Origin of the sequence: Parabacteroides sp. B2-S-102 (genome assembly GCF_023656665.1) — a bacterium.
GTDB classification, from domain to species: Bacteria; Bacteroidota; Bacteroidia; order Bacteroidales; family Tannerellaceae; genus Parabacteroides; species Parabacteroides distasonis.
Map to the genome: position 1 here is coordinate 57,672 of NZ_JAMOKM010000006.1, position 57,671 is coordinate 115,342.

At 48.1% G+C, this 57,671-nt stretch carries 52 protein-coding genes and 1 pseudogene (2 of these 53 cut by a window edge); 34 read left to right on the plus strand and 19 right to left on the minus strand.

Features of this window, described 5'->3' with window-relative positions; translation table 11 throughout:
• Together gldD and NBH07_RS09825 are read left to right on the plus strand one after the other, a co-directional pair.
• On the plus strand, window positions 1-148 hold the end of the coding sequence (gene gldD, locus NBH07_RS09820) for a gliding motility lipoprotein GldD (RefSeq protein WP_039848899.1). The gene continues 434 nt to the left of window position 1, outside the view; 148 of the gene's 582 nt are visible here — the last part of the coding sequence; its start codon lies beyond the left edge, outside the window; the stop codon is at window positions 146-148.
• A gap of 1 nt (window position 149) precedes the next feature.
• The gene (locus NBH07_RS09825) at window positions 150-767 is read left to right on the plus strand and encodes a 4'-phosphopantetheinyl transferase family protein (RefSeq protein ID WP_005864721.1); all 618 of its coding nucleotides are present in this window, start codon (window positions 150-152) and stop codon (window positions 765-767) included.
• Between the two features lie 108 nt (window positions 768-875).
• Here the strand turns inward: NBH07_RS09825 and NBH07_RS09830 are convergent, their stop codons facing one another.
• From NBH07_RS09830 to NBH07_RS09845, 4 genes are read right to left on the minus strand one after another with little or no spacing between them, the layout of a single operon-like run.
• Window positions 876-1,619: a shikimate dehydrogenase family protein gene (locus NBH07_RS09830; RefSeq protein ID WP_005854619.1), complete on the minus strand. Its 744-nt coding sequence runs from the start codon at window positions 1,617-1,619 to the stop codon at window positions 876-878.
• Window positions 1,620-1,633: 14 nt separating this feature from the next.
• Window positions 1,634-2,377 (minus strand): bifunctional demethylmenaquinone methyltransferase/2-methoxy-6-polyprenyl-1,4-benzoquinol methylase UbiE, encoded by a 744-nt coding sequence (gene ubiE, locus NBH07_RS09835; RefSeq protein ID WP_009018171.1) that lies wholly within the window; start codon window positions 2,375-2,377, stop codon window positions 1,634-1,636.
• A gap of 10 nt (window positions 2,378-2,387) precedes the next feature.
• Window positions 2,388-3,338, minus strand: coding sequence for a phosphoribosylaminoimidazolesuccinocarboxamide synthase (locus NBH07_RS09840; protein ID WP_005854624.1), 951 nt, complete (start codon window positions 3,336-3,338; stop codon window positions 2,388-2,390).
• An 11-nt stretch (window positions 3,339-3,349) separates the two neighbouring features.
• Window positions 3,350-4,342 carry a PhoH family protein gene (locus tag NBH07_RS09845; RefSeq protein ID WP_005854625.1) on the minus strand — a complete coding sequence of 331 codons (993 nt, stop codon included), beginning with the start codon at window positions 4,340-4,342 and terminating at the stop codon, window positions 3,350-3,352.
• Between the two features lie 226 nt (window positions 4,343-4,568).
• Here NBH07_RS09845 and NBH07_RS09850 point away from each other — a divergent pair, with 226 nt between their 5' ends.
• Window positions 4,569-5,228 carry a DUF5715 family protein gene (locus NBH07_RS09850; RefSeq protein ID WP_008773450.1) on the plus strand — a complete coding sequence of 220 codons (660 nt, stop codon included), beginning with the start codon at window positions 4,569-4,571 and terminating at the stop codon, window positions 5,226-5,228.
• Here NBH07_RS09850 and NBH07_RS09855 read toward each other — a convergent pair.
• Complete coding sequence (locus tag NBH07_RS09855) at window positions 5,209-5,736, minus strand: O-acetyl-ADP-ribose deacetylase (RefSeq protein WP_005854629.1); 528 nt, start codon at window positions 5,734-5,736, stop codon at window positions 5,209-5,211. The genes NBH07_RS09850 and NBH07_RS09855 overlap by 20 nt on opposite strands.
• A gap of 334 nt (window positions 5,737-6,070) precedes the next feature.
• Between NBH07_RS09855 and NBH07_RS09860 the strand changes: the two genes are divergently transcribed.
• From NBH07_RS09860 to NBH07_RS09875, 4 genes are all read left to right on the plus strand, one after another.
• On the plus strand, window positions 6,071-6,442 hold the full coding sequence (locus tag NBH07_RS09860) for a DUF2141 domain-containing protein (RefSeq protein ID WP_009018173.1): 372 nt from the start codon (window positions 6,071-6,073) through the stop codon (window positions 6,440-6,442).
• A gap of 4 nt (window positions 6,443-6,446) precedes the next feature.
• Window positions 6,447-8,819, plus strand: coding sequence for an outer membrane beta-barrel family protein (locus NBH07_RS09865; RefSeq protein WP_009018174.1), 2,373 nt, complete (start codon window positions 6,447-6,449; stop codon window positions 8,817-8,819).
• Between the two features lie 97 nt (window positions 8,820-8,916).
• On the plus strand, window positions 8,917-9,546 hold the full coding sequence (locus NBH07_RS09870; protein ID WP_005854635.1) for a hypothetical protein: 630 nt from the start codon (window positions 8,917-8,919) through the stop codon (window positions 9,544-9,546).
• The gene (locus NBH07_RS09875; protein WP_005854637.1) at window positions 9,531-9,815 is read left to right on the plus strand and encodes a winged helix-turn-helix domain-containing protein; all 285 of its coding nucleotides are present in this window, start codon (window positions 9,531-9,533) and stop codon (window positions 9,813-9,815) included. Before NBH07_RS09870 ends, NBH07_RS09875 begins: the two co-directional genes overlap by 16 nt.
• Before the next feature lie 162 nt (window positions 9,816-9,977).
• Here NBH07_RS09875 and ilvA read toward each other — a convergent pair whose 3' ends face one another.
• Window positions 9,978-11,177: a threonine ammonia-lyase gene (gene ilvA / locus NBH07_RS09880; RefSeq protein WP_005854639.1), complete on the minus strand. Its 1,200-nt coding sequence runs from the start codon at window positions 11,175-11,177 to the stop codon at window positions 9,978-9,980.
• 98 nt (window positions 11,178-11,275) lie between these two features.
• Between ilvA and NBH07_RS09885 the strand changes: the two genes are divergently transcribed.
• Window positions 11,276-11,635 carry a thioredoxin domain-containing protein gene (locus NBH07_RS09885; RefSeq protein ID WP_005854641.1) on the plus strand — a complete coding sequence of 120 codons (360 nt, stop codon included), beginning with the start codon at window positions 11,276-11,278 and terminating at the stop codon, window positions 11,633-11,635.
• 72 nt (window positions 11,636-11,707) lie between these two features.
• On the opposite strand, the gene NBH07_RS09890 is transcribed toward NBH07_RS09885, so the two are convergent.
• The gene (locus NBH07_RS09890; protein WP_005854642.1) at window positions 11,708-13,018 is read right to left on the minus strand and encodes an anaerobic C4-dicarboxylate transporter family protein; all 1,311 of its coding nucleotides are present in this window, start codon (window positions 13,016-13,018) and stop codon (window positions 11,708-11,710) included.
• Window positions 13,019-13,105: 87 nt separating this feature from the next.
• Between NBH07_RS09890 and galB the strand changes: the two genes are divergently transcribed.
• Window positions 13,106-15,610, plus strand: coding sequence for a beta-galactosidase GalB (galB, locus tag NBH07_RS09895; RefSeq protein ID WP_005854644.1), 2,505 nt, complete (start codon window positions 13,106-13,108; stop codon window positions 15,608-15,610).
• A 68-nt stretch (window positions 15,611-15,678) separates the two neighbouring features.
• Here galB and NBH07_RS09900 read toward each other — a convergent pair whose 3' ends face one another.
• The 3 genes from NBH07_RS09900 to NBH07_RS09910 form a co-directional block, all read right to left on the minus strand.
• Window positions 15,679-16,512: a PepSY-like domain-containing protein gene (locus NBH07_RS09900; protein ID WP_005854646.1), complete on the minus strand. Its 834-nt coding sequence runs from the start codon at window positions 16,510-16,512 to the stop codon at window positions 15,679-15,681.
• Window positions 16,513-16,644: 132 nt separating this feature from the next.
• Entirely contained in the window at window positions 16,645-17,811 is a 1,167-nt protein-coding gene (locus NBH07_RS09905) for a hypothetical protein (RefSeq protein ID WP_005854648.1), read from the minus strand.
• A complete protein-coding gene (locus NBH07_RS09910; protein ID WP_009018178.1) occupies window positions 17,808-18,536 on the minus strand; it encodes a hypothetical protein in 729 nt (242 codons plus the stop codon). The genes NBH07_RS09905 and NBH07_RS09910 overlap by 4 nt, the downstream gene beginning before the upstream one ends.
• A gap of 280 nt (window positions 18,537-18,816) precedes the next feature.
• On the opposite strand from NBH07_RS09910, the gene NBH07_RS09915 reads away from it, so the two are divergent.
• The 8 genes from NBH07_RS09915 (at window position 18,817) to NBH07_RS09950 (ending at window position 26,933) form a co-directional block, all read left to right on the plus strand.
• Window positions 18,817-20,061, plus strand: a complete 1,245-nt coding sequence (locus tag NBH07_RS09915; RefSeq protein ID WP_009275788.1) for an efflux RND transporter periplasmic adaptor subunit — start codon at window positions 18,817-18,819, stop codon at window positions 20,059-20,061.
• A gap of 11 nt (window positions 20,062-20,072) precedes the next feature.
• Entirely contained in the window at window positions 20,073-21,344 is a 1,272-nt protein-coding gene (locus NBH07_RS09920; RefSeq protein ID WP_009018180.1) for an ABC transporter permease, read from the plus strand.
• 55 nt (window positions 21,345-21,399) lie between these two features.
• Entirely contained in the window at window positions 21,400-22,668 is a 1,269-nt protein-coding gene (locus NBH07_RS09925) for an ABC transporter permease (RefSeq protein WP_009018181.1), read from the plus strand.
• 50 nt (window positions 22,669-22,718) lie between these two features.
• Window positions 22,719-23,000 carry a hypothetical protein gene (locus NBH07_RS09930; RefSeq protein ID WP_005854659.1) on the plus strand — a complete coding sequence of 94 codons (282 nt, stop codon included), beginning with the start codon at window positions 22,719-22,721 and terminating at the stop codon, window positions 22,998-23,000.
• On the plus strand, window positions 22,990-23,340 hold the full coding sequence (locus NBH07_RS09935; protein WP_008780151.1) for a toxin RelE: 351 nt from the start codon (window positions 22,990-22,992) through the stop codon (window positions 23,338-23,340). Before NBH07_RS09930 ends, NBH07_RS09935 begins: the two co-directional genes overlap by 11 nt.
• 198 nt (window positions 23,341-23,538) lie before the next feature.
• Window positions 23,539-24,801 carry an ABC transporter permease gene (locus NBH07_RS09940; RefSeq protein ID WP_008780152.1) on the plus strand — a complete coding sequence of 421 codons (1,263 nt, stop codon included), beginning with the start codon at window positions 23,539-23,541 and terminating at the stop codon, window positions 24,799-24,801.
• Between the two features lie 4 nt (window positions 24,802-24,805).
• On the plus strand, window positions 24,806-26,077 hold the full coding sequence (locus NBH07_RS09945) for an ABC transporter permease (RefSeq protein ID WP_009018182.1): 1,272 nt from the start codon (window positions 24,806-24,808) through the stop codon (window positions 26,075-26,077).
• 190 nt (window positions 26,078-26,267) lie between these two features.
• Window positions 26,268-26,933, plus strand: coding sequence for an ABC transporter ATP-binding protein (locus NBH07_RS09950; protein WP_005854666.1), 666 nt, complete (start codon window positions 26,268-26,270; stop codon window positions 26,931-26,933).
• Between the two features lie 147 nt (window positions 26,934-27,080).
• Here NBH07_RS09950 and NBH07_RS09955 read toward each other — a convergent pair whose 3' ends face one another.
• A complete protein-coding gene (locus NBH07_RS09955; RefSeq protein WP_009018183.1) occupies window positions 27,081-27,866 on the minus strand; it encodes a DNA-binding domain-containing protein in 786 nt (261 codons plus the stop codon).
• A 64-nt stretch (window positions 27,867-27,930) separates the two neighbouring features.
• Between NBH07_RS09955 and NBH07_RS09960 the strand changes: the two genes are divergently transcribed.
• From NBH07_RS09960 to NBH07_RS09995, 8 genes are all read left to right on the plus strand, one after another.
• The gene (locus NBH07_RS09960) at window positions 27,931-29,223 is read left to right on the plus strand and encodes an ABC transporter permease (RefSeq protein ID WP_008780155.1); all 1,293 of its coding nucleotides are present in this window, start codon (window positions 27,931-27,933) and stop codon (window positions 29,221-29,223) included.
• Between the two features lie 15 nt (window positions 29,224-29,238).
• Window positions 29,239-30,498, plus strand: coding sequence for an ABC transporter permease (locus NBH07_RS09965; protein WP_008780156.1), 1,260 nt, complete (start codon window positions 29,239-29,241; stop codon window positions 30,496-30,498).
• 69 nt (window positions 30,499-30,567) lie between these two features.
• A complete protein-coding gene (locus NBH07_RS09970; RefSeq protein ID WP_009018184.1) occupies window positions 30,568-31,887 on the plus strand; it encodes an ABC transporter permease in 1,320 nt (439 codons plus the stop codon).
• Between the two features lie 17 nt (window positions 31,888-31,904).
• Window positions 31,905-33,203 (plus strand): ABC transporter permease, encoded by a 1,299-nt coding sequence (locus tag NBH07_RS09975; protein WP_008780158.1) that lies wholly within the window; start codon window positions 31,905-31,907, stop codon window positions 33,201-33,203.
• A 53-nt stretch (window positions 33,204-33,256) separates the two neighbouring features.
• Window positions 33,257-34,546 (plus strand): ABC transporter permease, encoded by a 1,290-nt coding sequence (locus NBH07_RS09980; protein ID WP_009018185.1) that lies wholly within the window; start codon window positions 33,257-33,259, stop codon window positions 34,544-34,546.
• 43 nt (window positions 34,547-34,589) lie between these two features.
• Window positions 34,590-35,852, plus strand: a complete 1,263-nt coding sequence (locus NBH07_RS09985; RefSeq protein ID WP_008780160.1) for an ABC transporter permease — start codon at window positions 34,590-34,592, stop codon at window positions 35,850-35,852.
• A 156-nt stretch (window positions 35,853-36,008) separates the two neighbouring features.
• A complete protein-coding gene (locus NBH07_RS09990; RefSeq protein ID WP_008773432.1) occupies window positions 36,009-37,310 on the plus strand; it encodes an ABC transporter permease in 1,302 nt (433 codons plus the stop codon).
• 36 nt (window positions 37,311-37,346) lie between these two features.
• Window positions 37,347-38,588 (plus strand): ABC transporter permease, encoded by a 1,242-nt coding sequence (locus NBH07_RS09995; RefSeq protein ID WP_008780161.1) that lies wholly within the window; start codon window positions 37,347-37,349, stop codon window positions 38,586-38,588.
• Window positions 38,589-38,687: 99 nt separating this feature from the next.
• Here NBH07_RS09995 and NBH07_RS10000 read toward each other — a convergent pair whose 3' ends face one another.
• Window positions 38,688-39,245 carry a phosphatase PAP2 family protein gene (locus NBH07_RS10000; protein ID WP_008773430.1) on the minus strand — a complete coding sequence of 186 codons (558 nt, stop codon included), beginning with the start codon at window positions 39,243-39,245 and terminating at the stop codon, window positions 38,688-38,690.
• 4 nt (window positions 39,246-39,249) lie between these two features.
• Entirely contained in the window at window positions 39,250-39,627 is a 378-nt protein-coding gene (locus tag NBH07_RS10005) for a diacylglycerol kinase family protein (RefSeq protein ID WP_005854690.1), read from the minus strand.
• Between the two features lie 218 nt (window positions 39,628-39,845).
• Between NBH07_RS10005 and NBH07_RS10010 the strand changes: the two genes are divergently transcribed.
• From NBH07_RS10010 to NBH07_RS10035, 6 genes are all read left to right on the plus strand, one after another.
• Window positions 39,846-40,886, plus strand: coding sequence for a sensor histidine kinase (locus NBH07_RS10010; protein ID WP_009018186.1), 1,041 nt, complete (start codon window positions 39,846-39,848; stop codon window positions 40,884-40,886).
• Window position 40,887: 1 nt separating this feature from the next.
• A complete protein-coding gene (locus NBH07_RS10015; protein ID WP_009018187.1) occupies window positions 40,888-41,592 on the plus strand; it encodes a LytR/AlgR family response regulator transcription factor in 705 nt (234 codons plus the stop codon).
• A gap of 125 nt (window positions 41,593-41,717) precedes the next feature.
• A complete protein-coding gene (locus NBH07_RS10020) occupies window positions 41,718-43,202 on the plus strand; it encodes a TolC family protein (RefSeq protein WP_009018188.1) in 1,485 nt (494 codons plus the stop codon).
• Between the two features lie 9 nt (window positions 43,203-43,211).
• Complete coding sequence (locus NBH07_RS10025) at window positions 43,212-44,582, plus strand: sigma-54-dependent transcriptional regulator (protein WP_009018189.1); 1,371 nt, start codon at window positions 43,212-43,214, stop codon at window positions 44,580-44,582.
• Window positions 44,583-44,594: 12 nt separating this feature from the next.
• Window positions 44,595-45,896 carry a sensor histidine kinase gene (locus NBH07_RS10030; protein ID WP_005854701.1) on the plus strand — a complete coding sequence of 434 codons (1,302 nt, stop codon included), beginning with the start codon at window positions 44,595-44,597 and terminating at the stop codon, window positions 45,894-45,896.
• 310 nt (window positions 45,897-46,206) lie between these two features.
• Window positions 46,207-46,599: a Dabb family protein gene (locus tag NBH07_RS10035; protein WP_005854703.1), complete on the plus strand. Its 393-nt coding sequence runs from the start codon at window positions 46,207-46,209 to the stop codon at window positions 46,597-46,599.
• Window positions 46,600-46,664: 65 nt separating this feature from the next.
• Here NBH07_RS10035 and NBH07_RS10040 read toward each other — a convergent pair whose 3' ends face one another.
• Together NBH07_RS10040 and NBH07_RS10045 are read right to left on the minus strand one after the other, a co-directional pair.
• Window positions 46,665-47,762: a phosphotransferase enzyme family protein gene (locus tag NBH07_RS10040; protein WP_005854705.1), complete on the minus strand. Its 1,098-nt coding sequence runs from the start codon at window positions 47,760-47,762 to the stop codon at window positions 46,665-46,667.
• 89 nt (window positions 47,763-47,851) lie between these two features.
• Window positions 47,852-48,106 carry a type B 50S ribosomal protein L31 gene (locus NBH07_RS10045; protein ID WP_005854707.1) on the minus strand — a complete coding sequence of 85 codons (255 nt, stop codon included), beginning with the start codon at window positions 48,104-48,106 and terminating at the stop codon, window positions 47,852-47,854.
• Window positions 48,107-48,329: 223 nt separating this feature from the next.
• On the opposite strand from NBH07_RS10045, the gene NBH07_RS10050 reads away from it, so the two are divergent.
• Window positions 48,330-49,328: a class II fructose-bisphosphate aldolase gene (locus NBH07_RS10050; RefSeq protein ID WP_009018192.1), complete on the plus strand. Its 999-nt coding sequence runs from the start codon at window positions 48,330-48,332 to the stop codon at window positions 49,326-49,328.
• Window positions 49,329-49,398: 70 nt separating this feature from the next.
• Here NBH07_RS10050 and NBH07_RS10055 read toward each other — a convergent pair whose 3' ends face one another.
• A complete protein-coding gene (locus NBH07_RS10055; RefSeq protein ID WP_009018193.1) occupies window positions 49,399-51,405 on the minus strand; it encodes a gluzincin family metallopeptidase in 2,007 nt (668 codons plus the stop codon).
• Between the two features lie 89 nt (window positions 51,406-51,494).
• Between NBH07_RS10055 and NBH07_RS10060 the strand changes: the two genes are divergently transcribed.
• Together NBH07_RS10060 and NBH07_RS10065 are read left to right on the plus strand one after the other, a co-directional pair.
• Window positions 51,495-52,118 carry a DUF4923 family protein gene (locus tag NBH07_RS10060; protein ID WP_008780164.1) on the plus strand — a complete coding sequence of 208 codons (624 nt, stop codon included), beginning with the start codon at window positions 51,495-51,497 and terminating at the stop codon, window positions 52,116-52,118.
• 6 nt (window positions 52,119-52,124) lie between these two features.
• Window positions 52,125-53,492 carry an MFS transporter gene (locus tag NBH07_RS10065; RefSeq protein ID WP_008773415.1) on the plus strand — a complete coding sequence of 456 codons (1,368 nt, stop codon included), beginning with the start codon at window positions 52,125-52,127 and terminating at the stop codon, window positions 53,490-53,492.
• Here NBH07_RS10065 and NBH07_RS10070 read toward each other — a convergent pair.
• The 3 genes and pseudogenes from NBH07_RS10070 to NBH07_RS10080 all read right to left on the minus strand — a co-directional run.
• A complete protein-coding gene (locus tag NBH07_RS10070; RefSeq protein ID WP_009018194.1) occupies window positions 53,463-55,607 on the minus strand; it encodes an HRDC domain-containing protein in 2,145 nt (714 codons plus the stop codon). The two genes, NBH07_RS10065 and NBH07_RS10070, sit on opposite strands and share 30 nt — an antisense overlap.
• Before the next feature lie 92 nt (window positions 55,608-55,699).
• Window positions 55,700-56,062 (minus strand): MmcQ/YjbR family DNA-binding protein, encoded by a 363-nt coding sequence (locus NBH07_RS10075; RefSeq protein WP_005854719.1) that lies wholly within the window; start codon window positions 56,060-56,062, stop codon window positions 55,700-55,702.
• Window positions 56,063-56,083: 21 nt separating this feature from the next.
• Window positions 56,084-57,671 (minus strand): annotated as a pseudogene (locus NBH07_RS10080) (alpha-L-arabinofuranosidase family protein); it runs 364 nt beyond the window's last position.

Below are 57,671 nucleotides of genomic sequence, written 5' to 3' on the forward strand. Positions count from 1 at the left end.
ATTCCTGTTGACAGATAGTGTATCGAATTTCTTCCGGGGAGCCTTGTATTTTGACTGTAAACCCAATGCGGATTCATTAGCTCCCGCTATCCAATATATCCGGGAAGATATCATAGAACTTATACAAACTTTTAGTTGGAAAGAATAATATGGCCTTGCTATATAAACAACTCTCGCCGCTGCATGGAGTCTGGAAAATGGAAGAAAGTTCTGATGAGCTTTTGGGGATGCTTGAGCATAAAGCGGACTATTCTTCTTTTTTGGAGCGGGTATCGGCAGAGAAGCGGAGGCAGGAACGTTTCGCCAGCCGGGTGCTTTTAAAAGAGCTTTTAGGAGAGGAGGTAAGGGTTGACTATCATTCTACGGGTGCCCCGTTCCTTGCGTGCGTACCTTTATATATAAGTATATCTCATACGAAAGATTATGTGGCGGTAATCTTGGATAAGCGTCCGACAGGGATCGATATCGAGTATCGTTCGGACCGGATCTTGAAAATACGAAGTCGCTTTATGAATCCGGAGGAAGAGGCGGGTATCGATCTGGAGCATGAGGTCGAGCATCTATTAATCCATTGGTGCGCCAAAGAAACCTTGTTCAAGATAATCGGGCAGGAAGGAGTGGACTTTCAAAAGCATCTTCACGTGAATCCTTTTCCTTATTTATCGAGTGGGACGTTTAAGGGACGAGAAACCCGGACCGAGGCATGCCGGGAATATGAGTTGGCATATCAAGTTACACCGGACTATGTATTGACTTGGTTGAAGTAAGTTAACTTCTACGCTTGTGAAGTAAACTTCATTGACTAACGAAGCTAACTTCATTGGCTCACGAAGCTAGCTTCATCAAATCATGTGGTTGGAAAGATATCGTTCGATCTATTTCTGCCAGATCTCCCAAGCGGCGAAAGCCTGTAATAGAAGCATTTCCAGACCATTTTTCACGACGGCACCTTTTTCTTTTCCTTTCTTCATGAAAAGGGTCTCATCCGGATTGTAAAGTAAATCATACAATAGATGATTCGGCGTAAGTAAATCGTACGGGATATCCGGACATGAGTCTATATTAGGGAACATGCCTAAGGGAGTCGTGTTTACGATCACCGTATATTGCTCCATGGTTTTCGGAGTAATCTCATCGTACGTGATACAAAATTCTTTCGGTTTGCGAGAAACCAGCGTGGCACCAACGCCTAGCTGTTTCAGTCCGTGGAAGACTGCCTTCGACGCCCCTCCCGTACCAAGGATCAACGCTTTCCGGTGCGTTTCTTTCAATAAAGGATCAATCGATTGCTTGAATCCGATAATATCCGAGTTATATCCTTTCAGTTTAAGTTTGCCGAAAAGACCTTTTGTGAACTTGATGACATTTACCGCTCCGATCTGACGGGCATCGTCATCCAAATCGTCTAAATATGGGATTACTTGTTCCTTATAAGGAATGGTCACGTTTAAACCGTTAAGTTCAGGGTTTTCTTTGATTACGTTCTTAATCTCCTTGATAGAGGGAATCTCGAAATTCAAGTACTCAGCGTCGATCTTCTCCGCCTCAAACTTCTGGTTGAAATACGTTTTAGAAAACGAATGTCCGAGGGGATATCCCAGTAAGCCATATTTCTGCATAACCTTTTTATTGTTTATTCTTTAGATCCTGTATATAATGAACAGATCCCGAAGGTAAAGGTCCGTACACGGGCCTGCTTGAAGCCTTGGCGGGTGAGTAAATCCGTCATGACCTTTCCCTGAGGAACTACCTTGATGGAAGCCGGCAAATAATTATACGCGACTTTTTCTTTAGAGAGTAGACGTCCGATAAAGGGGATGACGATCTTTGAATAGATCTGGTAGAGTTGTCTCATGGGAAAATGTTCCGGTGTGGAAAGTTCCAAGATCATGATATGCCCACCGGGTTTCAGCACCCGGTACATCTCTGAGATACCTTGCTCTATGTTCTCAAAATTACGAACCCCGAAAGCGGCGGTTACGGCATCGAACGAGTTTTCCTCGTAGGTCAAGGCCGTACAGTCCTGTTGCTCGAAGGATATATGCTCCGAATAACCGGCGGCAGCTACTTTTTTCCGTCCCACTTCCATCATGCCTAACGAGATGTCGGCACCGATGATATGGTCGGGGCGCAGCTTTTTGTACATGGAGATAGCCAAGTCTCCGGTACCGGTAGCGATATCCAGTATCGTTTTAGGAGAGAAAGGACGCAGGAAAGCGATCCCTTTCCTGCGCCATATCTTGTCGATACCAAATGAGAGAGTATGGTTGAGTTGGTCATACGTTTCGGCTATCGAGTCGAACATGCGTTTGACTTGCGTGCCCTTTTGTTCCTCTTTGTTATAAGGAAGTATTGTCTCTGAACCATACTGTGTCATGTGCGGTATCTTATTTATTCTGTAAATATTCGGTAACGTTTTTCTCGATGCGGTTCAGCAAGTTGTCAGTCTCGCCTTTTACGAAAGTCTCCCCTGTGATATGCTCGAACAATTCGATATATCGGTTGCTGATTCCTTCTACGATCTCCGGTGTCATCTCAGGAACTTTCTGTCCGGACTTACCTTGGAAGCCATTTTCCATCAACCATTCGCGAACGAACTCCTTGGAAAGTTGCTTCTGCGGTTCACCCTTGGCGAAACGATCCTCGTATCCTTCTGAGTAGAAATAACGGGAGGAATCCGGAGTATGGATCTCGTCGATCAAATAGATCTTGCCGTCACGATGGCCGAACTCATATTTCGTGTCAACCAAGATCAAGCCACGTTCCTTAGCGATCTCGGTACCGCGTTTAAACAAGGCCATCGTATATTTCTCAAGAACCTCGTAGTCCTCTTTAGAGACCAAACCTTTAGCGAGAATCTCCTCTTTAGAGATATCTTGATCATGCTCTCCGATCTCAGCCTTTGTGGTCGGGGTGATGATGGGTTCGGGGAAACGTTGGTTCTCACGCATACCCTCCGGTAGTTTCACGCCGCAGATCTCACGTACGCCGCTCTTATAAGCACGCCATGCGCTTCCGCACAGATAACCGCGTACGATCATCTCAACCGGGAAACCTTGGCATTGAACGCCAACCGTTACCATCGGGTCTGGAGTAGCCAGTTTCCAGTTCGGGCAAATATCAGTCGTAGCGTCAAGGAACTTGGCGGCGATCTGGTTTAACATTTGTCCCTTGTAAGGAATACCTTCCGGCAAGATAACATCGAAAGCGGAAATACGGTCTGTAGCGACCATTACCAATACCTCGTCATTGATGTTGTACACGTCGCGTACTTTCCCATGGTATACGCTCTTTTGTCGCGGGAAATTGAAGTCTGTCTTAACTAATGCCTTCTTCATGACTCTTACTTTTAGTTGTTGTCTATATTCGTTTTCTTCTCTTTTGCCTCTTTGATCTCTTTCTTCCGTTTATCATCGAACTTATCATAAGCCTCTACGATTCGTTGGACAAGTTTATGCCGGACAATATCTTTCTTGGTGAACTCGATCTTACCGATCCCGTTTACGCCCTTCAATATTTGCATGGCCTGTATCAATCCGGACGTGGTAGAAGGCGGAAGGTCTATCTGTGTGACATCTCCGGTGACGATCATCTTGGCGTTCATACCCAAGCGGGTCAAGAACATCTTGATTTGATGCGTCGTCGTGTTTTGCGCCTCGTCCAATATAATGACGGCGTCGTTCAAGGTACGACCGCGCATAAACGCTAGCGGGGCGATCTGTATCACGTTATTCTCCATATATTCCTTCAGCTTAGCCGCCGGAATCATATCCTGCAAGGCATCGTAAAGCGGTTGCAGATAGGGATCTAGCTTATCCTTCATCTCGCCCGGCAAGAAACCCAGTTTTTCTCCGGCTTCTACGGCGGGGCGGCTTAAGATGATCTTCCGTACTTCCTTATTCTTTAATGCTTTTACGGCTAGGGCGATAGCGACGAATGTTTTGCCCGAACCGGCGGGTCCCGTGGCGAAAACCAGATCGTTGTTCTCGAAAGCCTTTACCAATAACTGTTGATTCTCGGTACGTGCGGTAATCGGCTTGCCATTCATGCCGTGGATGATCAGGTTCTCCTGCTTCACGACCGTGGGGCCTTTCCCTTTTATAATATCCAGAATCACGTCTTCGGAGAGCGAGTTAAACTCCTCACAGTATTTTTCCACCTCACGGATTTTCTTGAGAAAAAGCTCGGACTCATCCTCATCTCCAATCACTTTCATCACATTTCCACGGGCAACGATACGCAATTTCGGAAACAATGTCTTGATCAATTGCATATTAGAGTTATTCACACCGTAGAAAATTACCGGGTCTACGCTTTCAAGAATATAAATTCTTTCAATCATCCGCTATTCCTTTTATTAAATTACGCTTCAAAAAGATGTGCTATTTTTTATTATTCGAATCAAGTTACAAAATTAGTAATATTCTTTATCCATTGATGCAAAGGGAGAAGTTTTATTTCACGGGAACACATCTTTCAGCCGTCCGTCTATCATTTAGAGAAAAACTAATTGGAGTTAAGGGGTAATTTCGGATTTTTCCGTATGTTTGTTAGGTAAAACGAAGGTAATGAAGATGAAGACAGTGTTTAATGTGATGTTGTTGCTGGTCGTGATCGTGTCGGCGACGGCTTTTTCTTCTTGTAAGGAGAAAAGAGGTGAATTGAAGAAGATTTGGTACAATGGAAGCTATAATCGCGATTTTAATGATTTGAATGACGTTCATTTGTCCGTTGCGAAGAAGATCGGCATAGAGCCTGTCTCTTCGAGGGAAGGAGCGGAGCACGCCTCCCGGGATATGGTGGAGATCAAGACGAATGACTATTACGAGGTAGAGGAGTTGACGCACTCTATTCCGTATTTGGTGCCGGAAGCCGCTAATCTGCTGGAGGATATCGGGAAAAACTTCCAAGACTCATTGAAAAACTTGAATGCTTCCATCTATAAAATAAAGGTAACCAGTGTAACCCGTACGGTTGCCGATGTCAAGAAATTGAGAAAAAGGAATACGAACTCTTCTCTCAACTCTGCCCACCAATACGGAACTACGTTCGATGTATCATGGGTACGCTATACTAAGATAGATGAGAAAGATACCTTAAATATTGATAAGGACCGCTTGAAAATGGTGCTTGCCTCCGTGCTTCGTGATTTGCGCAGGGCGGATCGTTGCTATATCAAGCACGAACGCAAGCAAGGGTGTTTCCACATTACGGCTCGTGAGTTGTGATTTGTTCCAGCGCTTTTGTATAAACCGATTTGTCGTATCCGGAAAAACAGCACATCGTGACTTGCTGGATTTCCGGATTCTCTTTTAGGAAGGTATCGATCGTGCGGATCGCTATCCGTGCCGCCTCCTCGATAGGATAGCCATATACGCCGGTGCTTATTGATGGGAAAGCGATTGTTCTCAGTCTGTTCTCTTTCGCCAATCGCAAGGAGTTTCGATAACAATTTTCCAGTAGCTCCGGCTCTCCGTGTTGTCCGTTCCGGTAGATAGGACCGACGGTGTGTATGACATGACGGGCTTTCAATCGATAACCTTTCGTTATCTTCGCCTCTCCGGTCGGGCATCCTTGTAAAGTCCGGCATTCGTCAAGGAGTTCCGGACCGGCGGCCCAATGGATGGCACCGTCTACGCCGCCACCTCCCAATAAGCTATTGTTCGCGGCATTTACGATGGCGTCTACATCCAATGTCGTAATATCTGCTTGTATAGCAATTATTCGTTCGTTCATATCTTTAGTTATTTGTATGTTGGTCCTGTTCATATATATTCTAAATGTGCGCAATATAGCGAAAAAGTTGCTTTGTTTCAAACTTAAGATAGTTGTTTTGAAAGCATGTACGTGTTTTCTAGGAGGGTTAGTGGGGGATTTTGGCTGTATTTTGCAGAGTCAAATTTTTATTGGAATATTTTATAATTTTATTTGGTTTATAAAATAAACTTGTCTATATTTGCGATGTGCAAAGAGTGATGCGCAGCTCCTTTGCATTTTTTTATCCATGGATGGTTTATAAAATAAACTTGTTTGTAGTAACAGTGATAATAATTAAGAGGAGGATACTAAAATGAGACGAGTTTTATTCATATTATCTTTATTCATGTTGGTATGTGGTTGCATAGAGGCACGTACTATTATTGTAGAGATTGGAAATATACGTGGTAACCATGGGAATATCCTAGTTATGGCTCAGTCAGGAAAAGATACCAAGCCTGTTTATGGCATGGCGAAGTCTGAGAAAGGAAAGGCTACGATCCGACTGGAAAACGTGGATTGGGAAAAGTTTGATCTGTCCGTATTCCATGACGAGAACGAGAATTGGCAAATGGATATGCTGGAAGGAAAAGGGCCTGCGGAAGGATATGCGTTGAAAAGTTGCGAGGTGAAGGATGAGGAAGCGACTTTCAAATTAAAACTGTATTATCCGGTAAATCAATAGAGCCATGGTACGGTTTTTACTGCTATCGCTTTGGATTTTGGCGATAGGCGGGGGTAGTGCTCAAAAGATCTCGGGACAAACGGTTTATAAAGCCCATGTTTCCGATGCGGAGGGAAATGCCGTGGAATATGCGACCGCTGTGCTTTTATCGGGAGAAAAACAGGTAGGGGGTGCCGTGGCCAATAGTGATGGCGATTTTAGCATGGAGGCGGAGGCTGGGAAGTATAGGCTTGTTGTTCAATGTCTCGGATACGAGCCTTTACGGAAAGAGCTGATCTTACCGATAAAACGGCGGGATTCCTTGATTCTAGATCTATCGAACCATGTTCTGAGGGAAGTCGTTGTTCGAGCGAAGAATATTGAGCGGAAGGCAGACCGCTTTATCATGTCGGTCATGCCATCTGCCGGAAAGGATGGTACGGAATTATTATCGCAGGCACCGGGTGTGTGGCTCTCGGATGGAACGATCTCGATTAATGGGGCGCAAGGGGCGAAGGTGTTTGTGGATGACCGTGAGATTCGTTTAACGGGAGAGGAGCTACTGGCTTATTTGCGGTCTTTGAAATCGGAGGATATAAAAAGGATTGAGGTAATACCGATCGCGGGAGTTGAGTATGAGGCCTCAACTAAGGGTGGAGTGATCAAGATCTCATTGCGGCGACGTCCGGATAACGGTATGCAAGGATATGTATCTTTAGGTACGTCATTGTCTCCATCTTTACAAGGGTATATTCCATCGGCGTCCGTAAATGCACGTGTCGGGAAATGGAGCTTGAATGGAGCGGTATCGGGTACTTTTACTCCCCGGGATAAAGGAGAGATGAACTCCAACAGGGAATACGGAACGGTGGGGAATAAGTTTGTGTCTCAATCTTTGTATGATACGGATTCCAAATATGGGAATGGACGTGTCGGGGCTATTTTCGAGATCGATTCGCTGAATAGTGTCGGAGCTGAGATCGAATATATCAATCAAGCTTCGGACGGAACATCTTGGAGTCAAACGGATTTAGTAAAGAACTCTTATCCTATGAAGAGTACGGGGAATTATCGACAGAAGGATGATTATAACACGTTTTCCGCTACGGTCAATTACTTACGTAAAATGGATGAACGAGGCTCGATATTTAAGGTCATAGCCGATTTCGTAAATAAGCGATCAACCGGGGATAATCTCCATACGATCCGTTATGAACAATCTAATTGGAGCCGTGATACGGTTTACCGGAGTCATGCGGCGGCGGATTATGATATGGCGACAACCGATATTTCTTTCCAAAAGAATTTGCGTGAAAAAATGTCTTTGAAAATCGGGGCTAAATATACCTATACGTTGATGGATGATCATTCCTTGTACGAGGGTTTAAACTCTAGTGGGAGTTGGATTCCTAATGAGGAATATGGATATACCTTGAGATATAATGAAAACATTGTAGGAGCTTACGCCTCTTTCTCTGCGGAGATCAAGAACTGGTCGTTCGTTGCGGGGGTACGTGCGGAATATTCCAAGACGTCGGATAGAAGTGAGGATTTTAGTCGGGATTATCTGGATCTTTTTCCGAACTTGAACGTGACCTATGCGTTCGATCCCATCAAGAGGTGGATGCTGGTAGGGCAATATGCTCGTAATATCGAACGTCCTCCGTTCTATACCTTGAATCCGAATCGTATACAGAGTTCGGACTATAGCTACCAGATCGGGAATCCTTATCTGCGTCCTACTTATATCAATCGTTTCAGTGTAACGTTGGTTTATAATTATCGTTATACGGTGACTGTAGGAGGAAACTTGCACCACGACTTGATCCGGGAGTTCTGTAAACAAGATGTGGTGAATCCCGATGTATCCTATATCACGTATGAAAATCACGATCGGGAAAACCATTGGTTTGTAGCGGTCAGCTTGCCGTATCAACCCTTTACTTGGTGTAACTTGACAGGGAATTTCATAGGCGTACGGCAGGATATCCGGATGACGGAATTGTCTTCTTTTTCGTCTCATTATTTAGGGTTTGCCAATGCGATCGCTACCTTTACGTTGCCGGCAGGTTTTACGGTGGAGGCCCGGTATAGTGGAACGAGCCGGCTATATTCCGGTAATAGCGAGGTCGCCCCCCGGCATACGGTTGGAGTAATGGCGAGAAAGAAACTATTGAATGATAAGCTATTGTTGGCAGTTTCAGTCGATAATATCTTTAACCAAGCCAATGAGTACGCCAGTACGTTGGATGTTTATCGAACATCATCCCGTTATGAAAACGGATTTACAGGAAGGGTCTTTAAGGTTGCGTTGACATGGAATTTCAATAGCGGAAAGAAAGTAAGGAAGAGTAAGATTGAGATCGGTTCCGAACGGAGTCGCCTGAATGAAAAATAATAACCGAAAGGTTGCTCAGAAATACCAATGGCCTTATCTTTGGATACGTATTTACATTTTTACATTGAATGAAGAACAAGATAAAATAAATACAGTTATGGAAGATAGAAAATTATCAGAAAAAGAAAGTCTGGATATTATCACTCAGATGATCAACTCCAGCAAGCGAAATATGAAAGTAGGGAGTGGCAATGTGTTGCTTTATTGGGGGTATTTTACCGTGCTCTTATCGGTCGTGATATCCTCTTTGATAGTGTATACGCAAAATTATATTTGGTCTTGGGGATGGATGCTCATGTTTGCTGTCGGACCGGTTATTTCATATAAGCAAAGAGGTTGCGAGCCGGCCGTGGTGACTTATACGGATAAGACGATCTCCAGTGTATGGCAAGTGTTTGGCTGTATGTTTGGACTTACGTTCGTCTTGATTGCGGCGTTTTGCGTGCTTTATGAACAATCCGTCAATTTTATATTAATGCTTCCTTTATCGTTATTATATTGTGGGTTGGGGGTGTCGATAAATGGCATTATCTTGCGGGAGAAATGGATGATTTACTCTCCGGTAGTTGCTTTCGTCTTAGTTATCTACATGCTGATGAGTTTGATAAATCATGGTCCTGTCACGGTCTTGTGGTATTTGTATTTTGGCCTTTCATTTGTGGTAATGATGATTATTCCCGGGCATATTCTTAATAATAAAGCTAAAAAACAATGTTTAAAGAACTAGATCCTTTATTGCACTCACAACTCCGGTTGGCGATCATGTCTATCTTGCTATCGGTGGAGGAGGCGGAGTTTGTCTATATCAAGGAGAAGACGAACGCTACGGCGGGAAATCTCAGCGTCCAATTGGACAAACTTAATGAAGCTGGTTATATCGAGATCGAGAAGGGGTTTGCCGGGAAGAAGCCCCGAACGGTTTGCCGGATCACAGACAAAGGACGCTTGGCGATGGAGGAGTATGTGAATACATTAAGACAATATATTAATATTTAGCTTGTGCCATTTTTAGGGCACGCTTATGCCACCGTGATGGCACAGCTATGCCATAAGGATGGCACAAGTGTGCCACTGGGATGGCACGGCTGTGCCACGCCTATGGAAAGTAGTGGCACAGTAATGGTTTGTCAATCAGTTGTATGCTTTGGGGCGAATTGTTTATCCTTCCACTATCTTATATCCCGAAACGGTGAGTAATTGCCGGATCTCATTAATTTGCTGTTGATTTCTTGTTTCCATCTCCAACCGCAGATAACAGCCATTGATATCAGCCGTATGGCTGACACGCTCGTGGTATACGGATACTACGTTGGCACCGGTAGAGGCGATGATTTCGGATACATGCTGTAATTGTCCGGGTTTGTCTACCAATTCGATCGTCATGGAACAAGAGCGGCCGGATTTCTGCAAACCGCGTCCGATTACCCGGGAGAGGATATTCACGTCGATATTTCCGCCAGAAATCAAACAGATTACTTTTTTCCCTTTGATGGGTACTTTATTAAACATGGCGGCGGCCACGGCTACGGCACCCGCCCCTTCGGCGATTAATTTATGTTGCTCGATCAACGCGAGGATAGCGGTGGAAATCTCATCGTCTGTCACGGATACGATCTCGTCCACATATTGCTGGCAAAGATCGAAAGTATGTATTCCCGGTTCTTTTACGGCGATACCGTCGGCTATGGTACGTACACCTTCGAGGCGTTCGATTTTCCCATGCTCGATAGAGTTTAACATGCTGGGCGCTCCTTTGGCTTGCACTCCGTAAACTCTGATATCCGGGTTCAAGTTCTTGATGGCATAGGCGACTCCGGAGATCAGCCCACCCCCTCCGATCGGAATGATTACAGCCTCTACTTCCGGGAGTTGTTCCAATAACTCCAGACCGATGGTCCCTTGTCCGGCGATCACATCCTCATCATCAAACGGATGGATAAATGTGTATCCTTTCTCATCCTTCAATTGTAAAGCCTTGTTATAGGCGTCATCGTAAACACCTTCGACAAGGCATACATCTGCCCCATAAGATTTAGTAGCCTCGACTTTAGAGATAGGAGCGTTATCGGGCAAGCAGATTAAGGACTTGATACCATGAGCGGTAGCCGCTAATGCCACACCTTGGGCATGGTTTCCCGCCGAGCAAGCCACTACGCCATGCGATTTCTCTTCTTCCGTAAGCTGGGCGATCTTGAAACAAGCGCCACGCACTTTAAACGATCCGGTTACTTGTAAGTTCTCTGGTTTTAGAAAAATATGGGATTCCGGATTGATATTGGGAGCGCTGATTAAATCAGTGCGTCTGATGACTGTCTTCAAGGCATATGATGCCTGATAAATTTTATCGAGTGTGAGCATTCTGTCTGTATGTTAAAACGATGTCGCGAAAGTATAAAAAATACCGCAACCTATTCATACTTATCTTTGTTATATTATAAATCAAAATATAGAGAAGTATGGTAGTGATCGATTTAACGAAAGATGGTTTTATCGCCAATGTCGGTGATTTTGAGGCAAATCCCAAAGATTGGAAATATATAGGAAGTCGTCCTTGCCTCATAGATTTTCACGCTCCTTGGTGCGGTTATTGCAAACGCTTAAGCCCGATATTGGATGAGTTTGCCAAAGAATTTGATGGGAAGATTTATATTTATAAGGTGGATGTGGATCAAGAGGAGGCACTCGAGACAGCCTTTAATATCCGAACGATTCCCACTTTGATGTTTTGCCCGCTAGACGGCCCCCGTGAGATGATGATCGGCACGATGGGAAAACTGGAGTTAAAGCAGTTGATTCAGGAAAAATTGTTGAAGTAATATAATATGGATATATGGTGTGGGGTGTAGAGACGTAGCGTGTATGCTGCGTCTCTATTTTTTGCTTTCTCATTATATGAATTGAATGAATAGTAACCCCAATCCTACAGAAACTCCGGTCGCTATCAATCCCGGCATCATGAAAGAATGGTTCAAGATGTATTTACCGATGCGGGTCGTGCCCGTGCGATCGAAGTTGATGGCGGCTACGACTGTCGGGTAGTTTGGGATGAAGAAATAACCGTTTACGGCGGGGAATAAAGCGATCAACATATAGGGTGAGATTCCCAATGCGATCCCTAGCGGCAATAACGCACGAATGGTAGCCGCTTGGCTAAATAATAAAATGGACATTACGAAAAGGGCCAACCCGAATAACCAAGGCATCTGTGTAACTATATGCTCGATAGATCCCTTTAATTCAGTCATATTGCCGGCGATAAATGTATCTCCCATCCAAGCGATACCGAAGATCGCTACCACCGCTTGCATACCTGCGGAAAAAACGGAACCCTGTGCGGCCTTGATACCATCTGTTTTTGTAAATAATAAGATGAAAGCGGAGGCTGTCAACATTAATACCTCAATAATATGTGACATCTGCATCGAGACCTTTTCCGTGCCGACGGTAAAGACCGGACGTAGGGACTCCATAGAACCAAAAATAACGATCGCTATCGTAGCGAGAACAAATATAGAGACCGATAAGGCCGCTTTCATTTGGTTTTCAACGCCTTTCGCCTCATAATGTTCCGTGCTAAACTCATGGTTCGCCACCCGCTTTAAGTATTCCGGATCTTGATCTAGCTCTTTACCGACCTTTAAAGAGTAGATCGCTCCCACTAACACACCTAATAAGGTACAAGGAACAGAGATCATCAAGATATTCATCAAGGAGATATTGTATCCGGACAACATACTTAATAAAGCTACCGTAGCCGCCGATATCGGACTAGCGGTAATAGCTTGCTGAGAAGCGATCACGGCGATCGCCATCGGACGTTCGGGACGGATCTTCGTTTCCGTAGCGACCTCGGCGATTACCGGAAGGACCGAATAAGCCACATGCCCCGTTCCGGCTATGAAGGTAAACAAATAGGTGACGAGCGGGCTTAATATCGTGATTCGTTGAGGATTCTTGCGAAGCAATTTTTCCGCCCACTTAACCATAAGATCAAGTCCGCCAGCGGCTTGCATACAACTAGCCGCCGCTATTACGGCAACGATCATAAGCATGACATCGATAGGAGGGGAAGTGGGCTGGAGCCCGAATCCAAAGGTGAGTATACCGAGTCCGAGACCTCCTAACACGCCTAATCCGATACCACCGATACGGGCACCTATAATAATGGCTATTAAAACGAAAGCTAATTGTAACAACATGCTGTGCAATTCTTTTGATTTAGTTTGTATTGGAGACAAAAATACTTATTTTTGCTCCGCTATGAATAACAAAAACACAAAAAACGAATGAAAAGAACAAGTTTCGCTATTTTGATCGGTTTGTTTTGCCTTTTCCCTGCGCTTTTTTCTCAAGTACGCAGTGAGTTCCTGTTGGAAAAGAATTGGAAGTTCACCCGGGAAGACAGCCCGGAGTTTATCAATCCTACTTTTAACGATAGCAAATGGCAATCTGTGACCGTTCCGCATGATTGGGCGATTTACGGCCCTTTCAGCTCTCAGAATGATAAGCAAGAGGTCGCTATCGCCCAAGACGGACAAACGGAGGCCATGGAACATGCCGGCCGAACCGGAGGTTTGCCTTTCGTGGGAGTCGGCTGGTACCGGACCGAGTTTGAGGTTCCTCAATTTACGGATGGGAAGCGTGCCACGATCCTGTTCGACGGTGCGATGAGCCATGCTAAGGTCTACGTGAACGGACAAGAGGTTGGATATTGGCCGTATGGCTATAATTCTTTCTATTTCGATATCACGAAACAACTCATGCCGGGGAAAAAGAACACCTTGGCGGTTCGCCTCGAGAACTTGCCGGAATCCTCCCGTTGGTATCCGGGAGCGGGATTATATAGGAATGTACATGTAATCGTGACGGAAAACGCCTATATCCCGGTCTGGGGAACTTATATTACGACCCCGACCGCCACGAAGGAATTTGCGAAAGTCAATGTACAGACGAAAATCGTACTGCCGGAAGGTGCCGATGCCAGCAAGTATAGCGTGAAAACCAGTGTATGGAATCCGAACGGGCAGAAGTTGACGGAGCAGACTACGCCTCTCTCACAGATTAAGTACAATGATAATAGCCTCTCCCAAGAGTTTATCATCCAGACCCCGACTTTATGGTCGCCGGATATGCCCGTCCTGTATTCCGCGGAGACTCGTCTCTATGAGGGCGATCAACTGAAAGATATATATACGACCCCGTTCGGTATCCGTTCAATCGAGATCATTCCGAATAAAGGCTTTTTCTTGAATGGTGAGAAGACGGTATTCAAAGGCGTTTGTAATCACCATGACTTAGGCCCGTTAGGGGCTGCCGTCAATGATGCCGCTATCCGTCGTCAGATCCGGATCTTGAAGGACATGGGATGCAACGCTATCCGTACTTCCCATAATATGCCGGCTCCCGAGTTGGTAAGGGCTTGCGATGAGATGGGTATGATGTTGATGGCAGAGAGCTTCGACGAGTGGAACAAGGCGAAATGCGCGAACGGCTATAATTTGATTTTCGACGAATGGGTGGAGAAAGACCTCGTGAATCTGGTACATCATTACCGGAATAACCCGAGCGTCGTGATGTGGTGCGTCGGTAACGAGGTGCCTAACCAATGGGATGAGAGCGGTTGTAAGATCTCCAAGTTCTTGCAGGATATCTGCCATCGGGAAGACCCGACTCGTCCGGTGACGCAAGGTATGGATGCCCCGGATGCCGTCGTGAATAATAATATGGCGGCGGTGATGGATGTGGCGGGATTCAATTATCGTCCGTTCCGTTATCAAGTGAATTATAAGAAACTGCCTCAGCAAATAATCTTGGGAAGCGAGACGGCCTCCACGGTTAGCTCACGAGGGGTTTATAAATTCCCGGTAGAGCGTAAGGCGATGGCTGTCTATGAGGATCACCAAAGTTCCTCGTACGACGTGGAGCATTGCAACTGGTCTAATCTGCCGGAGGACGATTTTATCCAGCATGAGGACCTTCCGTATTGTATCGGGGAATTCGTATGGACAGGATTTGATTATTTGGGCGAGCCTACTCCTTATTATACGAATTGGCCAAGCCATAGCTCCTTGTTCGGTATTATCGATTTGGCGGGTATCCCCAAGGATCGTTACTATCTATACCGTAGTCATTGGAACAAAAGCGCCAAGACCTTGCATATCCTGCCGCATTGGACATGGCCGGGACGTGAGGGCGAGGTGACACCCGTATTCGTTTATACCAATTATCCTTCCGCCGAATTGTTTATCAACGGAAAGAGCCAAGGGAAACGTACGAAAGACCTAAGCATCGGTATCGATAGTAGTTATACCGAAGCGGCTCAAAAGAGTTTCGAGCGCCAGAAACGATATCGTTTGATGTGGATGGATACCAAATACGAGCCGGGAACTTTGAAAGTGGTCGCTTATGATAAGGAGGGTAACGCTGTGGCCGAGGAGGAGGTTCATACCGCAGGGAAGCCGCATCATATTGAGTTATCCGCCGATCGTAACCAATTGACGGCTGACGGAAAAGACCTTTCTTTCATCAATGTTAGAGTCGTAGACAAGAACGGTAACCTTTGTCCGGATGATACCCGCCAGATCCAGTTTAAGGTACGTGGTGCCGGAGCCTACCGTGCGGCGGCAAATGGAAATAGCGCCAGTCTGGAACTCTTCCATCTTCCGGAAATGAAACTGTTTAGCGGGCAACTTACCGCTATCGTGCAGACGGCCGAGGAACCGGGGACGATCTATTTCGAGGCTTCCGCACCGGGAGTAAAAGGGGCGACCTTGGAATTGATCAGTAAATAAGCTTGATTATCATATAACGTAAACCGCGCGATTCAAGTCCGGAGACGGCTGTGAATCGCGCGGCTTTTTTATACGATATTCCCGAATACATCAAAGGTAATCGTCTCGTCCTGCCCGTTATGTGAAACCTTGAATAGGTAGAAGGTGCCATTGGCATTCAATAACGTATATATGGACTGTACCTTGTCGCTAGCGTAAGCGGAGGATTCGAAGCCTTGCATCACGATCTGCGGAACCTCTTGCTCGGACATGGCCCATGTGGTACTTTGCCACCTGTAATCCTTATTCAATTGCGCCACTTTATAAATCTGGTTATCGATCATATCCAGCTCGTAACCTAGGCTGTTCTGTTGGATATCCAGCAACTCGGCGTTGGCGAAAGTGATCTCCATCAGGTTGCTGACCTCTTTCGGGATAACGATCGGCGCGTCATTATTGATCTCATCGTCCACGGCTTTGATCAGGTTTCCATACTGTGAATAATACAGGTCTACTTCGCTATTGGACTGCTCCGCCTCGATCTTGTAAACGATTCCCATATTTAGGCGATTGATGGCGTACGTGTCATCCACGGTCCAATTTGAGTAAAAGCCTTGTTTGAAGGCGGTGGATACCGCTGCCGGTAATTGGGCGAAAGAGATGTCTATCTTCTCCATCATCCATATGCCTTGATCCGTGAACCAAGCTGTTGTCTCGGAGCCGCCGTTGTTGAAATCTACCACATAATAGTTACCTTCGATCTCAAAAACAGGGTTTTTGGCATCGGGATATTTCTCTTGGAAAGCGTTCTCTACCGGTGGAAGAGGGATAATGCCTTGATGATCATCATCATTTTTGCTACAGCCAGAGAAAAAGAGAGTCAGACCGGCTATACAGGTGAATAGAATTAGTCTTGTGTTCATACATTTTGCGTTTATAAGTTTTGGGCATAGAACAACAGGTCTATCGGAAAAGTTTTGAGCGAAATCGATTTAAGTATATTGAATCAAGAACAAGGATCTTGTTTCGACGAGATCCTTGTTCTTGTATAATTGCTACGGATTTACGTTCAAATAATAGGTTGCTGTGCCTATTAAAGAACTTCCATTATACATTGCGCAGGTGATGCGAAGAGATCCACCGTAATGTTGGGAGTTTAGATAGACACTAACATCTAATCGATTACCGGAAGGATAAGTGTACCATCTATCGCATTCTCCATAGAATTCAGCGTTCCAGCTATACGAGGTCGGAGTTCCTGTCTTTGTGTAAGCATATAAAGTCGTCGTGGCATTACCCCCTGGCGCATTGATAGAGGAACTGCCGCTACTATAATCCTCTTGACTCTTCCCTATATAAACAGTCGGCATATCATTTTTTTTCATATATTTTAAGCTTGATGCATCAAAGGGACAATGAGCTTTGGGATGCCTCATAAGAGCGTATTCCCCCCATTTGGAGATGAATATATTGGGCGTAGATGTCGTTACGGCAGAGTGATTATCACTAAGATAGGATACTTTGGTTGCGGCACCTGTTGTTGATATATAACTACCATCTAACCAATATACGTTTGTGGGATTAATAGTCCATCCCATCCAAACTGCTGATCCGCCTTCAGTCATATACCAAGCATAGGCATGACAATTGTAAGTGGTTGTTGAACTACTTATTAGAGTTGCTTGTGAATAGGTTGTTGTACAATATTGGTCATGGCTCGCTTTTTGTGAGGCTGATAATTCCTCACTTCTGTAGTAAGTGTCATTAACGAGTGTCCCGTTAGGAGTGTAAACAGTAGCGGCTGCTCCTTGAGCTTTTGTCTCAACATTGAGATTCGGCTCCCAAATCATGTTTAAATTCTCCATAGTGATCCATTCATTGGGGAATTTTTCGATTCGTTCTCCGGAAAGCAAGAATAGTAATTGCCCGCAAGAAGCACAAGAATTCACCCCATCCAAAACGAGAATGTGTTCTTTTCCATCTCCTTGAATAGTAAAGACCCAAGGGTATGGATAGTCTGTTCCCTTGACATGGGAGTGAGCGACAGAATCTACTACATTCACCAACCATTTAGGATATGTTATCTTTCCGTCTTTAATGACAATTTCTGAACTGGATGTCAAGATTTCTTTATCACCTCCTTGCATATTATCCATTTCATTGTCACATGCGTTCAGCGTGAATGCCAGCATGATTATTAAATAGTATAATACTTTTTTCATGATCTCAATTTATTAAAGGTTACAATGTATTGTTTTAATAACTCTTCGATTACATTACTGCCCGTTAGCTTTTCATCGATGGTGAATTGTTTAAATTTGGGCGTAATGGTCTTGTTGTCTATCCGTTCTAGACTTCGACCTAGGAGATAGACTACGGTTTTTAGACCATATTGTCCATAAATATCCGGGTTGTTTTGTTTGTAAAGGAGTCTCTTTACGGCTTCGGAGGAGATCTCTTGCTGTAAAAGATTATTTGTATTAGATAATATCGTCTCATTAGACAGAAGAGCCTCGATTACCATTTGCCGACTAATTTCATTACCTATTTCTATGGAAGTCAACACTCCTGCTTTCAGTAATTCTTGTTTTTTCATCTTCTCAAATAGCAAAGAAGCATTGTCTTTCCTTTTGAATAACTCTTGTAACCCGTTAAAACGTGCGGAAACCTTGCTAATGCCTTCCTGTATTCCATTGTAAGCGAATATGTCGCCTAATAATGGGTAAGCAAGGCAAAGTTCTATAAGCTCTTCTGTTGATACCGTTTTTAATATCTCTGCCGGAATTTGGCAGGCTTTCAGCATATCCTCATGTGTGGATAATGCTTGCCAAGCCTCCGTTCCTGGTTTTATGGGGTAATTCCAACTTTTTATTGATTGTGCGTTCATATCTATCGATATAAACACGAGGAGGAAAATGCTCCAAACGAAAGTTACTGTTTTTTTCATCTCTCTTTAGAATTTAGGGTAAATAATATAAGATTGGTATTCCTTGATTATGGATTTTCCCAAAAATAGTCCTTTTTGTAAAGATAATCAAGTATTTATATGTTAATTATGATTGAATATCTGTAGATTCTCATTGCTGATGTCTTTGTTTTCGTACAAAAGCGGACACAGTGTTCGATATCGGACATCTCTTTTGTTTTATTTCTTCAATAAATCAATTACTTACGTTTTTGGCACGGGGTTTGCTCTTTGGAGGGTGGAAAATAAAAACAAACGAAATATGGACAGAGAGATATCAAAAGAGGTTCGGCAGAAGGAGCAGCGTAAACAGTTTATAAAGCTGGGGGCGGGGATCGGTATTGCCGTTGTCTTGATTGGCGGGGTGATCGGTTTTATGCAAACCAGCCTGCAACGGAAGGACTTGGTTTTTTCAACGGTAGATAAAGGAGTGATCGAGGTTTCCGTTAGCGCATCCGGCAAGGTGGTACCTGCTTTCGAGGAAATCATCAACTCACCGATCAACTCCCGTATCGTCGAGATTTATAAAAAGGGAGGCGATTCCGTGGATGTAGGTACTCCGATCTTGAAACTGGACTTGCTAAGCGCCGAGACGGATTATAAGAAACAATTGGACGAGGAGCAAATGAAACGCCTCCAATTGGATCAACTCCGTATCCAAAACCGCAATAAGCTTTCCGAGATGGAGATGCAATTGAAAGTCTCTCGCATGGAACTGAACCGAAAGGAAGTGGAGTTGCGCAACGAGCGTTATCTGGATAGCCTAGGCGCCGGAACGACCGATAAGGTCCGTCAAGTGGAACTGGACTATAACGTTAGCGTCTTGAAACTGAAAGAGGATGAGCAAAAATATGAGAACGAGAAATCCTTGACGGATGCCGATTATAAAGTGAAAGAACTCGACCTGAACATCTTCCGAAAGAGTCTAGCCGAGACGAAGCGTACCTTGGAAGACGCCCAGATACGCTCTCCCCGCAAGGCGATCCTGACCTACGTGAACAACGAGGTAGGTGCCCAAGTCTCTCAAGGCAGTCGTGTCGCTATCGTCTCCGACTTGTCCCATTTCAAGATAGAGGGGGAGATCGCCGATACCTATGGCGACCGGATCGCCGCCGGTAGCAAGGCCGTCGTAAAGATCGGCAACGATAAACTGGATGGGGTGGTTAGCGATGTTACCCCCTTATCGAAGAACGGCGTGATCTCCTTCACGGTACAGTTGGAGGAGGATAACCATCGCCGCTTGCGCTCCGGTTTGAAGACCGATGTATACGTGATGAATGCGATCAAGGACGATGTGCTGCGTATTTCCAACGCCTCGTTCTACGTCGGGAAAGGAGAGTATGAGTTGTTTGTTGTCAACGGAGACCAATTGATCAAGCGGAAGGTACAGCTGGGAGACAGCAACTTTGAGTATGTAGAAGTAGTAGGTGGCTTGGAACCGGGTGACGAGGTGGTCGTTTCCGATATGACAAGTTTCAAGGAAAAGAATAAACTGAAATTGAAATAACGATTCGAATTATGTATAAGCAGTACATCAAACAAGCGGTTCAAATGCTGCGTGAAAATACGCTCGTAAGCATAATCTCTATTTCGGGAACGGCCCTTGCGATCGCCATGGTGTTGGTGATGGTATTGGTGTTCCAGATTAAATCCACGGGATATGCCCCTGAGTCCAATCGGTCTAGGTTTATGTATGTCTGGGGTACGGAAGTCGGTTCGAAATCCCCCGGAGGATCGGATCGTAATCGTGGAGGCATGTCCAGCGAGGTCGTGAAGGAATGTTTCTATACCTTGCGGAAACCAGAGGCCGTATCCGGCTATTGTAGTGATAGCCATTCCTTGTCATTGCCCAATAGACGGCTCTTCAAGGAGTATGAGATTTGTTATACGGACGCGGGCCATTGGAAAATATTCGACCATCCTTTCGTGGAAGGAGACCCCTTTAGCGAGGCTGATTTTCAATCCGGTATACCGAAGATGGTGCTGTCGGAACAGGTGGCGACCGATTTGTTCGGAACAGGACAGGCCGTCGGGCGGCAGGTTGTGATGGATTTTATCACTTTCACCGTCTGCGGGGTGGTGCGTGACGTACCTTCTTCATTGATGAGCTCCTACGCTCAGGTATGGATACCCTATAGCAGCAATGAGGCCCTGACCCGTGTAAATGGGGAGTATGGGGAGAATATGGCCGGTTATTTCAGCGTGGCCTTATTGGCTCGTTCCTCTTCCGACTTCGATGCCATACGCTCGGAGCTAGACCAACAGGTCCGTCGCTACAATGACAGCAAGACCGATTATAACGTAGGTTTCCCTTCCGGGCTACTTTCCCAGTTGGATACGGCCATGGGAAGCGGCGCTTTTCAAAAGGTGGACTGGCCTACCTTCTTGGCCGGATCGGGCGCTTTCCTATTCTTCTTGCTCTTGGTACCGGCGCTGAACTTAACGGGCGTGATCCAATCGTCCGTTCAGAAGCGGAAAGAAGAGATCGGTTTACGTAAGGCTTTCGGGGCTACGGGACAGAATCTTTTGATGCAGATCTTATCGGAGAACTTTGTGCTGACCTTGATCGGTGGCGTGATCGGTATCGGTCTCTCGATGGTGTTGCTGGTGGTAGGGAAGCCTTTCATGTTGAGCGAGAACGTGAGCCTTACGGCGCCTATGCTTATTAAACCGGGCTTATTTATCTCCGCCCTTATCTTTACGTTCTTGCTGAATATATTAAGCGCCGGGATACCGGCATGGCGTACGACAAGGCAACCGATCGTAGAAGCGTTAAAAGGGAACGAGTGAATCCAATGAATGATGAACAATGAGTTGTCAATTGTCAACTATCAACTATCAAATTATGATTAAGCATATATTTAAAATAATATGGGCCCAGCGCAAGAGCAACGGCTGGATACTGGGCGAGTTGGTTATCGTGATGTGCGCCCTTTGGTTTATGATGGATAAGTTATGGGTGGATGTGCGCTGCTATAACGCCCCGATGGGATATGATATCTCGAATACGTGGCGTTTCAAGCTTTCCACGCTCTCGTCGAACGCCCCGGGTTATGTGCCCGACTCACTTTACGACTCGAACGCAACACAGGATTTGTTGAAGCTTATGGAACGTATCCGCCAAGAGCAGGAGGTCGAGGAGGTATGTATTACGTATTGGTCCATGCCTTATTCAAACGGAAGTTCGTGGGGGACGCTTCTTCCCTTGGGCGCTGATACCTCGAAGGCGGTAGGACAGAACTACCACAAGCTGAAAGTATCCCCTTCTTATTTCGATGTATTCCGTATGAAGGATAAGGAGGGCCGTGCTATTACCCCGTTGGTGGAGAACGCTTACCGTCCGCTCGTCATAACGGCGGAGGCGGAAGATTTCTTCTTCGGGGGGCAGTCTGCCATAGGCCGGCAGATCTCGGAGAATGACGACCTTTCCGAGCCTTTCACGATCGCCGCCGTGCTTCCTACCTTCCGTAGCAATGACTTCGACCGCCCGGAGAACTGCGCTTTCACGATATTGAAAGGTGAGTCATTGCAGGAGTTCGTGAAGAATTTCGGCGTAAGGAGCGCTGAACTATCGGTACGTACGAAACGCCCGATGACCGAGGATGAGATGTACGCTTTCTTGGAGAAAACAGCGGATCGGATGACGGTAAATAACACCTTCGTCTACGGTGTCACCCTCCTTGCCGACCAGCGTGATGACCAACTCCGGTTTACCAAGAACGAGAACAGCAAGAAACTCTCCATGATGGCCTTCCTGCTCGTGAACGTATTCTTCGGTATCGTAGGCACGTTCTGGTTGCGTACCGAGCGGCGGCGTAGCGAGATCGGTCTCCGCATGGCGATCGGTTCCAGCCGGGGCAGGCTGGGCGAGTACATGTATCTGGAAGGTCTGGGCCTCTTGGCGATCACCGTGCCGATCCTACTGGTCTTCGTCTTCAATATGGCCTTTTTGGATAAGCTGGATTCCTACCGCGAGCCCCTCTCCATCCTCCGCTTTCTAGTAACCCTCAGCGTCTCCTACCTCCTGATGGCCGGCATGATCTGCATGGGAATCTGGTTCCCTGTCCGCAAGGCGGTAAAGATGGCTCCGGCGGAGGCGTTGCATTACGAATAAATTGTTTATCTTTGCGTCTGTCAATTTATTAATGAGAAAGGAGCAAGCGTATGACAGCTATAGAATTAAAAATGTCGTTATTGCAAGAGGTGATGTCTTTGGAGGATGAACAGTTGATCAAGAAGGCCCTCGACAGTGTCCGCCGTATGAAGATGGCTGCCTTCGGTAAGGCCACCCCGGTAGAGAAGCCGGCAGACGATTACGCGGAGCCTACCAAGGAGGAGATCTTGGCGGGGCTAAGGAATGCCCTGCAAGACGTGAAGGATTTGCGTGAGGGCAAGGATGTGGGGCATAAGTTTAGAGACTTGAGTGAGTTGCTCAATGAGGTATAGGATAAAAACCCATCAAGACTTCGATAAAGAGTTCAAACGTCTCTGTAAGAAGTATAGCTCATTGAAGGCTGATTTATCGGCTTTGGGTAAGTCTTTGAGCGAGAACCCTGATCAAGGGACGAGCTTAGGCAAAGGCGTTCGCAAGGTACGCATGGCCATCGTCTCCAAAGGAAAAGGAAAGAGCCATGGGGCGAGAGTGATTACTTACACGGAGGCCATTGTCTGCGCAGATAATGAGGGTACGGTTATTCTCCTCACGATCTACGATAAGGCCGACCGTGACTCCATTTCGGCAGCCGAGATCGATGAACTGCTGAGATCCTTACGTTGGGAATTATAAAATCTGAAACTGTCCATAATCGCTGTCCGATAACGAATCAAGTGTTCGTTATCGGACAGCTTTTTTTACGGGGTGATGTTAGGAATCAAGTGGTTACGTTTTTGGCACGTTATTTGCCTCCGTAGGGGCACAAAGTCGGATGATAACAAACAATCGCTGTTTTAGTCGGGTAATAGATAATTTATAATACAAAAGTTTATGATAAAGCAATACATTAAACAAGCGTTGAGGATGATCGGGGAGAACAAGCTGTTGAGCGTGATCTCGATACTCGGTACCGCCTTGGCCATTTGCATGATCATGGTGATCGTCATCCTGTATGTCGTGAATACGGCGAGTTTCAAGCCGGAGGTAAACCGTGGCCGCACCTGCTACATAACGACCGTCATGAGCAATGGCAAGGATGATAACCGGCGCATCTCCTACTCGTCGTTGGGACTGCCCTTGGTGAAGGAATGCTGCTATCCGCTGAAAGGGGCGGAGGCCGTTACCGCCATCAACATGGATCGCTATAGGCCGTTGACCGCCTCGTCCATGGACGGGCTTAAGAATCGGACGAGTTACATCTCTTATACGGATACCGCCTTCTGGAAGATCTTCCAGTTCGATTTCCAGCAAGGAGGCCCCTTCAGCCCGGCGGCTTTCACGAGCGGTATCCGCGACGCCGTGATCAGCGAGAGCGTGGCCTTGGCCCTTTTCGGCACGGACCAAGTCGTGGGGCGGGAGATGAAGCTCGATTTCATCGTCTACAATATCTGCGGGGTCGTGAAGGACGTATCCCGGTTCGCCTCGAAAGCGTGGGCGGAGGTCTGGATCCCTTACACGGTGCGGGACGACGGGGGATACCAAGAGGGCATCAACGGCTCGTATAGCTGTTGCGTCCTGCTGAGACCGGGCGTCACGAGAGAGGAGTTGAGGACCGAGGCGCTGCGGAAGGTCGAGGAGTTCAACGCCAAGACCCGGGATGTCAAGGCCGATATCCTTCACCAGCCCTCCACCCAGATCGAGGAATGGATCGGCGGCGGTAGCGAGTTCGGGGCGAACCTCTTCTACCTCTACGTTCGTTACGGTATCATCCTTTTCATCCTCCTGCTGGTTCCGGCCTTGAACCTATCGGGCATCACCCTGTCGAGGATGCGCCGCCGGATGGCCGAGCTTGGCGTACGCCGGGCTTTCGGGGCCACGCAAGGCACCATCCTCTGGCAAGTGCTGTCCGAGAACATGGTCTTGACCCTGCTCGGCGGACTGCTGGGATTGGCGATGTCGTACGGCGCCATGTTGTTGCTGAGGGACTGGTTGCTGGTCACCTCGCTGGGGAAGACGGGGCTTTCTACCGGGATGTTTAACGGGGCGGTCTTTATCGCCGCCTTCCTGTTCTGCCTCGTGCTGAACCTGTTTTCCGCCGGCCTCCCGGCTTGGCGAATGTCAAGATTGAATATTACGGACTCTATAAATGGTTGACGCTATGTATAAGATGATTCTAAAACAACTCTGGAACGAGCGCAAGGGGAACTTGTTTATCTGGTTGGAAATGCTCGTGGTCTCTATCTTCCTGTGGTACGCGGCGGACGCCTTGTTCGTGATGTACAGACTCTACTCGCAGCCCTTGGGCTTTAACATCGAGCATACGTATCATGTGAGTTTCGGCGTGATCCCGGAGGAAAGCCCCGATTATGACACGACCTCCGTGCATAGTGAGCGGGGAGGCGGGGATTACCTGACCTTGATGGACCGCATCCGCCGGAACCCCTCCGTGGAATCAATCTGTTTCACCACCGGCGTGCATTTCCATTACCGGGGATCGAATCAATACGCCACGTTCCGGAAGGACTCGTTGATCCGTAATGGCTTCGTGCGCTTCGTCTCGCCCACCTATTTCGAGGTGTTCGGCGTGAAGACGGCAGAAGGCGGTTCTCCCTCGGAGTTGGTGGACGCCCTGCGCGACAACCAAGTGGTGGTGACGGGCCGTGTAGCCGATGACTTCTTCGGTAACCCGGCGGCGGCCGTGCGCCAAGAGATCTATATCACCGACCAAGGCTCTCGTGATAGCGTGGCCTACCGTATCGGTGGTGTCTGCGAGAAACAACGTTACTGCGAGTTCACCGGTTATGATTACGCCTACTATAAGCTGGTGGACGAGAACAAGGTGGCCGAGGAGGGCGATTGGGTCGGAGAGGGCCTGAACACCTTCATCCGGGTGAAGCCCGGTGCGGACGGCGCCGCTTTCGCCACCAACTTCCGGAAGGAGATGGAGCAGCAATTGCGCGTGGGCAATATCTATCTGAAGGATGTTTTCCCGATGTCCCATTACCGGGACCAGTTCCTTGAGCGTTGGTTGGATCAAGTCCGCCTTTACGTGGCGGGCATCGCCTTCTTCCTGCTGAATGTCCTGCTCGGCGTGGTGGGAACCTTCTGGTATCGTACGCAACAAAGGAGCGCCGAGATCGGCCTCCGCATGGCGATGGGAGCCACCCGCAAGGGCATATTCTGGCAATTGGTGAAGGAGGGCTTGGCTCTACTCACCATCGCTTTCATCCCCTCTGCCGTCATCTTCGCCAACCTGCTGCATATGGAGGTGACGCAAGGCTCGGAGATACCGCCCGACATGGCCTCACGCCTGTTGTTCGGCTTCGTCTTATCGTATGCGGTGATGGCCGCGATGATTGTCGTGGGAATCAGTTTTCCGTCTTACCGGGCCATGCGGATGCATCCGGCGGACGCCTTGCGGCAGGAATGATCAGACACGGACATCTGTGTTCGGGAATGAACCGACTGTTCGATAATGGACAGTGCTTTTTCAGGAAGATGCCATGGAATCAATGAGATACGTTTCTGGCACGTAATTTGCTTTTAGGTGGCAAAGCCTAGCGATAGCAAGAGTTTAACAATAACAAGAGTCAAACAATAACAATTAAAATATTACAGTCATGATCAAACTAACGAATTTACAGAAGATTTACCGTACGAAAGAGATAGAGACAGTCGCGTTGGAAAACGTGAACCTAGAGGTGCAGCAAGGCGAGTTCCTCAGCATTATGGGGCCTTCCGGATGCGGGAAGTCCACCTTATTGAACATCATGGGCCTGCTGGACCTTCCTACCTCCGGCACGGTCGAGATCAACGGAGTAAACACGGTAGGCATGAGCGACAAGGAGTTGGCCGCTTTCCGTAACAAGCAGTTGGGTTTCGTCTTCCAGAGCTTCCACTTGATCAATTCCCTGAACGTGCTGGACAACGTGGAGCTGCCACTTCTCTACCGCAAGGTATCCTCCTCGGAGCGCCGCAAGCTGGCCGAGGCCGTGCTAGAGAAGGTCGGCCTGAGCCACCGTATGCGCCATTTTCCGACGCAGCTCTCCGGCGGTCAATGCCAGCGTGTGGCCATCGCCCGTGCGATCGTAGGTAACCCCGACATCATCCTCGCCGATGAGCCGACCGGTAACTTGGACTCCAAGATGGGTATCGAGGTCATGGACCTGCTCCACCAACTCAACAAGGAGGACGGCCGCACCATCGTAATGGTAACCCACAACGAGGCGCAAGCCAAGCAAACCAGCCGCACCGTGCGCTTCTTCGACGGAAGGCAGGTGCAGTAAGGGGCGGATCTAGGACACTACTGCTCGCATCACTCATGATAGCTATCATGCGTTAATCATGAAAGCTATCATGAATCGTTCATGAAAGTTATCATGTGTCGCTCATGAAAGCTGTCATGTGTGATACGAGCAGGGAAGGCTCGGGAGCTATCTCACTAGGAAGGTGAGTGTTCCATAGCGGGGTTGCTTGTATGGACGCGAGTTGGGTGTGTATTGCGTCACCACCTCCGCCACCCACTCGCCGTCGGTGAAAGCGAAGCCGGGCGTGAAGCAAAGTCGTTTGCCGGTATTGATAAACACCTCGGAGGGCGGGTAGAAGTGTTCTTCCGAGCCGTCGGGGCGGTGCAGGTAGAGACCCACGCGGGGATCGTCGCCCATCAGTTTCAGCCGGTCGCCATAGATGGAGATGAAGTGGTGCTCACCTGCCGGAAGCTGGTTGTAAGGCTCGTCGCTGTCGGGCGTGCGAGGCTGGATGCGGAGGCTGACGTAAGCGGGACGGGGCTGGGAGTTGTAATCCAGTTGGTAGGTCTCGTTCACGGCACGCAAGTTTGCCACCCGTTGTTTCAGCTCCGGCGCGGGGCGCAGGCGTGGGGCGAGCGTATGGCGGTTGGGGTTGAACTTCTCGTACAGGCTCTCGAAAGGCCCGTTCACGGTCAGTTCCGTCCGCCCGAAGCCGAAGTCCACGTTGTAGCCCTCCTCGATGGCGTCGTAGATCTCCCGCTTGAGGAGGTTGAAGGTGGTGATGAGCGTCTCCTTGCGATACTCGCTCCGTTTGTCTACGACACGGGCGGCGATGTCATCGATGCTGAGCGTACGTTGCCATACGACGCTTCCCTTGTAGCTCGCGTTACCGGGCAGATGGCTCTTGCTGACGCGGAGGCTCAGCTTGCGAAACGGCTTGGGCAGCTCCGACTTAGGTAATTCTTTATCCATGATCTCGTGGTTTAATGAATGATTAAGTGGCAAAGATAAGAAAGATAACGTGAATCGAATGAGTATGTACAAGATCTACATAAAGCAAGCATGGGCCTTGATCCGGCAGGAGCGCTTCTTCAGCTCGGTCTACATCGTAGGCACGGGGCTGGCCATCTCTATGGTAATGGCGCTGGCGGTGGCCTACCATATACGTACGGCGAATATCGCTCCCGAGGTGCATCGGGACCGGATGTGCTACCTCTCGAACGTGACATACAAGTTGAATGGCACGAAGAGCAATTACAAGGCGGCTTGCGGCCCTCGCCTCGTCAAGGAGGTGATCGGTAATCTCCGCGTCCCGGAGGACGTGGCGGTGACCACCAACTCCTTCATGATGCCTTTCTCTTATGGTGACGCTTTCATGCGACTGCCCGGTGGAGACGAGTCTCCCAAGGTGAGGTTGAAAGGCTGCGACGACGGCTTCTGGCGTGTCTACCGCTTCGATTTCGTGGAGGGGCGGCCCTTCACCGAGGCCGAGTTCCTCTCCGGCATGCCCCGTGCGGTGCTGTGCCGCTCGTTGGCCGGCCGGCTGTTTGGGCACGAGGCGGCGGCGGGGCAGACGATCTTGCTGAACGGCTTGGAGTATACCGTGAGCGGTGTTGTGGACGACGTCTCCGGCATAACCGCCGATGTCTACGCCGAGGCGTGGGTCACTTATTCCTCCCTCTCCGTCGCCATGGACCATGCCTTGGGCGAGCGTGACGGGGCCGTCGGCCTGCTGGAGGCAAATATCCTGCTTGCCGACGCGTCCGACCTGCCGGCTCTCTCGGAGGAACTGCGGCGGGAGGTGAGGCGCTATAATAGCGGGCTGTCCGAAGGGCAGGTGGTATGCGAGGAGCCCTTGAGCTATGCCGACAATCTCCTTTCCGGATTGTTCGGCCCCGAGACCTACATCGTGCTTGGGATGGCGCTCCTCCTTTTCTTGTTGGTACCGGCGCTGAACCTTTCCGGGATGAACGCGTCGAGAATACAAGAGCGTGTCGGCGAGCTGGGTATCCGCAAGGCGTTCGGGGCGACGAAGGCTACGCTGATGGGGCAGGTCTTCGTGGAGAATATGGTGCTGATGCTGCCCGGGGGCGTGGCGGGGCTGCTCTTCTCCTACGTGCTGGTGTTCATCTTCCGTAACGCCCTCCTCGTGCCTGGGTTCAATCTTCTGGGGACGAGCGGGGATGTCTTCCTCTCGCCGGGGATGCTGCTCAATATGTCGGTCTTCGCGTACGCCTTCGGGGTTTGCGTCGCATTGAACCTGCTTTCCTCGATGCTGCCCGCTTGGAGGATCGTGAGGGGGAATATAACGGATGCGTTGAATGGATAAATAGGAGATACGGTTATGATAATACATATATTGAAACTGATAAGGTCCCGCATGGGGGGCAGCGGATGGATACTGGCCGAGTTGCTGGTGGTGTTCGTGGTGATCTGGTTCATGACCAGCTACTTCTTGATGATGGGTAAGTCGTGGTATGAGCCGGTGGGCTACGACCTCGAGGGCGTCTACCATGCGGTATTGGCCGTCCGTCCCTCCAACAGTCCCTCGTTCGTTACCTACGAGGAGGGCGGCGATGAGGCTGCGCGCGACGTGGAGCGTATCGTGGAACGCCTCCGGGGGCATGCCGACGTGGAGGCCGTGGCGCTCTCCGTCTCTTCCTTGCCCTATACCCTTTCTTGGTCGGGAAGCCGGGTGACGAGGGATTCCGTCAGCGTAAGCGTACGGCTGATGACCGTCTCGCCGGACTACTTCCGTGTGTTTGGCATCCGTCCCGCCTCGGGCGAAAGCCCGGAGAGGCTGGGCGAGGCTCTGTCCGGGACAAGGGAAGGCAGGGATCGGGTGATATCGGCGGAGTTGGCGAGGCGGCTATATGGCACGACCGACGCTATCGGGGCCGATATCTACCTGCATGGTGATACCCTTCCCGGACACGTGGTGGCGGTGACAGGGCCGGTCCGCAATGACGAGTTCGACCGCCGGAAGCAATGTATCCTCTTCTCCTTGCTCGACCTGCGGGAGCTTAACGATCTTACACAGGTGCAGATAACCTTCCGCCTTCGCCCTTCCGTGGCTACGGCCGGTTACGCCGATCGGTTCCTGAAAGCGATGAAGCGTCAATTGATGGTGGGCAACTTCTGGGTGTCGGAGGTGCGAGCCTACCCCGACGTGCGATCCTCTTATCTGGAGAACTCGATCGAGAGTAACGCCCAGCGGATCGTCTCCGCTCTGGGCCTGTTCCTGCTCACGAACGTGTTCCTCGCGGTGATCGGCACGTTCTGGTTTCACGTGAGCCGCCGCCGTGCGGAGCTGGGCTTGCGTATGGCGATGGGTTCCACGCGTGCCTCCATCTTGGGCTTGGTGATGGGGGAGGGCTTGATGTTGCTGACGATCGCCACCGTCCCGGCCCTGTTGATTTGCGTGAATCTAGCCTGGATTGACTTGATGCCGCCCGGCTTGGTAGAATCCAAGGTAGGCTGCTTCCTGATCAACTCCCTGCTGACTTGGCTGATCTTGGCGCTCATCATCAGCCTTGCCACTTGGTATCCGGCCCGCAAAGCCTCCAGCTTGGAACCCGCCGATGCCCTGCGCTATGACGGATAACAGATAACACCCGGTTGTAGAGACGGGGCGTGCCCCGTCTCTCACCGACTGATAGAATATTTAAATGGAATGAATATGTATAAGATCTACTTAAAACAAGCATGGGCCCTGATCCGGCAAGAACGGCTGTTCAGCTCGGTCTATATCGTGGGGACGGGATTGGCGATCTCGCTGGTGATGGTGCTGTCCATCGTGTTTTACGTGAAAATGGCCTCTATTTATCCGGAGATGGACCGGGACCGGTTGCTGACCGTGAAGAGCGCTGCGCTGAAGAATGAGAAAGGGGGCACGAGCAGTGGCCCGGTATCGCCCCGCTTCGTGGAAGAGTGCCTTGCGGGGGTGCCCGGCTTGGAGGCGTTGGCGCTATGTTGCGATGACGCCGCCTCCGCTTTCGTGCAGCCGGTGGGCAGTCCCGTGCAGATACCGGTCATGAAGATGGGGGTAAACGATGGGTTCTGGAAAGTATTCTCCTTCCGTTTCCTGGAGGGCAAGCCTTTCACCGAGGCCGATTTCCGGTCGGGGATGCCCGTGGCGGTAATCGCCCGCTCACTGGCCAAGAGGCTTTATGGAGAAGGTAGTGCCGTGGGGCAGACCTTGAGCCTCGACTTTACCTCATTTCGTGTGGTGGGCGTGGTGGATGACGTATCTTACCTGATGGATCGGGTTTTCTCGCAGGTCTGGTACCCATATACCCAAGTGCCCGACTTCGAGGAGCGGGTCCGATACTCGGAGGCGCGTATGCCCGGGCTAGGCCCCTTGAAGGTCTATATGCTCGTGAAGGACAAGGCCGATATCGGCAAGGTGCGGGAGGCGGTGGCGGATAACGTGCGTCGCTTCAACCAATCGTTGAACGTGGATGGCAAACGTGAGTTCTCCCTTCTTGGGCAGCCGGATCGCCATTGGGAGAGTATCTTCCGGTATTGGTCGAACGTGGAGCCGGATATCGTGGGAGACTTGAGCCGTTATGGGGTGATTTTCCTGCTCCTGCTGCTCGTCCCCGCCGTCAGCCTCTCGGGCATGGCCGATTCCCGTATGGAGCGGCGTCTGGGCGAGCTGGGCGTGCGGCGTGCTTTCGGGGCTCCCAAGGGGGCGTTGATCGGGCAGGTCTTGATGGAGAACTTCCTGTATACGCTGCTGGGCGGCTTGGTGGGACTCCTGTTCTCCTTCCTGTTGGTGACGTTCGCCAGTTCGTGGGTCTTCAAGATCGGCAACGGCTTCTCGGATGCCGCCCCGGATGGCGTGGACGTATCGCTCTCCATGGGGATGTTGTTCAACCCGTGGGTCTTCTTGATCGCCTTGTGCGTATGTTTCCTGTTAAACCTGATGTCGGCGTTGTGGCCCGCTTGGCGTGCGTCAAGGCGACCTATCGTTGATTCGTTGAACGCTTAAATGGAGGGAAGAAAGATATGTGGAAAATAACTTGGATACAATTGATGAACCGCTGGCGTAGCAACGTGTGGGTGTGCGTGGAGTTGCTGCTCGCCTTTTGCCTGGCGTGGTACATGGCGGATTACTTCTTCGTGGAGATCTATAACCGTAGCCTCCCCTCCGGACGCGGCTACGCCGATGTCTGGCAGGTAGAGATGGGCCTCTTGCCGGAAACCTCCCCCGACTATCGAGTCGCCGAGAGCGACTCGATCGCCATGCTGGGAAATTATGAGCGGATAAAAGACCGCTTGTGCGATTATCCGGGAGTGCAGGCGATGGGCGCGGCCTCGGAGTGTTACTCCACGCCTTATACGGGCTGTTATTACGGTATTGGTTTGGCGAACGCGGCCGATACGAGTAAGCGGGAAGCGGTCATGAGGTATGAGATAGATCCTACCACGGATTTCCTGTCGGTCTTCAACCATTCGTACGCCAAAGACGGCCGTCCGGTATCTACATCCGATTTTGATTGGGGAGACCCCCGCGCTATAGTAACCACCCGGATGGTGGAGCGAAAGGTATTTGGAGAGGCATCCGCCGTTGGGCGTGAGGTGAAAGACCCTTTCGACGAGGAGGGCCCGACTTATATCGTAAAGGGTGTCTTAGAGGATATCAAGCGTTTTGACAATAGCCTACCCCAAGGTGCCGCCTTCTTGGCGATCCGTCCCTCGGCGGAGGAGATCCCCGAGATGAATTATTTCATACGGATCGATCCTGCCGTGGCAGGCCCTCGTTTCGCCGATACGTTCCGGGAGAAGATGAGCCGTGAGCTTCGGGTGGGGAACTTCTACCTGAAACGCCTGACCTCCTATGAACGGATCAAGGCCGATACCGATTATTCCTTTGGCGTTACCTACGATTACCGGGTCCGTATGGCGTTGATGGCCTTCTTGGGCTTGAATATCCTGCTTTGCGTGATGGGTACGTTCTGGTACCGGGTGCGGATGCGCCGGGGAGAGATCGGGTTGCGCATGGCGATCGGTTCGCCCCGTGAAGAGATACGTAGCCAGATGGCTCGTGAGGGCATATGCCTGTTACTCATGGCGACCCCGCTCGCCTTGTTGATAGAGGCTCAATTCGTGATGGTCGGCTTCTTGGACATCCCCAAAGGGACCTTGCCGGAGCTTTACTGGCCGGCGATCCTGCCGCTCCGTTTCTTGCTGGTGAATATCCTGACATGGATACTGCTGGCTATCGTCATCCTGCTCGCCGTCTGGCTTCCCGCCAGCAAGGCCGCCGAGATGGAGCCGGCCGAGGCGTTGCGGTATGACGGATAACAGATAATGCCCCGTCTCCCACCGACTGAATCGTATAATTAAATCAAATGAATATGTACAAGATCTATCTAAAACAAGCCTGGGCCTTATTGAAAGAGAACAAGCTCCTTTCCGGAGTCTCTATCTTCGGTACGGCCTTGGCGATTTGCATGATCATGGTGATCGTGATCGTATGGCAGATGCGTACCGCCAATTACTCACCGGAAGACTATCGGGACCGGATGATGTACGTCAGTGATACCCGTGCCTCCTACAAAGAGAACGAATCTTATAACGACTGCTACCTTCTTGCTTCCCGGGTGGTGAAAGATTGTTTCTATCCCTTGCGCTCTGCCGAGAAGGTGGGCATGGCCTATCATGGCGTGCAACGCTTGGCGGCAGTGGCGGATCATACGGTGGAGTTCAAGTGCGACGTGACCTTTACGGACGCGGCGTTCTGGAATATCTTCAACTTTCGCTTCCTCTCCGGTAAGCCTTATGGCGAGGAAGAAGTGCAAAGTGGCATCATGGATGCTGTGGTAAGCGAGTCCGTGGCACGTCGGCTCTATGGTACGACTGAGGTCGTAGGCCGTACGGTCGAGATCAGCTACGTGCCCTATACCATTCGTGCCGTCGTGCGGGATGTCTCCCTGCTGGCCGAGTCTGCCTATGGCGATGTCTGGCTGCCTTATACCACGGACAATTCTTTGTATGATGATAGTTCCGACCGTCTCATCGGGGGGTTCCGTTGTTATATCCTCGCTAGTTCGTCCGCCGACTTTGGTGCGATCCACTCCGAGGCCGAGGCGAATATCGCTCGCCTGAACGAATCACAGAGCACGCACCTACTGAAAATTGGAGGAGGACCTGATACCCATTTGGGCGATTTGGCTCGCGAGGACGCTTTCTCTGAGCCGAATGTACGGGAACTGGTAATGAAATATCTGATCATCGTCCTTGTCCTTTTGCTGATCCCAGCCATCAACATGAGCGGTATCACGCAAAGCCGGATGCGTAAACGTATGGCGGAGATCGGAGTGAGGAAGGCGTTCGGGGCGACACGGTCGGAACTACTGACGCAGGTACTCTACGAGAATCTGTTGCAGACCTTGCTGGGAGGTGTGTTAGGTTTGTTTTTCTCATACGCCTCCGTACTGCTCTTGTCCGATTGGTTGCTAGATACGGGCACGGCATCGATGGGTATCGGTCGCACCTTCGTCAATGCGGAGATGATGTTCAATCCATTGATCTTCCTTTATGCGTTCCTTGCTTGTCTTGCGTTGAACCTGCTGAGCGCCGGCATCCCGGCTTGGCGAGCCTCACGGATGCGTATCATCTCGGCTCTCAACGAGAATGTTCATTAATCTCCCGCATTGGATGATAGCTATACTAAAATAATAGAAAGATATGATACGACATTTATTACAATTGATCTGGAACCAGCGCAAGCAAAACGCTTGGTTGTGGGCTGAGCTATTGCTGGTCTCGGTCTTCCTTTGGTTCCTTGTGGACTACCTGTATGTGATGGGGCGCACGTATACGGCTCCTCTGGGCTTCGATATCCGGCATACGTACAGCATCGTGATCAGCAGCCTTTCGGAAAGAAGCCCGGATTATATCCCGAAGGAGAAGCGGGAGCGGCCGGATGGTGTTCATCTGCTGACGGCGTTGGATCGCATCCGCACCTATCCCGGCGTGGAATCGGCCTGCCTTACGGATGGGGGGATGCCTTATTATATGGGAAGCCGTAACCTCGTTTGGCGGATTGATACGTTGCAGGTGCCCTGCCGCTATGCTTTCGTCACCCCGGAGTTCTTCGACGTGTTCCGTATCTATGACAAGGAGGGCGAGACGGCTTCCTTGAAACGGGCCATCGAGGATAACAACTCCATCGTAATCTCCGCCGACGTGGAGACGATGAATCCCGGCCTTTCCCTACTCGGGCAAAAGGCGTACCGGGGGAATGTGACCGACGAGATCGAGGAGACGATCCGTGGTATCAGCGTCCCCATCCGCCGTCATGAGTACACCAAGGCGGAACCCAACGTCTATAGGGCCCTGCGGCTAAGCCGGATGGAGGAAGGATACTATGAGGGGATGATAGATGCCGTGCGACTCTGCGTACGTGTCCGTCCGGATGTCGATAATGCTGATTTCCCCGCACGCTTCCGCAAGGATATGGCCGAACAGCTTCGGCTAGGCAACCTCTATCTGCTAGACGTACAGCCCTTGTCATATATTCGCGACGGCTATATCCGTTCGATCGGCGTAGAGAACGAGGTGAAAACCCGTGTGGCGGTAGCCTGCTTCCTATTGGCGAATATATTCCTCGGCATCATCGGTACCTTCTGGTTCCGTACGGAATATCGCAAAGGCGAGATGGGGCTTAGGATGGCCTTAGGCTCTACCCGCCGTCAGTTGAACTCGATCATGGTGGGAGAGGGTGTCCTATTGCTGGTCTTGGCGTTCATCCCGTCCTTAGTCATCAGCTTCAACATCGCCCATATGGATTTGATAGATACCTATCAGCTTCCGTTCACGTGGCTGCGCTTCGCGATTTGCGGAGGGATTACGTTTGTCTTGATCGTCCTCATGATCATCTGTGGCGTATGGTATCCCGCCCGCTCGACAGCCCGCTTGGAGCCGGCGGAGGCTCTGCATTACGAGTGATCAGGGTAGCGTAGCCTGCTTTCGGGAGTGTCCGATAACGAGCCAGATGTTCGTTATCGGACACTTTTTTATGATATGGCTGTTGATATACAGCTGCTTACGTCTTTGGCACAGCATTTGCTAATAGATAGATAACAGTCATAAAAACGAACACATATGTATAGGCAATATTTTAGACAAGCTCTACAGATGCTGAAAGAAAGCCCTTTCTTCAGCGTGATTACCATTCTGGGCACGGCCTTGGCGATCTGCATGATCATGGTGATGGTCATTGTCTTCGAGATACAAAATAAAGGCTTCAAGCCGGAGTTGAACCGGGATCGGACGCTTTATGTGAAGGACGTGGCGATCACGCATAAGAATGAGGAGGATGGCGGTATGAACTATTCCCTTGTCGGTGGCCGTGTGGCTAAGGAGTGCTTCTTTACGCTGAAAACCCCGGAGGCCGTCAGCATGCAATTGATGCGGATGCAAACGCTGGTCACTTCCACGGATCAAACGAGACGGATGAAATGCGATCAGATACGGACCGACGAGGGCTTCTGGAAGATCTTCGATTTCGAGTTCTTGGCGGGAAAACCATTCCTGCGGAGCGATGTGGAGAGTAATATCAAGAAAGCGGTGATCAGTCGTAGGTTGGCACTCCGTATATTCGGGTTGGCAGACGAGAGCGTGATCGGGCAAACGATATTGGTGGCACGCCGTCCATATGTGGTTGGCGGTATCGTGGAGGACGTATCTCCTCTCGCCAACCGTGCGTATGCCCAGATCTGGATTCCTTATGCTCAATCCGATGTGGATCGGCTGATAAACGAGGAGACATTGGAGGGTCTGATCGGTAGTTATCGGGTCTTGATATTGGCTCGCTCAAGCGGTGACTTCAACAAGATCAAGACCGAGGTGGAGCAAAACGTAGCCCGGTTTAATAATTCCTTGCAAGAACTCAAGATTGACTTGATGAAGCAGCCGGATACGCAGATGGAGAGCCGCCTTCGCTTGTGGAGTAATGTCGTGCCCGACGTGCCGAGAATGTTGGGGCAGTATGCGTTGGTCTTGATCGTCTTGCTTCTGGTCCCGGCTATGAACCTCAGCGGGCTTACAGCGTCGAGGATGCAGAAACGCATGGGGGAGCTGGGGGTACGGAAAGCGTTTGGTGCGAACCGTGGCACGTTGATACGGCAGGTACTGGCGGAGAATCTCGCCGTGACGTTATTGGGCGGGGTGTTGGGATTGCTGTTCTCCTATGTGGCGGTCTTCTTGCTTAAGGATTGGCTGCTAGGCTCGTTCGAGCTGGCTTCCTTGAATAGCGGCCTGACGTTGAGCGCGGGGATGTTGATCCGTCCGGCTATATTCTTCTTTGCTTTCCTGTTCTGTTTATTACTGAATCTGCTGAGTGCGGCTATCCCGGCGTGGAACGCCTCTAGCGGGAATATAGTGGATTCATTGAATGATAAGTAATAACCGGTTTTGTTAATTCTATAATTCGTCACTGATATGATAAAGCATCTAGTAAAGATCATCTGGAACCAACGTAGGCGCAATGGATGGATGGCCGCCGAGATCCTGCTGGTATTCGTGGTTCTGTGGTACATAATCGATTCGCTAATGGCGGTTGGGAAAGTCTTCTTCGCCCCGATGGGATGGGATATCGACCATGTCTATTGGATCTCGATGGGCGTGGAGGAGGTAGACCGGAACGAGATGGATTCTACCTATCGATACGTCACTTCCGGACGCAGCATGCTGACGGCGATCGACCGTATCAAGACCTGCCCGGGTGTGGAGGCGGTGGGCGCGGGGCTGATGTCCATGCCGCATACGGGAGAGAACCGGTACATGCAGGTAGACGTGAACGATTCTATAAATGTTGAGTACGTGAAGCTACTGGAAGTGACACCCGGTTTTCTGGAGGTGTTTAATTTCCGTCCCATGGAGGGCGAGAAGAAGGATTGGGAAGAGATGCTGAACGGGCGTCAGGTCGTTCTTTCCGCCGGCCTGTTTAGGGAATTTCAGGAGAAAGGCGGCAAACGGGATGAGGGGATTTCCTTCTGGGGGGATAGGCGATCGATCGGTGGGGTTACCGCCGATTTCCGTGCCGACCGTTTCACGAAAAGCTGTAGCTGGCTGTTCATGCCTTTGACGGATGAGGAGATCGCCGAGGACGATACCGATTTCCATGTGAAGATCGCCGTCCGGGTAAACCCTTCTGCGGATCATGATTTCCCGGAGTTCTTCGTGAAGCAAATGGAGAAGCAACTCTCCATAGATCGTTTGTATTTGCTGGATGTCATCCCATACTCGGACTTGAGATATAGCATGGAATTAAGGAATGGCGTAAAATCCGAGTTGCAGAACCAGATAGCCGTGATGGGATTCTTGCTGTTCAATATATTCTTGGGGATCATCGGCACGTTCTGGTTCCGCACGGAACAACGGAAAGGGGAGATGGGGTTGCGGATCGCTTTGGGTTCCACCCGTTTTAGCTTAAAGGGGATCATGATTGCCGAGGGGGTATTATTGTTGACATTGATCGCTGTCCCGGCCTTATTGATCTGTTTTAATCTTCATGTGTCGGAATTGACGAAAGGATTCTATATGGATTATACGATAGCCCGTTTTGCGGCGGGGTTCCTTATAACCTACTTAGTCATGGCGGTGATGATCATCTTGGGGATATGGTATCCGGCTCATCAAATGGCACGGTTGGAACCTGCGGATGCCTTACGGTATGAATAACACTTTTTGTTTAACATATTACACTTACACACAATTGAAAGCCCGGTCTTGTAGTGATACATGGCCGGGCTGTTTTCGTGTTTGGCAAAAATTCGCGAGTTAAAACGTCATTGACGCATATACCCCATAATGCCCGTCTCCCGCTACCGGGCTGATAGACAGGTTATGTTTCTTTGCGAACGGACGGGTAAAGATATAGGCGCTACCGGCGCCGATAACGGCTCCCGCCGCCACGTCCCACCAATCATGCTTCTTCCCATAGACCCGGCTCCAACCCACGTAGGTAGATACCGCATAAGCCGGAATACCCCATTTCCATCCATAACGCCTTTGGATAAAAGCGGCTCCCGCAAAGGATACGGAGGTATGCATGGATGGGAACGAATGATTATCGCTGAAGTCGGGCCGCTCTTTCTTCACTAGGTATTTCAGCGCATAGGTTACGCCCAATGTCGTAACCCCGGTGAATACGCCTTGTTTCAGCCCTTGCCAATCTTGGGTTGCCAATACGGTCGCTAGACTCGCCACCGGAGTGATAAACACCAATACGTCTCCCGAGGTCCGTATGGCTTTCCGGCTACCGGTCACCTTCAATTCTTGTCCGTTAACGGACAGGCACAGCATGAGCATTGTAATTGCGAAAAGGATATGTCTCATAGATTTAAAATATAGTTGCTATTTTAGGTATAAAAATGATAAACCCGACGATCGCTGCCGCTATCGCCATCAATAATACAGCTCCCGCCGCCAAGTCTTTCGTTCGCTTGATAGCCTCATTATACTCAGGGGAGACCAAATCTGCTAGGGCCTCGATGGATGAATTGACCGCCTCGGCAGCTAATACCGCTCCGATCACGATCGTTACTGCGATCCATTCCATGCGGGAAAGTCCGAATACCACCCCGGCTATAAGTACACAAACTGCCGCGAAACAATGGATCCAAGCGTTATGCTCCTTCGTGATCAATAGCTTGATTCCGTTGAAAGCGAATTTAAAGCTTCTGGCTCTCTTTCGAAATGTGAAACCGTCATTCTTCATTTTTATAGCATCTCTTATTGAGGAGGGCAAATATAGGTATTTTTTGCCTTTATCGCATATCCTGACGAACAAACAGGATATTCACCTTTCATATTCCGCAATTCGTTAAGATTACTTGTTGGTTTTTATCTGGAACGATAACTTCGTTGATTAAAAAAGTACCTGTGATATGAGCATAGATCAAAGTAAAAGAATAAATTTATGGCTTGAAATCAGATATGAAGATAAAATATAACTTTCTAAGTCCGTTGCTAATGGCGATATTGACGATCTGTTGCCTGTGGATTGTTACGGATGTCGCTTATGGTGTTCGCATGTGGGAACTGGGAGTGGATGCGTGGATCGGGCGTATCAAGGCCCTTGCTATTATATTGATCGGCGTTAGCTTATCTTATTTGTTTTTTAATTACTTGGCTAATACTTTTTTAGATAGGAATAAAGAGCGGAGGTCCCGCCCGGTATTCCGGGAATATCTATGGGTGGTCTTGTTTAATTTAGTCGTGCTCAATATCGGCTTATATATCGTGATCTATTCTATAAATGGAACGACCTATCGGTGGGGAGAGGCGTTAATGATCAATGCGGTAGCTGTGCCGATCTTTCTCCTATACTATTTCTTGATCCGTAATAATATATTAGCCAAACGCTATTCGGAGAAAATCGTTCAATTGGAGAAACTGAGAGTAGATCAGCTGGAAACGCAATTGAAGCTGCTGAAGATGCAATACCATCCCCATTTCCTGTTTAATGCCTTGAATACGATCTATTTCTTGATCGATGAGGAAAATGAGGAAGCGATTGAGGCTGTAGAGTTACTTTCGGACTTACTCCGTTATCAATTATATGATATAAATACGAAAGTGACGATCGAAGAGGAGATTGATTATTTGCGAACATATATTCAATTCCAGCGACTTCGTATGACGAAACGCTTACAGTTCGAGGAGTCCTTTGACCCGGAATTGACCGGACAAAAAATACACCCGTTGCTTTTCCAGCCATTATTGGAGAATGCGTTTAAATATATAGGCGGAGCGTATCGGATACAAGTATCTATGCGGAAAGAGGATTCAAAGGTATGCTTTGGAGTAAGCAATACTTTCAATCCGGATTTCTTGGAACAAAGAAAGGGGAAAGGCATTGGGATCGACAATCTGAGAAAACGGTTGGAGCTATTGTACCCGGATAAACATGAGTTACGTATAAAAAAAGACAATACCCGTTTTAGGGTTGAGTTATGTATTGATTTATCAGAATAATATGGAAATAAAGTGTATCATAACGGATGATGAGCCAATCGCCAGAAAAGGACTTCGGCGACACATCGGTAAAATTGATTTTCTGACCATCGTCGGAGAATGTGAGGACGCTATACAACTCAATAATATGCTGAATTCGGTTCAGGCGGATTTGCTTTTTCTGGATATAGAGATGCCGGATATGTCTGGACTGGACTTCTTGGAGAGTGCTCAGAACACACCGAAGGTAATTATCACCTCGGCATACGAGCGGTATGCGTTGAGAGGATATGAGTTTGACGTGGTGGACTATTTATTGAAACCGATCTCTTTTTCCCGTTTCCTGAAATCGGTCAATAAAGCACATGCGTTGATGGAATCTACATCGAAAAGCGAGGAGCCTGCTTATATCTTTGTCAAGACGGAGAAGCAACTTAAAAGGCTTTATTTAAAGGAGATTCAATTTATAGAGGGCATGGAGAACTATATTGTTATCCATACCCTCACTTCCAAAGAGATCGTTCATCTCCGGTTGAAGAGTATATTGGAAACGTTGCCGGCACAAATTTTTATGCAAGTGCACCGCTCTTTCATCGTGAATCTTTCTTATGTACAAGCGATAGAAGGAAATCTATTAATCATTGGGGAGCATAAAATTCCGGTGTCGCGCTCTTTACGGGAAGAGGTCTATAAATCGATCGTCAATAATCAACTCATTCAAAGATAAGTATCCAAAAACGAACACACTGTTCATTATCGAACACTTTAAATATTCCTATTTATCGGATTATCAATAGTATATGTTTTTGGCATGCCTTTTGCCTTAGGCAGGATAAAAAAACTTATACTAAGATGAGAAGGATCTATATAGCGATGTGTTGTCTGTGGGTGGGGATTTCGGGAGTATGTGCCCAAGACAATACGAATAAAGTTCGAATAACCCTGCGGCAAGCGATCCAGATCGCACAGCTTCAATCCGTAGACGCTGCCGTGGCGCTCAATGAGTTGCGAACGGCCTATTGGGAATTCCGTACGCATCGGGCGGATCAGTTGCCGGAAGTGATATTTACGGGGACTCTGCCTTCATATAGCAAGCAATACTCGAAGTACCAGCAATCGGATGGTTCTTATACCTATGTGCAAAACAATGCCTTAGGCTTAAATGGAGAGATCTCTATCGCCCAGAACATAGCCTTGACCGGAGGTAAGATCGCCTTGAATACCTCCTTGGATTTTACCCGTCAGCTAGGTAGTGGCGCTTACAACGAGTTTATGAGCGTACCTGTTAGTTTGACATTGACGCAACCGATCTTCGGCGTGAATGACCAAAAATGGAAACGTCGTATCGAGCCTGTTCGTTACCAAGAGGCTAAGGCCGCTTATATGGAGAACGTGGAGAATGTAACGATCGCTACCATCACGAATTACTTCAACTTACTGTTGGCGGAAGATAATCTGGATATCTGTAATCAGAACTTGCTGAACGCCAATAAACTCTATGACATAGCGGTAGCGAAGCGTAAGATCGGGCATATCTCGGAGAGCGAGTTGATGCGTTTGAAACAGTCGGCCTTGCAAGCGAAAGGTAAGCTAACCGAGGCCCAATCCAATTATAACGCGATGATGTTCAAGCTCCGTTCCTTTTTAGGGATGAGCGAGCAAGACGTGATCGAGCCTGTTCTTCCCGAGGCGATAGAAGGGGTCCGTATGGATTATCAGGCGGTATTGGAGAAGGCTCAAGAAAATAACTCGTTCTCAAAGAATATCATGCGCCGTCAGTTGGAAGCGGATTATGATGTGGCGACCGCCAAAGGAAACCGTCGAAGTATTAACCTGTTTGCCTCCGTGGGTTATACCGGTAAGGATATGTCCATGCGAGGAGCTTACAATCCATTGAAAGATAACCAGATCGTAGAGGTCGGGCTTTCGATTCCTATCTTGGACTGGGGAAAACGGAAGGGAAAGGTAAAAGTAGCCGAATCGAATCGGGATGTCGTACTTTCCAAGATTCGTCAGGAGCAAATGGATTTTAATCAAGATATCTTCCTCTTGGTGGAGAATTTCAACAATCAGGCCGCTCAATTGGAGATAGCCGCCGAGGTGGACACGTTGGCGGAAAAGCGCTACAAGACCTCGATCGAGACTTTCATGATCGGAAAGATCGATATCCTAGACCTGAATGACGCCCAGAGTTCGAAGGATGACGCGAAGCAAAAGCATATCCAAGAACTGTATTATTACTGGCGTTATTTTTATAACATCCGTAGTATAACATTGTATGATTTCTTGAATAATCGTACATTAGATGCCGATTTCGAGGAAATCGTGAAACGATAAATTGATTATATGATACTGATAATAGATGATGATGCGGCTGTTCGTTCCTCGCTTACATTCCTGCTAAAACGTGCGGGTTTCCGGCCGGAGGCGGTTCCGGGGCCGAAGGAGGCCTTGGAGGTAGTCCGTGCCACGGCGCCGGAGCTGATCTTGATGGATATGAACTTCACGTTGACTACCACGGGTGAGGAGGGGATTCAATTATTGAGACAGGTGAAGATCTTTCGTCCCGATGTACCTGTGATCTTGATGACCGCTTGGGGATCGATCTCTTTGGCCGTGCAGGGAATGCAAGCCGGAGCCTTCGATTTTATCACGAAGCCTTGGAATAACTTGGTATTATTAAAATCGATCCGGACCGCCTTGGAACTGAGCGAGCAGAAGAAGGAGGCAAACGCTCCCTTGAACCGTTCGGATGCCGATCATAAATTTCATTTTGATAAGATCGTGGGGCAAAGTGCCGCTTTGATGGATGTCTTGGGGACGGTCTCGCGTATCGCTCCGACAAACGCCTCTGTTTTGATTACCGGCGAGAGCGGTACGGGTAAAGAGCTGATAGCGGAAGCGATCCATGCGAATAGCCCCCGGTCGAAAGAGGCTTTCGTAAAGGTAAACTTAGGCGGACTTTCCCAAAGTCTTTTTGAGAGCGAGATGTTCGGACATAAGAAGGGGGCTTTTACGGATGCGTACATGGATCGGGTAGGGCGTTTCGAGATGGCGAACAAAGGTACGATCTTCTTGGATGAGATCGGCGATTTGGAACTGTCTTGCCAAGTAAAGCTGCTTCGGGTATTGCAAGACCAGACCTTTGAGGTCTTGGGGGATAGCCGCCCCCGGAAGGTGGATATACGGGTCGTAAGCGCTACAAACTGGGATTTACGATCGATGGTGGCGGACCGTACGTTCCGTGAGGATCTTTTTTACCGGATCAATTTGATCACGGTGCATTTACCCGCCTTACGTGAGCGAAGGGAGGATATCCCATTGCTGGCCCGGTATTTCGCGGATAAGCAATCGGAGATCAATGGGCTACCGAGGGTGGAGTTCTCATCGGATGCCCAGACCTATTTAAGCCGTCTCCCTTTTCCCGGTAATATCCGTGAGTTGAAGAACTTGGTGGAGCGGACGATCCTTGTGTCGGGTAAGACGCTTTTGGATGCCGCTGATTTTGAGGTTCATTGCGTGGATACATCCAGCTCTAAATCGACGATTCCGCCTTCTTTGGAGGGCTTGACCTTGGATGAGTTGGAGAAGCAAACCATCTTACGCTCCTTGGAAGCGCATGGAGGTAATTTATCGCATGTCGCTACGGCGTTGGGAATCAGTCGTGCCGCCTTGTACCGGAGATTAGAGAAATACGGAATCCCGATCGATAAATAAGAAGAGGCAAGGATGAGGCTGAAAGGACTATTCTGGATATTGACGACGCTGCTGTTGACTATATTGGCGGTGGTGACTTATTATGTCTTTTATACGTCTTCTATCCGGATGTTTTTCGCGGTAGAAGCCTTGGTCTTGCTTACGATCATCTATTTATTTGTCTTTTATCGCCGTATCATAAAGCCCTTGCATATCATCGGTAACGGTATGGAGCTGTTGAAAGAGCAAGACTTTAGTTCCCGCTTGGGAAAGGTCGGGCAAACGGAGGCGGACCGGGTGGTCGATGTGTTTAATAAGATGATGGAGCAGTTGAAGAATGAGCGTTTGCACCTCCGGGAGCAAAACCATTTCTTGGACTTGCTGGTCAACGCCTCTCCGATGGGAGTGATCATCTTGAACTTGGATGAGGAGATTCTATCCATGAACCCGGCCGCATGTAAATTGTTTGGCGCGCAAAGCTCGGAGGATATGGTGGGAAAACGTTTTCTTCAACTAGATTCTCCCTTGGCGGAAGAATTGGTACGGGTTCCGATGTATCAAGCGCAAACCGTCCGGTTGAACGACGCTAATATTTATAAATGTACGCATTCCTCATTTGTGGATCGAGGTTTTCACCACCCGTTTTATTTGATAGAGACGTTGACCCAAGAGGTGTTCAAGGCCGAGAAGAAAGCGTATGAGAAAGTGATACGTATGATCTCTCATGAGGTGAATAATACGACCGCGGGTATCACCTCTACCTTGGATACGTTGGAGTCTACTTTCAGCGGGATGGAAGATATGGAGGATGTCTGCGAGGTTTTGCGGGTCTCCATAGAACGCTGCTATAGCATGAGCCATTTCATCACCAATTTCGCCGATGTGGTGCGTATACCCGAACCCCAAAGTCGTCCGCAAGAATTGAACCAAGTGGTGTCCGCTTGTAAACGCTTTATGGAGACAGTTTGCCAGAACCGGAATATCGAGATTGTTATGGATCTGAGCGAGGAATCTCCAGTCGTGAATTTGGATAATTCATTATTCGAGCAAGTCTTGGTCAATATTATCAAGAATGCCGCCGAATCCATCGACCGGGACGGAAAGATCTATATCCGGACGACAGTGCGTCCTACCTGCTTGGAGATAGCCGATACGGGCAAGGGCATCGACAAGGAAACGGAAACGAAACTGTTCAGCCCGTTCTTCTCTACGAAACCGAACGGACAAGGTATCGGCTTGATCTTTATCCGTGAGGTGCTGTTAAAACATGATTGCCGATTCTCTCTCCGCTCTTACGCGGATGGATTGACAAGGTTTAAGATTTGGTTTAGTTGAAATAATCCCTTTATGGTTTGAGGTTTTTCCCTTGTAGGCTAAGGCTGTATTCTTACAGGTGTTAGCCTTTTTGTCTGCTTGTATTCATCATGCAACAGCCGTTGCATGATCATCTACCAACTGTTGCACGATCTTCTACCAGTCGTTGCATGATCGTCCAACAGTTGATAGATGATGGATGTCTCTTGAGGAAAAGTCTAAAGATAGGGATGGAAAGGGCTAAAGGATATGGAGGTTTTGGACAAGCTGTACTGGATTTTATACTATCTTTGGGCCGTATAAATGCAATAGAAATCTAATCTTGAATATCATGAAGAAAGTAGTATCTGTATTATTTATCCTTGCGATTATCGTATTTTCTGTATTAATGGTAAGCTATTCGAGTGATCAAAAGCCGGAGAAAGTTCTTCGCCATGTTGTTATGTTCGGTTTTAAGCCGGATGTGTCCGAGGCGCAGGTGAAAGAGGTTGAGGATGCCTTTTGTAAGTTGCCTTCTCAAATCGACTTGATCAAAGGATATGAGTGGGGAACGGATTGTAGTCCGGAGGGATTGCAACAGGGCTTGACTCATTGCTTTTTCTTGACTTTTCATTCGGATGCGGATCGGGACGCCTATTTGGTACATCCGGCGCATAAAGCATTTGGCAAGGTGTTAGGAGGGAAGGCATCGGCGGTTACGGTGTTGGATTATTGGACGAAATAAAAAGAATGGGCGGGATGAATCGATGAGTCACCCCGCCCGTTTTTATATTCCTTAGTTACTTTATATTATAACCATTGATTCATGAACTGATCCATCTCTTCCGCATGGGCTTCTAGGCTTTGAAGTAGCTTGAATTGGGCTTTCGTACGGATTAAGTTATGTTTCGGGCTATGGATCTTGTAATAGGTATCGCCGTTGATATAATCGGTTAAGAAACGAACGGTCTGCATATAAGTCAATAAGCGTCCACCGTAAGGTAGCAATTTGATCTCGGTAGGAGTTAAGAACGCCTTGGCCTTTTCCATGTATCCACGGGTATAGGCTTTGAATATCTCCATATTAACGTTTACGTTATCCAGATTCTCATCGTCCTCGGCACCCGTATTGGCTCCGGTACGGATAAAGTCGCCGATATCGGAAAGGACGAAGCCCGGCATCACGGTGTCCAAGTCGATCACGCAAAGCACCTTGTCGCTATCAGCGTCAAACATCATATTGTTAACTTTTGTATCGCAATGGTTCGTGCGTTTCTTCAATTGGCCCTCACGGTACAGGCGTTCTTGAATGCACATCGCTTCGGCACGTTTCTCGATCTCCTCTACCAAATCTTTCACCTCTTCCAACCGGCCTGCCGGATTAGCGGCTACAGCCTCATGGAATTGTCGCAAGCGGAACTCCATATTATGGAAATCCGGGATGGTCTCGCCCAGCGTACCCTCGGGTATATCGGACAACATGGTCTGGAAATCACCGAACGCTTTGCCAGCCTCATAAGAAAGCTCAGGAGTTACTTCCTCATAGCTTTTGCTGCGAGGGATGAATAGGCATACCCGCCAATAACTATCTCCATCGAAATAATATTTTTTCCCGTCTTTAGTCGGCAAGAAGGTTAATACCTTACGGTCGATATCCGTTTCACCTTTTTCCTCCAGCTTTTTGCGGATATGAGTGGTAACCACATGGATGTTATTTTGCAGCATATCCACATTGGTGAAGATTAAATGGTTGATACGCTGTAGCACGTATTTGATCTCCCCTTTCTCGTTGGTCACTTTCAATGTATCATTAATGTGTCCGTTTCCGAATGGTTCAGCGGAAACTACTTTCTCGTCCAACTGGAACTGATCCAAGATGTTTAGTAATTGTTCTTTCGTTTTTGCCATGATATTTCATTATGTTAACTCCGGCAAAGATACAAAAAAAGGCCACGATACAAATCGTGACCTTTTTTTATTTCTTAAAGAAAGAAATCTTATTTCTTGTTACGGTTACCATAACGGCTCATGAACTTATCAACACGTCCGGCTGTATCGACCAACTTAGACTTACCAGTGTAGAACGGGTGAGAAGTGTTAGAGATCTCGACCTTTACCAACGGATAAGTTACGCCGTCGATCTCGATCGTCTCTTTTGCGTTAATAGTAGAACGAGTGATGAATACATCATCGTTTGACATGTCCTTAAATACTACAGGACGATAATTTTCAGGATGAATACCTTTTTTCATTGCTTTATTATCTATTTTAATTTATACTCTGTATATATTTGGTAACCGGTATTTTGGCTTGCAAAGGTAAGGGTTTGCCACAAACAAACAAAGAAAATCGTATTATTTTTTTCAAGGGCGTTGATTTTGTGTTATTTTATATGCTTTGAAGCATCATTTGTCGTGAATCTTGATTATCTTTGTGCAAGTTTTTAATCATTAACGTAATAACATAATAACAACTATGGTAAATTACAAAGATTTGGGCTTGGTGAACACAAAAGAAATGTTCGCTAAGGCTATCAAGGGCGGATATGCTATCCCTGCTTTCAACTTCAATAACATGGAACAGATGCAGGCTATCATCAAGGCTGCTGTAGAGACAAAATCTCCGGTTATTTTGCAAGTTTCAAAGGGCGCTCGCCAGTACGCAAACGCTACTTTGCTTCGTTACATGGCACAGGGTGCTGTTGAATATGCTAAGGAATTAGGTTGCCCGAATCCTCAGATCGTTCTTCACTTAGACCATGGTGATACGTTTGAGACTTGCAAGAGCTGTATCGACTCTGGCTTCTCATCTGTAATGATCGACGGTTCTCACCTTCCTTATGAAGAGAACATCGCTTTGACTAAGAAAGTTGTTGAGTACGCTCATCAATTCGATGTAACTGTAGAAGGCGAGCTTGGTGTATTGGCAGGTGTTGAGGATGAGGTTTCTTCAGACCACCACACTTATACCAATCCTGAGGAAGTTATCGACTTCGCTACTCGTACGGGCTGCGATTCTTTGGCTATCTCAATCGGTACTTCTCACGGTGCTTATAAGTTCACTCCGGAGCAATGTACGATCGACCCTGTTACAGGTAAGATGGTTCCTCCTCCATTGGCATTCGACGTTTTGGACGCTGTTATGGAGAAACTTCCGGGATTCCCTATCGTTCTTCACGGTTCTTCTTCTGTTCCTCAGGAAGAGGTTGAGACTATCAACAAATTCGGTGGCGCTTTGAAGGCTGCTATCGGTATTCCTGAAGAGTGGTTGCGTAAGGCTGCTACATCTTCTGTATGTAAGATCAATATCGACTCAGACTCTCGTTTGGCGATGACTGCCGCTATCCGCAAGACTTTCGCTGAGAAACCGGCTGAATTCGATCCTCGTAAATATCTGGGCCCGGCTCGTGATAACATGGAGAAACTTTACAAACACAAGATCATCAACGTTCTTGGTTCTAACGACAAGTTATAATCGGAAGTTTCTTGATATAAATAAAGAAAGCCATCTCGGTATCGGGATGGCTTTTCTTTTGGTCTGTAGTTTAGTCTTTTAATACCTTACGAAGCGCTTCCAACATCGGATCTACGGTAAGATCGTTGCCGGTAGCTTGCTTGATCCACACATTCGGGGTGAGGCGGCCTTGCTTGAATATCCGGCTAACCTCATTCGCGAAATCCTTGCCATTGAGGTAGTTCTCTAGCTGGAACTCGATAATCTGTCCGAAAGCGTAGGCGGAAAGGTAGAGCGGATAACCGATCATATGGGAGTAAATCGCTAGAACGGTCTCGTCTTTTACACCGAATACCGGAGCGTAATACTTATTCCAGATTTCCTTGGAAAGACGGATCACGGCCTCCTGTAATTCCCCGGCAGTAGCGTTAGGATGTGCGTACATCCATTTCCATACGGAGATATCCAGCATGGAAACACCGCAAATCTCATACATGCTCCATATCTTATCCAAGATATCCATCTTTTCTTTTTCCGGATTCTCGTCTTTTATGCCCAGTAACTCAAGGTCTCTTTTCTGGAAGACAAAGGCCAGCGCTTCGGTGAAAGCCGTATTGGGAACTCCGTTGAGCATATAATAATCGACATCATATAATGAGATCGTTTGCTCTACGTTATGTCCGAACTCGTGGATGGCGATATTATATCCTTTGTAATCCATCCCTTGTGAAGGGATACGGGTACGTAAACGGGAACGCTGGCCTTTCATGGAGGCTCCCCACGCATGACCGGAACCACGGGCGGGATCGACTGCGATCTTATCCGCCAGATATTGGGCACGATCGGGGCTGAATCCTAGTTTCTGTAAGATTTCCGGTAGCTTCTTTTCCATCGTTACCGCATCGGGATACAGGGTACGGGTTTGCTCGTTTAGCTTGTTCTCGTCCAGATTGCTACGGGCCTTGAAGCCATCGTACCATATATCGTAGGCTTCCAGTTTGCGTCCGAGGCGTTTGGAGATGATTTTCCCCACTTCCTTTAGTTCGGGGGCGGAAAGGAACTGATCGAACAGGGCTTCTACATCGTTGACATCTATTTCCATATCTTCCGTGAACTTACGGTCTATATAAGTGTTTCCCGTATATTTGTCTATACGCTGCATGGCGTTGAAATTATTCAACATTTTCTGATAGCGGGCCGGGCTTTCAGGGGTACCTTCTAGTTCATTTCCAGCTTGGGATAACGTATTGGCGTACGGGTTCCATTCGTAACGATCCGAGTTGATCACCTCTTTCGGGATTTCTTGCGAGATGATTCGCTTCATGACCTCATATACCATCCGTTGTTTTTCCAATCCCTCTTTTCCTTTGTTATAATTGGCCTTGATCTCGTCGCGAAGGTTCCAATGGCAAAGTAAGCGCATGTCGGAGGGGAAAATGGTTTTTCCTTTAGGAGTTAGTAAATGCCCCATATAGATATTATAATCTGCGATGTAAATATCTGCGTCACTTTCCGTATCGGCGGCGGCTTGCTTTACTTCCGCCGGTATCCGTTCCGTAAACATATCGCCCAGACGGGCGTAGGCCCATGCTTTACGGTCATCACCTAACGCCTCTTTCTCCTTGAGAGTAAGTTGGGGAAAGTTGAGGGCGATGATGAAGCCGATCTTGTTGGCGTATAGATCGTCCATTAGGTGGGAACTGGGGCTGTAGGACCCGAATTTCTCATCGATGGCGTGTAGAGGTCCGGTATCTAGGTTCAAATTTCGTTGCAGACAGAGTACCATCTCGTTGAAATTGCCATTGATACCTTCAATATACTCGCTGATCTTGAGGAAAACTTGGTCTTTTTCGGCGGGATCGGATAGATAATTCTCCCGGCAGAAGGTTTGAAACGCTTGCTCATCCCCATCGGAGGTTTGCCAGAGGCGGGCTACTTGCTCGACACCCTTTGTGATTCCTGCTTGATTCTTAGCGTCCTTGGCTATTAGCTCGTCAATCGTAGCTTTTACGATAGAAGGCTGGATGCTGGCTTGCCCTTGCATAAAGCTAAAGGCGCAGGCCAGTAACATACAAATACGTACGACTTGCTTTCTCATGGTATGTTTGTATAAAGTTATTTAAAACAAATGTATGAATAATATTCGTATCTTTGGCCGATTTTTCTAATTGAGTAAAAAACAAAGAGATGAAAAAGTTACTATGTATGTGGATGGTCGTATGCGGCCTTTTGTTGATTCCCGGAAACATGAAGGGACAGTCCTTGAAAGATATCTTAAATTCATCTGCCGTAAAGAACGCCGTGACTTCTGTCACCGGAGGGAAAGCCGTGACTTTCGAGAATTTACAGGGAACTTGGATGTATGTGAACCCTGCCCTGCAACTGGAAGGTGATAATGCCTTGAAGAATGTAGCGGGAAGCTTGGCTGCTACCGAGGCAGAGAAGAAAATGAAGGAATATTGCGCGAAAGTAGGTATCGTGGAAGGTGTATTTAATTATGTCTTTAATTCGGATAGTACGTTTACGAGCGCGTTGAAAAGGGGAAGCCTGAAAGGTACTTACTCGGTGAGTCCGGAAGATAAAACGGTGACGTTACGGTATACGGTGGGTAATAAGAAGCTGACCGTTTCTACGCTTACCGCCCATGTCGTCCTTTCTGGTAATGAGTTGACATTGCTTTTTAACGCGGATAAATTACTGAAGTTCTTGAGCACGGTTTCTTCTATATCCAGCAATACGACCTTGAAAGCTATCAATAAGTTGGCAAGTGAATATGATGGCATGATGCTGGGTTTCGATTTGAAGAAATAATGTAATATGATACGATTTATACCGAGGCGTTATTGGGCAGTAATAGCGGTTGCGTTGGCATTGACCATGTCCGTGTTGGACGGTACGATTGTCAACGTGGCGCTTCCTACCTTGTCCCGTGAATTCGGGACATCCCCTTCCTCCACGATCTGGATTGTCAACGCTTATCAGCTGACGATTACGATGTCTCTTTTATCATTCTCCGCTTTGGGAGATATTTATGGATATAAGCGGATTTTCTTGATCGGGACGACAATATTCTGCTCAACGTCATTATTCTGTGCCTTATCCTCGTCTTTCGCCATGTTGACGGTCGCGAGAATATTGCAAGGGATCGGAGCCTCGGCTATCATGAGCGTGACGACCGCTTTACTTCGTATTATTTATCCTCCTCAATATATAGGGCGGGGAATGAGTATCAATGCCATGGTCGTGGCGGTATCGATTGCTGCCGGGCCGTCGTTGGCGGGTGCTATCTTATCAGTCGCTTCTTGGAATTGGTTGTTCGCTATCAACGTACCTTTAGGGATTTGCGCGATTATAACGGGTTATTTTCTTTTGCCTCAAAATCCTTGCAAGGATGGGCCGAAACGAAAGTTTGATAAGATCGGTGGAATCTCGAATGCCTTGACTTTCGGATTGCTGATTTATTCGTTGGAAGGCATCGCCCATCATGAGAACTGGAGAATGATCGCTTTACAGGTTCTTCTTCTATTGGTGATCGGAACATTTTTTATCCGCAGGCAACTACGGCAGGAGGTTCCGATATTGCCATTGGACTTGATGCGGATTCCGATATTCGCCTTGTCCGTATTATCCTCGATTACTTCATTTACGGCACAGTTGTTGGCGATGGTATCATTACCTTTTTATTTGCAAAATGTAGCCGGAAGAAATGAGGTGGAGACGGGGCTGCTGTTGACTCCTTGGCCGGTAGCGACGATCTTGATCGCTCCGGTGGCCGGGAGGCTGATCGAGAAATATCATCCCGGATTGTTAGGCGGTATCGGAATGGTGGTGTATGCGACCGGACTTCTTCTATTGGCTTTATTGCCGGAGCAACCCACCAATATGGATATCGCTTGGCGATTGATGCTTTGCGGTATGGGTTTCGGCCTGTTCCAGACCCCGAATAATAGTACGATGATATCGGCCGCCCCTCGTTCCCGGAGTGGTGGGGCGAACGGTATGCAAGGTACGGCACGACTGCTGGGGCAAACGCTGGGGACGACATTTGTCGCTTTGATCTTTAGTGTCACCTCTGCGACCGATAGTATGCCGATTTGTATGTATGTGGCGGTCGGTTTCGCTTTAGTCGCCGCTATCGTGAGTTGTCTCCGTATCTCACAGCCCGTTCCCATGCGTGGAAGGTGAGTAGGAAGATACGATTTCTAATAGGGTCTCACCGTAGTTCTCTATGATCTTTTTGCCGATTCCGGGTATCTTCAACAGTTCTTTCGAGTTCGTGGGCAAAGTGTTGCAAACGCCAATTAAGGCTTTCTGTTGCAAGATCGTGTAAGGAGGCAACTCCTTTTCTACGGCAAGCTCGTATCTCCATTGTTTCAAACGGGCATATAGCTCAGGATGTAAGACATCCGTGGAGACGGGGATCTTTTCCGCTTCCGTCGATTTCCGCGTCGATTTCTGCTTGCTGGCAACAGCCGACTCCTCAATGTTCGCTTTAGCCTTGGCGGATAGATAGTCGATGAGACGAAAACCATCTTGGCAGGCTTTTAATGTAGCGACCTTGATCGTAAGCTCATCGCTGAAAGCTTTTAATGCGGATGTAAATGCCTTACGGGCCTCTTTATTGTCGATCTCTACATCGGAAGCCTCTATCAAAGGGAGGCAATAGGTCTCGATCTTTTCCAGAAAGTAAGCGCAACCTTTTCGGATGCGGTCTTGTATATGCTCGTCCGTATCATAGAGATTCGTGCTGGAGATCATACGGGTGAGTTGCTGGCAGAAACGTTCGCCTACTTCTACTATATCCGAACGGAAATAATCCCGTACCCGGGGATATTGGTTGCTTAATTCCGGGTATAGTTTTTGCAGATGGGTGTATGCCGCGTAAGATGTATATTGCAACTTTTGTTGTACGGGATTGAAGTCGAATAGCTCGGTTGCCAATCTCAAATAATACTGTTGTTGGGCTTGACGCAGTTGGTCTTCACACGGTTGACGCTCCGAGAGGGAAGAGGTATAACTTAATATCTTCTCATCGCTAATCATGGCGTTTCGAGTGATCGGGCTACTTAATACCATTCCTTCCAATGTCTTGCAACGGCTCAAGGCAACGTAGACTTGTCCGTGTGAGAAGGCGGCGGATGCGTCGATGATGGCATGCTCGAAAGTCAAGCCTTGGCTTTTATGGATCGTGATCGCCCAAGCGGTTTTCAGTGGGTATTGGCTGAAAGAGCCGGCGATTGTCTCCGTGATATCCTTCGTGTTCTCGTCGATCGTATATTTCACGTTTGTCCATGTCTCCCGGTCTACGGTGATATCGTTTCCTAATTCGTCGGATACGATAATCTTGCTCGGGCTGATGAAGACAATTCGGCCGATCTTTCCGTTATAATATCGCCTTTCGCCGGAAGAGTCGTTTTTTACGAACATGACTTGAGCGTCTTGCTTTAGCTCCAATACCTCGTCGGTCGGGTAGGAGTAAGCTGGAAAGTCATCCTTGATCTCCGCCTTGTACGTATAAGCCGGGCCGGGTAATTCTTGCAACTTCCGGTTATTGATTTGCTGGGCTTGATAATTATGGGTTGTCAGCGTGATATAACCTGCTTTGTCATTTGGTTTAAAATTGGGGATATAACGTTGGTTTAAGGTGTGTAGCGTATTCTCGTCGAAGCGGTTTTCCCGGATATTGTTCAATAAGTGTACGAACGTATCGTCCGCTTGGCGATATACTTGAGTTAATTCGATGCAAAGATAATCACTTTCGGAAAGAGCCTTACTGTCAAAAAAGAAGGGAGAGGCGTAATGTTCTCTCAACAAATTCCATTCGTCCTCCTTCGCTACGGGGGCTAATTGTTGTAAATCTCCGATCAATAATAATTGAACGCCCCCAAAGGGTTTATTCCTATCCCGATAACGACGTAGCATATCACTGATAGCATCCAGCAAATCGGCACGTACCATACTGACCTCATCAATCACGAGCAGGTCCATACTACGGATGATATTGATCTTATCCCGGCTGAATTTATGAGAATAGGATTTATTTTGCCCGGAGGCCATTTCGCTACCCGGTATATACGGTCCGAAAGGTAGCTGAAAGAAGGAGTGAATGGTTACCCCTCCCGCATTAATCGCCGCCACTCCGGTAGGTGCTACCACAATCATCCGTTTTGGGGAAGTCTCTTTAAGTTTTTTCAAGAATGTGGTCTTTCCTGTTCCCGCTTTTCCGGTAAGGAAGATGTTGGTTCCGGTATTTTCCAGATAGTTGAAGGCAAGGTCCAATTGTAAATTCGTCTGCATCATATTTAAGCTGTTTAGGTGAATTCACAAATGTACGTATAATCTTTCAAACGTCCTTCTCAAATGGAAAATAAACGGAGTAACTGCGCTAAAATCTACATCCCTTTTTCCTTTTTAGGAAGAGATTGATATACGATATCGTAGGATTGTTTTATAAGCTCTTTGATCTTGTTGTCGGGTACATCTTGATTAAAATAGACACTAATCCAGTATTTTTTATTCATATGCCAACCGGGTGTTATGCCAGAGTATCGAGCTTGCAACTCTCCCGATTCATTCGGGTCACATTTGATACAGCAAAAATCAAATACTTCGATATTTACGAAGCAGAACCATTTACTTCCTACATAAAAGCAAAGAACGTCCCGACTGTATTTATCAGGAACATTCGTGAAAGGCATTTTTTCATAAACACCATTCAACGAAAGGCAATATTCCCTAAACTCTTCAATATTCATAACATTCGTATGTATGATAGATTATAGCGATATCCTATAGACTAAGAAACTCAATGGTTGGACGGAGACTTCAGTAGCGGGAGCCTCTAGTTCCACCGCTGATTCAATGGGTATGACTGTTTCCGGTTTACCCAATGTGTTCTTCGCTTCTAAGTCTGAGGCATGTAAGACCATCAACTTTCCTTTATGCTTGCCGGATGAGATTCCGTTTAGGTTTAATTGGATCTTTTTGCTCTGGATGCCGGTATTGACGATTTTGATGATGAGCTCGTTTGTGCCTTTGTCGAGGGCGGCTGTGGCGAATAGCTCGCTTTGCCCGGTAACGGCTTCTTTGTTCATCGTCTGGGGCAATACGTTTGTTCCGGCATTGTGCCCGTATAATTGTTGTACATAGTAGTTAGGAGTTTTCACGATGTTTAGGTTGTCGAACCAGATTAAGTCCGGACGCCATTGCCACGCATCGACATGTGCGAATAAAGGGGCGTATGTACATAATTCCACCACGTCGGCATTCCGTTCAAGACCGGTCATAAACGCAGCCTCGCATAATGCGGTCAGGAAGCTATTCTCCCGGTTAGTCGGGTGGCAAGCATATTCACCGGCGAACACTTTGGGGCCTTGCCGATCATACGAATCATATCGTTTGGCACTATTTAGGAACCATTCCGGTGAGCGATAGAAATGTTCATCCACCAGATCTACTTTTAAGCGTTTCATCTCCGGCCATAGATATTCGAAATCTTTTCCTTCCGAATCAGGACCGGAACTGCCGATGATTTTGATCTCCGGATATTTGGCTCGGATGGCTTTCACGAATGGTTCGAGGCGTTCGGGATATAATGGTCCCCATTGCTCGTTGCCGATAGCGATAAATTTCAGATTAAAAGAAGCCGGATGCCCCATATCCGCACGCACTTTGCCCCATTGGGAGGTAATCGGGCCATTGGCGAATTCGATTAAGTCCAAGGCATCGTCTATATAAGGTTGTAATTTATCTACCGGCACATGCTGGTCCATACCCTCATTCTCAAACTGGCATGACAGCCCGCAATTCAATACAGGCAGGGGCTCGGCTCCGATATCTTCGCTTAATTGGAAATACTCAAAGAATCCCAAACCGTAAGATTGATAATAATCCGGGAATTTCTTGTGAGGAAATGTATAATTCCATCGGCTGATATTGATAGGCCGGTTCTCTACGGGGCCTACCGTATTTTTCCATTGGTAGCGTGTGGCGATGGTTGTACCCTCAACGATACATCCACCCGGGAAACGAAAGATTCCCGGCTTTAGATCTTTCAACGCTTGTGCCAGATCGCGGCGTAGGCCGTTCGTGCGATTGTTGAATGTTTTTTCCGGGAAAAGGGAGATATGTTCCAGATCCAAAGTACCTGCCGTTTCCATCGTGATGCGTAGGCGTGATTTAGCCTCGGTAGCTTTGGGAGACAAGATAACGGAATATTTCTTCCAGTCTTTTCCTTTTATATCTAGGTGTTGTGTCTCATAAATATCGTTATCCCTGTTTACTAATTCAATACGTAGTTTGATCGGGTTATTGGTCTCGGTACGGGCATATAAGGAAAAGTCGTAATTTTCGTCAGCCTTTATA

Coding starts and splice junctions, on each gene's coding strand:
- NBH07_RS09825 (WP_005864721.1), top strand. CDS start 150: ATGGCCTTGCTATATAAACAACTCTCGCCGCTGCATGGAGTCTGGAAA.
- NBH07_RS09830 (WP_005854619.1), bottom strand. CDS start 1,619: ATGCAGAAATATGGCTTACTGGGATATCCCCTCGGACATTCGTTTTCT.
- ubiE (WP_009018171.1), bottom strand. CDS start 2,377: ATGACACAGTATGGTTCAGAGACAATACTTCCTTATAACAAAGAGGAA.
- NBH07_RS09840 (WP_005854624.1), bottom strand. CDS start 3,338: ATGAAGAAGGCATTAGTTAAGACAGACTTCAATTTCCCGCGACAAAAG.
- NBH07_RS09845 (WP_005854625.1), bottom strand. CDS start 4,342: ATGATTGAAAGAATTTATATTCTTGAAAGCGTAGACCCGGTAATTTTC.
- NBH07_RS09850 (WP_008773450.1), top strand. CDS start 4,569: ATGAAGATGAAGACAGTGTTTAATGTGATGTTGTTGCTGGTCGTGATC.
- NBH07_RS09855 (WP_005854629.1), bottom strand. CDS start 5,736: ATGAACGAACGAATAATTGCTATACAAGCAGATATTACGACATTGGAT.
- NBH07_RS09860 (WP_009018173.1), top strand. CDS start 6,071: ATGAGACGAGTTTTATTCATATTATCTTTATTCATGTTGGTATGTGGT.
- NBH07_RS09865 (WP_009018174.1), top strand. CDS start 6,447: ATGGTACGGTTTTTACTGCTATCGCTTTGGATTTTGGCGATAGGCGGG.
- NBH07_RS09870 (WP_005854635.1), top strand. CDS start 8,917: ATGGAAGATAGAAAATTATCAGAAAAAGAAAGTCTGGATATTATCACT.
- NBH07_RS09875 (WP_005854637.1), top strand. CDS start 9,531: ATGTTTAAAGAACTAGATCCTTTATTGCACTCACAACTCCGGTTGGCG.
- ilvA (WP_005854639.1), bottom strand. CDS start 11,177: ATGCTCACACTCGATAAAATTTATCAGGCATCATATGCCTTGAAGACA.
- NBH07_RS09885 (WP_005854641.1), top strand. CDS start 11,276: ATGGTAGTGATCGATTTAACGAAAGATGGTTTTATCGCCAATGTCGGT.
- NBH07_RS09890 (WP_005854642.1), bottom strand. CDS start 13,018: ATGTTGTTACAATTAGCTTTCGTTTTAATAGCCATTATTATAGGTGCC.
- galB (WP_005854644.1), top strand. CDS start 13,106: ATGAAAAGAACAAGTTTCGCTATTTTGATCGGTTTGTTTTGCCTTTTC.
- NBH07_RS09900 (WP_005854646.1), bottom strand. CDS start 16,512: ATGAACACAAGACTAATTCTATTCACCTGTATAGCCGGTCTGACTCTC.
- NBH07_RS09905 (WP_005854648.1), bottom strand. CDS start 17,811: ATGAAAAAAGTATTATACTATTTAATAATCATGCTGGCATTCACGCTG.
- NBH07_RS09910 (WP_009018178.1), bottom strand. CDS start 18,536: ATGAAAAAAACAGTAACTTTCGTTTGGAGCATTTTCCTCCTCGTGTTT.
- NBH07_RS09915 (WP_009275788.1), top strand. CDS start 18,817: ATGGACAGAGAGATATCAAAAGAGGTTCGGCAGAAGGAGCAGCGTAAA.
- NBH07_RS09920 (WP_009018180.1), top strand. CDS start 20,073: ATGTATAAGCAGTACATCAAACAAGCGGTTCAAATGCTGCGTGAAAAT.
- NBH07_RS09925 (WP_009018181.1), top strand. CDS start 21,400: ATGATTAAGCATATATTTAAAATAATATGGGCCCAGCGCAAGAGCAAC.
- NBH07_RS09930 (WP_005854659.1), top strand. CDS start 22,719: ATGACAGCTATAGAATTAAAAATGTCGTTATTGCAAGAGGTGATGTCT.
- NBH07_RS09935 (WP_008780151.1), top strand. CDS start 22,990: ATGAGGTATAGGATAAAAACCCATCAAGACTTCGATAAAGAGTTCAAA.
- NBH07_RS09940 (WP_008780152.1), top strand. CDS start 23,539: ATGATAAAGCAATACATTAAACAAGCGTTGAGGATGATCGGGGAGAAC.
- NBH07_RS09945 (WP_009018182.1), top strand. CDS start 24,806: ATGTATAAGATGATTCTAAAACAACTCTGGAACGAGCGCAAGGGGAAC.
- NBH07_RS09950 (WP_005854666.1), top strand. CDS start 26,268: ATGATCAAACTAACGAATTTACAGAAGATTTACCGTACGAAAGAGATA.
- NBH07_RS09955 (WP_009018183.1), bottom strand. CDS start 27,866: ATGGATAAAGAATTACCTAAGTCGGAGCTGCCCAAGCCGTTTCGCAAG.
- NBH07_RS09960 (WP_008780155.1), top strand. CDS start 27,931: ATGTACAAGATCTACATAAAGCAAGCATGGGCCTTGATCCGGCAGGAG.
- NBH07_RS09965 (WP_008780156.1), top strand. CDS start 29,239: ATGATAATACATATATTGAAACTGATAAGGTCCCGCATGGGGGGCAGC.
- NBH07_RS09970 (WP_009018184.1), top strand. CDS start 30,568: ATGAATATGTATAAGATCTACTTAAAACAAGCATGGGCCCTGATCCGG.
- NBH07_RS09975 (WP_008780158.1), top strand. CDS start 31,905: ATGTGGAAAATAACTTGGATACAATTGATGAACCGCTGGCGTAGCAAC.
- NBH07_RS09980 (WP_009018185.1), top strand. CDS start 33,257: ATGTACAAGATCTATCTAAAACAAGCCTGGGCCTTATTGAAAGAGAAC.
- NBH07_RS09985 (WP_008780160.1), top strand. CDS start 34,590: ATGATACGACATTTATTACAATTGATCTGGAACCAGCGCAAGCAAAAC.
- NBH07_RS09990 (WP_008773432.1), top strand. CDS start 36,009: ATGTATAGGCAATATTTTAGACAAGCTCTACAGATGCTGAAAGAAAGC.
- NBH07_RS09995 (WP_008780161.1), top strand. CDS start 37,347: ATGATAAAGCATCTAGTAAAGATCATCTGGAACCAACGTAGGCGCAAT.
- NBH07_RS10000 (WP_008773430.1), bottom strand. CDS start 39,245: ATGAGACATATCCTTTTCGCAATTACAATGCTCATGCTGTGCCTGTCC.
- NBH07_RS10005 (WP_005854690.1), bottom strand. CDS start 39,627: ATGAAGAATGACGGTTTCACATTTCGAAAGAGAGCCAGAAGCTTTAAA.
- NBH07_RS10010 (WP_009018186.1), top strand. CDS start 39,846: ATGAAGATAAAATATAACTTTCTAAGTCCGTTGCTAATGGCGATATTG.
- NBH07_RS10015 (WP_009018187.1), top strand. CDS start 40,888: ATGGAAATAAAGTGTATCATAACGGATGATGAGCCAATCGCCAGAAAA.
- NBH07_RS10020 (WP_009018188.1), top strand. CDS start 41,718: ATGAGAAGGATCTATATAGCGATGTGTTGTCTGTGGGTGGGGATTTCG.
- NBH07_RS10025 (WP_009018189.1), top strand. CDS start 43,212: ATGATACTGATAATAGATGATGATGCGGCTGTTCGTTCCTCGCTTACA.
- NBH07_RS10030 (WP_005854701.1), top strand. CDS start 44,595: ATGAGGCTGAAAGGACTATTCTGGATATTGACGACGCTGCTGTTGACT.
- NBH07_RS10035 (WP_005854703.1), top strand. CDS start 46,207: ATGAAGAAAGTAGTATCTGTATTATTTATCCTTGCGATTATCGTATTT.
- NBH07_RS10040 (WP_005854705.1), bottom strand. CDS start 47,762: ATGGCAAAAACGAAAGAACAATTACTAAACATCTTGGATCAGTTCCAG.
- NBH07_RS10045 (WP_005854707.1), bottom strand. CDS start 48,106: ATGAAAAAAGGTATTCATCCTGAAAATTATCGTCCTGTAGTATTTAAG.
- NBH07_RS10050 (WP_009018192.1), top strand. CDS start 48,330: ATGGTAAATTACAAAGATTTGGGCTTGGTGAACACAAAAGAAATGTTC.
- NBH07_RS10055 (WP_009018193.1), bottom strand. CDS start 51,405: ATGAGAAAGCAAGTCGTACGTATTTGTATGTTACTGGCCTGCGCCTTT.
- NBH07_RS10060 (WP_008780164.1), top strand. CDS start 51,495: ATGAAAAAGTTACTATGTATGTGGATGGTCGTATGCGGCCTTTTGTTG.
- NBH07_RS10065 (WP_008773415.1), top strand. CDS start 52,125: ATGATACGATTTATACCGAGGCGTTATTGGGCAGTAATAGCGGTTGCG.
- NBH07_RS10070 (WP_009018194.1), bottom strand. CDS start 55,607: ATGATGCAGACGAATTTACAATTGGACCTTGCCTTCAACTATCTGGAA.
- NBH07_RS10075 (WP_005854719.1), bottom strand. CDS start 56,062: ATGAATATTGAAGAGTTTAGGGAATATTGCCTTTCGTTGAATGGTGTT.